This is a genomic window from Candidatus Clostridium helianthi (genome assembly GCF_045310795.1).
Classification (GTDB): Bacteria; Bacillota; Clostridia; order Clostridiales; family Clostridiaceae; genus Clostridium; species Clostridium helianthi.
Map to the genome: position 1 here is coordinate 1 of NZ_JBJIAB010000040.1, position 51,156 is coordinate 51,156.

The window sequence follows — 51,156 nt, forward strand, 5'->3', positions numbered from 1 at the left end:
TCCCGTTAAATACAGAAATCATCTTTTAAATTAGTCTATCTTTTTTTAAATTGTCCTTGACAAAGGGTACATTTTAAAATATGCCTAGCTTTTATTATTACTGTGATGAATATTGATTAAACATTAAAATTAGAATATTGATTTTGGGTTATCTATTAATGGAATTTTATAAAAAATGAATTTATATGTAAAAGGATAAATGATTATAGAAAAAATCGTATTACAATTTAATTTTAATAACGACAAATATATACAAATAATATTATAAAAACAAGGATAGAAAAAGAAAAAACACAGAAAAAAGTGATTAAATGACGAAAAAAAGAAAAAATATTCTGACACAAAAAGAAGGTTTTTGGGTGTATTTTGTAGAAAAATTTAATTACATAAAAGAAATGAAATTCTAGGAAGGTGGTTGACTATGGGATTAATCAGGCTGAGATTTAAATAGGGAGATTATGTGTGGTAAAAGTAATTCGAAATTTTAACGTAGGAAAATATGTATGAGAGGTGAAAAGGGATGGATTTAATATGGGATAAAATGTGGTCGGTTGGTGTTGATAAGATAGATAGACAACACAAAGAATTGTTTAATAGAATTAATTTACTTGTATGTTCTATGAAAAGTGCAAAAGGAAAAGAGGAGATGATTACAACTTTGAATTTTCTTGAAGAGTATGTAATTAGACATTTCAACGATGAGGAGGAAATTCAAAAGAAAAATAATTATCCTAATTATGAGATTCAGCATAAGGAACATGAAATTTTCAAAAATAATTTAAAAGAATTGAGAAAAGTGTTCGAAACTACAGGCGTATCTACGTTATTTGTAATAAGCGAACAACAAAAAATGTCCCATTGGTGGCGAAAACATGTAATAGAATTGGATAAAGATATAGGCAAGTTTCTTATGGATGTTTAAACAGATTGTTTATGTAATCTTAAAGGAATCAGCGAAATAAAATTCATAGTGGTTTACTGTGGTAGATTTAAAATTGGGTATAAGACAATAGAGGTTATGGAGGGTGAAAAGTATATGGTTCATTTAATTAATGATATAGAAATTAGATCTAAGAATACAAGAGAAAAATATGGTATACAAGTTGGAAAAATTAAGTTTGATTTATCAAAAGAAGTAAGTTTTATAAAAAAACAATTGAATTATGGGAGTGAAGAATTTATAAATATTAGATTGGATAATGAGGAAATAACCATTCTTTATAATTCTATAGATAAAATAAGCTACGATAATGTAAAGCCGTATATTATTGATTTTTATACGCTTCTTAACAATAAATTTGTAGGACATTGTGTCTTAGATAATGCATACATAGAGTATGATAATGACATTTCGTATTCAAAGGTAACTGAATTACATTTAAAGACGGGAGTTAATTCGCAATTAATTGTTAAGAAGCTTTTAATATAATGCGAGTGAAACTATAAAGCAAAGATAAAAATATTTAGCACATGAAGTGGTGATGTTTAATCTTTATATTAACAGAGAAAGGTAGAGATTATGAAAGATTTCATGAAAGATTTTAAACTATCTACATTTATATGTTTGTTTGTAATTATGCTTATAATTAATATTTTGGTTATATATATTACGAATTAGTGTTTCATTAAATAACTGATTACCCAAATAAGAGCAAGTTCTCATGATTAATTGTAGATTTTGTAATAAACTTACTGTTTCATAAGTTAAGGAGATTTATTAGGGCTGAGTGTGAAAAAAGTTTAAAAGGAATTAAAGTATCAAGACACTTAATAACGTTGTTTGATAAGTGATTTGGGTGGAGCGATGAAGGATTATTAGATGGAGTGAGAGAAATGAAATATGAGGAATATTTTGAACAAATATGCTCAAGTGATATGAGTGATTGGTGTTATGAGGATGATATAGGAGTATATTTATATAGAAATAATATCGATATAATTATAAAAAATGATATAAAGTGGCTTGAAAATAGTGATGATACATGTTATGAAGATTGGACAAGTATTTTTCCTAATAAACATGCATACAATAAAAGGTTTATTCTTAAATATAGGGAGCAAATAATTAAGGTGGTATATGGAGTTTTTGTAGATGCATGTACATGTTTTATTCCTTTCCCGGATAAAAAAATGAATATTACAAAGCAACAATATGAAATAGGAAAGATTATCAATAGTTTTATAACTTCAGATGAAAAATTTGAGTCTTATTTGCTTAAAGCTAAGATTAATATTATATCAGAATAGTTAAGAAAGTTATTTGAGAAACCCATTAATTTATTGTCATTAGATTAGATAAATTATTACGGATTAATGTACTTCTACTTCGATAAATAAGTTGATATTTGGAACGTAAGGTGATCCTAGTGAATTAATTAATGTTAAAACGTATAAAATTTAATTTCAATATATATTTTGAAAAAATATTTTTTTAAAATACAAAATAAGACAAAAAATATGAATAAGCTGTGATAAGATTTATTTATAGTATTTTTGCTAGTGTTTAAGTTTAATTAAAATAAAAAATAAAAGAAGAATGGAAGAGTGGTGAGTGTTTTACTATGTAATAATAATTAATTATTTGTCAAAAAAGTTGAACAGTTATATAGAAGAAAGTATATGCTTTTTATACGAACTCATATCTCAATATATATGGGAAAAAGAAATGTAAACGATGCTTGATTCTAAACTAATCCACCAGTAGTGAAGTTTTATGACTGATTTTAATGATAAATATAAAAAAGATCTATAAATCAGGATGTGTATTTATTCTAAACAGAGGGCAGGTGGAATTTATGAGTAGTTGGCTTGTGAATTTAAATTCAAAATTTGCAGAAGAATTTGATATAAGATTTGATGGATTTATCGTTAAAGAAGAAGAAAAAGAAGAATTTTTAATTAAGATGAATAAGATTGCACGAGAAGTTGTTGAGCTAACTGATTTAAAGTTGAATGAAATAGATCTATTTGAGTGTAAAGAAATTAAGGAAAAATGTCTTTAATAAGTGTTTATTCTGTAATTTGATCGTGTTTCTAATTTGACTAATAAATGGTTTATAAGGATGATGAATTTATGTCAACATTAAAGAACTATGAAATCTATTGTGAATTCACAGATAGAAAAGTAAAAGTAAAAGAAAATTATATTTTAACTTGTGGAAAGATATTTCCAATAAGATGTTGTTATGTATTAGATGATGAAAGTAATATAAAAGAAATAATACATACTTGTAAGCATCGTGATAATGGGGAGTGTATTTTAACTTAAAAGCATTATAATACTTTTGATATTCAGGGGGATGAGATGAGATGGATTTAGAAGAAAAATACAAAGATATAATTGAGGCATATACAAGAACAATTAAGGAAAATGATGAATTTGATGATGGAAATTATTCTCACAAAAAAAACAAATTTAAGAATAACTTTGATTATGGGGATTTTAACAAGGAGAATAGAAAACTTAATAAGAGGAATAAAAGTAAGAACTGGTCTTAAATGGTCACTTTATCTGTTAATATTATTCATTGTTACATATACAGTATATTCGGGACTAAAAACATATAAAGCTATAAGTAGCTCCAAGTTAGAACTTAATTTGGGGCTGCTTTACTAATATTTGAAGTGAATCAAATATTGATTTTCTCACATTCTAATGATAAAATATATTTAATTGTATTAAAATAATAAATATATATGTTGTAATTCACAATGCACATTTCACAATTTACAATTACGACTAAAATTTTTACAATATTTTTAGAATTATGATGAAGAATTATTTTTGCAACGTATATTATATAAAAAATGTTGATATGGGAACTTTAAGTAGTTCCTTTTTATATAATTATTTTAAATATTTGAAGTTGGTTATGTAACCGATCAACTGGAACTAATTAATCCTTAGTCATGATTGATTTGTTTTGTTTAAAGCTTTGAACATGAGATTAAGTTTTTATTATATTAATATAATTACAAAGAAGTGATCTTAATTATAATGGTTAGATTAATATATTAAAATTCGCTTATTTATAGAAAACATATAATAAGACGGTAGTTATCTGATTTTTTACTATGTCTTTATCATATGTTTTTATTTATGCGCATTATTATATTTATAAATGATTAGGTAAGTATAACGGTTAATATTTAAAGGGGATTATAGAAATTATGTTTCTGAGGAGCAAAAGTTTTATATATTCATATTAAAAAATAGATATTTTAAAATAAAAATTTTAAGGGTATGGATGAGGGGTTAAGTAAAATTGAGAAAGAAATATATATATCTACTATTTGGATTGATAATTTTATTAGTATTTTCTATAGGTTATTCTATGAGCAAAAGTTTCTATAATAAAACGCCTTTAGTTGAAAATGGTTTTATAGATCTTTCTGATTGGGATTTTAATAAGGACGGAAATGTAAAATTAGATGGATATTGGGAGTTCTATCCTAATGAACTTTTATCTCCTTCAGATATTAATAATGAAGTGGCATTACATAAGTTTTACATTAACACTCCTGGCCCGTGGAGAAACCAAATTCCAAATGATGTGATATCTGATAAAGGAATTGGAACTTATAGAGTAAAAATTAAGATAAATAAAAGTGTCTTAATGTATGGTATAAAGACTACTCATATACGGTCAGCAAACAAAATATTTGTGAACGGAAAAGAAATTGGACAAAGAGGTAACCCAGAGCCAAGTTTTGAAGAAGGATATTTTTCAGATATTCAACGGACTGTTACATGCTTTAAGCCAGAAGGAGATACTTTAGATGTTATTATTCAGGTAGCAAATTTAGATTATTTTAGTGGAGGGATAATCCAAAGTGTTTTCTTCGGAGAATACGAAGAAATATTAGATTACTATATCATATTTATCGTATTAGATATAGCAAATATATTAATTTTAGGCATCTTTGGGGTGTACTACATTGGAATTTATTTAAAAAATATTAAACAAAAGAAATTTTTGTATATTGGAAGCATATGTATAATTTATGCTTTTGTTTCATCCACGGTAAATGAAAAGATATTTAATAAAATTTTTTCCTTTATGCCGTATTTTGGAATTTTGAAAATAAAGCTAGCATTAATAAGCTTGAGTATATATCTAGTTCTCTTACTTATACGAAAATGTGGCAATGATTTTATTACTAGAAAAAATATAAAAATAGCAAAGTATATAATTTTTGCTAGTATTTTTGCAGTTTTACTAATACCAATGGAACTTGTGGGATTATTTGAAAATATAATTGATATAATAAATATATTAATTTCTGTTCTTGTGGCTCTATCAATTATGAAAGCAATTTATCATAAAAGATATGGAGAAATAGGGAAAAAAGGAACAATACTTTTGCTTTGTGGAGTTATTGCGGCTTTAACTCAATATTGCATTTTTGTATTATACTATTCTTCAATAATTAAGAGCAACGTAATTCCCTTTATTACATACTTTATTTTCTTACTTGCGGTTTTGGTTGTTATTTTGAAGCAACATATAAATGCATATAATAAAATTCAGACAATAAATAGCGATTTAATATCATTAGACAAGTTAAGAAATGAATTTTTAATCAGCACTTCTCATGAGTTTAAAACTCCTTTGCATGGAATAATAAATATTGCCCAGACTATTTTAAATAAAAATGATAGAAACACAGCAAAGGTAGATGAAAATTTAGCATACATAATATCCACAACGACAAGATTATCAAGCCTTGTAAATGATATAATTGACTTTCAAAGTATGCAGAATGAAGATCTCAAGGTTAATAAGAAAGTATTTGATATTAATGGTATTGTACAGGCAGTATTTGATATTTTGGCTTATATGAGAAAGAATGAAGAAATACAGTTAATTAATAGTGTGCCAATTGGAGAATATTATGTTTATACAGATGAAAATAGGTTTAAGCAAATTTTATTTAATCTTATAGTTAACTCATTGAAATACACTGAAAATGGATTTATTCAAATTAAAGCTGATGTAGTAGAAAAGAATTATATTAATATAACAATTGAAGATACAGGTATAGGCATTGACGAAAAGTATCATGATGAAATATTTGAAAGAAACATTGATATAGATAAAAATGTTTTTAATGGAATATTTCCATCTGGACTTGGACTTTCTATTTCTAAGTTGCTTGCATCTAGAATTGGTGGGGAACTGTATCTGAAGTGGTCAGAACCAGATAAGGGCTCAATATTTGTTGTAAAGATGCCTAAAGCAAATGAAAATAGTGACGTCATTAGACAAGAAGAACAGAATATTAAAAATAATATCATTACCTCAAGGAGCGATGAAAAACTTAGTACTAATATATTGTGTGAAACAACCGAAAATAAAAGCAGTGGAAAAAAGCTAAAGATTTTACTTGTTGATGATGATGTATGCAATATCAAAGTTTTACAAGAAATATTTTATGACAGTAATTATGAAACTTTAGTTGCATATAACGGGGCAGATGCCTTAGAATTAGTTAAAAAACATAAAGATATATCAATTGTATTACTTGACGTAATGATGCCAGGATTATCTGGCTACGATGTGTGTAAAAGGATAAGAGAAGAGTACAAGCTATTTGAACTTCCAATATTACTTTTAACAGTCAGAAGTACACCAGATGATATAGCATTAGGTTTTGAAGCAGGTGCTAACGATTTTTTAATCAAACCTTTTAATTTTATGGAATTAAAAGCTAGAGTAACAACTCTCCAAAAAATGAGAATTGCAGTAAAAGAAGCTTTGAAAATGGAAACTGTATTTTTACAATCTCAAATAAGACCTCATTTTTTGTATAATACTTTAAGTGTTATTGTTTCACTGTGCTATAGAGATGGGAAAAAGGCAGGAGAGCTTCTTGGAGAATTAAGCAAATATTTACGTTTCACCTTTGATATAGACCCTTACAATTCGTTTATAAGCTTAAAGGAAGAAATATCTTTTGTCAGATCTTATGTGAAGTTAGAGAAGGCTAGGTTTGGGGAAAGGCTTGAATTTGAATTTGATATTGATGAAGAGTGTTTGCAAAATACTATTCCAGCATTAGTTATACAACCTCTAGTAGAGAATTCAATACGCCATGGATTAGTGAAACGCATTTCTGGCGGTATAGTAAAGATATCTATTAAGAAAAGTAATAATTATATTAAAATTGTAATACAGGATGATGGAGTAGGGATAGATTCTGAAAAGTTGAAGAGATTATTGGACTATAGTATATCAATAAATAGTGGATTGAAAAATGTTAACAAAAGACTTATAAATGAGTATGGACATGGTATAATTATCGAAAGTAAGGTAGGGCAAGGAACTACTTCTACAATAAATATACCTGTGAAATTAAATATTTAAGAGCAAGGGATTGAAGTTATGATTAAGGCAATGGTGGTAGATGATGAAACTTTAACTAATGATCATATTTGTGAATTAATTAGAGATACAAGTGCTGAAGTTGAAGGATATACAAATCCTCATGAAGCTCTTGATAATATAAAGCGATTTAAACCTGATGTGTTGTTTTTAGATATAGAAATGCCGGAAATTAATGGATTACAGTTTGCAGAAATGGTTAATTCAAGTGGATATGAATGTGAAATTGTATTTATTACAGCTTATAATCAATATGCACTCAATGCATTTCGAGTTAATGCTATAGATTATTTGTTAAAGCCAATCATAGTTGAAGAACTATATAGTTCAATTGAACGTGTGAAAAAGAGAAGATTTTTAAATTCTAATGTCTGTCCAAATAAAAAGATAAAAATTTCTTTATTTGGAGGGGTATCTATATATAGGAGATGAAAAGAAACCTATTAGGTGGATGACAGCTAAAAGTGCTGAAATCTTTGCTTTCATGCTTCTAGGTAAAGATAATAAGGAGATATCTAAATGGAGATTAATGAACGAAGTATGGCCAGATAAGGATAAAGAAAAAGCAGATATTAATCTTAGAAGTACAATTAGCCGATTAAATAAAACTTTTAGAGAAAATTCTATAAAAATTTCAATCATATCTACTGGAAATGGATATAAATTACAAGTGGCAGAACCAGATATAAGAATAGACGCATTTGAATTAGAAAACTTAGTATTTAATATAACTGAAATAAATGCTTCTAACTTAGAAGGCTATGAAGGTATTATTCTTGATTATAAATATATGCTTCTTGAAGATTTCAATAGTGATTGGTGCTACTTTGAAAGAGAAAATTATCATAGATATTTTTTGAATGGAGCACGTAAACTTGTAAAATATTATAAGGATATTAATGCTGAGCCAATTAAGATTTTAAAACTTGTTGAGCTTATTATTAAATATGAACCTTACGATGAGGAAATGAGAGAAAATGCGTTGATGCTTCATTATAAGATCGGTGGAATAAAAAAAGCAGAAAAATATTATAATGAGTACTATGAAATGATGGAAAATGATTTGCAGATGGAGCCATCAGCAGCTGTAAAAGAATTATACAAATACATTTTAGATCACTAGCTAATAATTTTTACGATGGGTACTATAAGCATTTACAAATATTAGGGAATATTAGACTATTATACATAATTCGAATAATAATTTATATTATAAAATAAAAATAAATACTCCAAGAAAGGTTAGAAATATACATAATTTACATTTTTAACCTTTTATTTTATTTGATTTCTAAAAATAATAATATCTTGCCACAAATTTGCAACAATATATTTTGTAGAATAAAGTTGTAATAATTCTTTTTATAAACAATATTTTTTAAATTAAATAACATAGGGGGTAATTATGATGAATTTATTTTCTTCAACTTCTTCTTCATCAAATGGTCTAGAGAGGGAGAGGCTAAAACTTATATTGGTACATGATAAAACTGATATATCTAGTGATGTTTTAGATTCTATAAGGGAGGAAATACTAGAGGTAATTGATAGGCATATAAAGACAGACAATTCATGCAAAAAGATGATATTAACACAAGATACTGTAAATATAGATAATTATTCGATATTAATTGCTAGTATACCTATGAAATAATAAACAAAATATGTAATTCGTGTGATAATGTTACTGATATAAAAATCTGCTTAAAAAGAAAACATATTGGAGTCTTGCACTCATTACGAACAGACAGCAATTTATATGTTGCATCTTTCTTAATTCCTGTCCTCGAACAATAATTAATATTGTATAAGTGTAAGTGATTTCTATAGGCAGGTAGATAAACACTTACGCTTATTTTTTTATAGTATGTTGGAAGCTGCGGCAAAGTGGTATATAATGATGAAAAAGCTTATTTAATGTTTTAGATTGAAAGGGAGGAATAAGAATGTCTTATTTATTCGTAGAGTATCCAAAATGTACAACTTGCAAACGAGCAAAAAAGTGGCTCGATGAACATCAAGTTGAATATGAGGATAGACATATAGTTGATAACAATCCTAAAATAGAAGAACTTCAAGAATGGATAAAGAAAAGTGGCTTGCCAATTAAAAAGTTTTTTAACACAAGTGGAACTTTATATAAAGAGATGAATTTGAGTCAAAAGCTTAAGGAACTTTCAGAGGAAGAACAGGTAAAGCTTTTATCAACAAACGGAATGTTGGTTAAGCGCCCTATTGTAGTTGGAGATGACTTTGTACTTGTCGGTTTTAGAGATGAGAGTTTATGGGAAGAGTCACTTTTGAAAGGCTAGATTAGCATTAATATAATGAGTCTTAACTGAAGCAGATGTTGTATACGTAAATAAATCAAGGTAAGATAAGAACCTGGTGTGAGAAACAGTGGATTAGTATGCAACTAATTAGTAAAAAATATAAGTTAATGATTAAGTGATAATAAGAAAGAGATATTTGAATTTAAATAAATATCTCTTTCTTTCTGTTTGCGGAAATTGTCAAAGATAAATAACTTGTAGAGATTGAAGAGTAATTTATTATATGCCCTATAATTATGCAAGCTAATATGTAGCATATTAAAATACATCAACAAAAATGATTAAATTTATCACTAAAATTACTATTTAAAATGTGCTATTCTATATATCATAAAGCAAAAGGCAAAATTTTCATAAAGCGCATAATAAAATGTATTGATTAATGCCAAAATAGATATAATTAATATTTCAATAGATATATGTAAGCGCATTTATAAAATTGCTATATTGGGGAGTGATAGGGATGGAAAATTTTGAAAAGTATAAAAGAATGTATTTTATGCCACCAAAAGTGACATACGATTGGGTGAAAAAAGATTATATAGATAAAGCGCCTAGATGGTGTAGTGTTGATTTACGTGATGGAAATCAATCATTAATTGAACCTATGAGTTTAGAAGAAAAGTTAGAATTTTTTAATATGTTAGTAAAAATAGGTTTTAAAGAAATTGAAGTAGGGTTTCCGGCTGCTTCTGAAACAGAATATCAATTTATAAGGACATTAATTGAGAAAAATATGATTCCTAATGATGTATCAATTCAGGTTTTAACTCAAGCTAGAGAACATATCATTAGAAAGACTTTTCAGGCGGTTAAAGGGGCTCCGCATGCAGTAATTCATTTATATAACTCAACTTCAGTTGCACAAAGGGAACAGGTTTTTGGTAAATCTAAGGATGAAATTAAGCAGCTTGCTGTAAATGGGGCAAAACTTCTAAAAGAAATAGCAAAAGAAGAAAAAGGAAACTATTCATTTCAATATAGTCCAGAAAGTTTTCCGGGAACAGAAGTAGATTATGCGGTAGAAGTATGTAATGCAGTATTGGATGTTTGGAAGCCGACTAAAGAAGAGAAGGCAATAATTAATATTCCTACAACAGTTGAAAATGCAATGCCTCATGTATTTGCTTGCCAAGTTGAATATATTCACAAAAACTTAAAGTATAGGGATGCTGTAACTTTATGCTTACATCCACATAATGATAGAGGAAGTGGAGTGAGTGACGCAGAGTTTGGTATACTTGCAGGTGCAGATAGAATAGAAGGAACTCTATTTGGTAATGGCGAGAGAACAGGAAATTTAGATATTGTTACAGTTGCTATGAATCTTTACTCTCATGGTGTAGACCCTAATTTGAATTTTAGAAATATGCCTGAAATAGTTGAAAATTATGAAAGATTAACCAATATGCAAGTAGGTATGCGCCAACCATATGCTGGTGAATTAGTGTTTACTGCCTTTTCAGGTTCTCATCAGGATGCTATTTCGAAGGGAATAAAGTGGCGTGAAAATAAAGAGTGTGAGTATTGGGAAGTTCCATATTTACCTATTGATCCAATGGATGTGGGGCGTCAATATGATTCAGATGTTATTCGTATTAATAGCCAATCAGGTAAAGGTGGAGTGGCTTATATATTACAAAAGAATTTCGGAATATCGCTTCCAAAACAGATGCAGGAAGCATTTGGTTATACAGTAAAGGATGTATCAGATAAGGCTCATAGAGAATTAACACCAGAAGGAATTTATAAAATTTTAGAAGAGAAGTTTATTCGTAACTCCCACGTATTTCAAATTCCAGAATGTCATTTTATACAAGGTGAGGAGATGGCAGCCGATACTACGATTTGTCATGGTGGGAAAATACAATGCATAACAGCGCATGGAAACGGAAGATTAGATGCAGTTAGCAATGCAATTAAACAGTATTTTGATATTGATTATGAATTAGATGTATATGAAGAACATTCATTAACAAGAGGGTCATCATCAAAAGCTGTTACTTATGTGGGAATTAAATGCCATAATAAGCTTTATTGGGGCGTAGGAATAGAAAATGATATTATTAATTCATCAATTGCAGCTTTAGCAGTAGCAGTTAATCAATTAGAAGAGATTAAGAATATGAAAAGATCAGATAGTAGAATGACAGAGGTATTGAATTATATTCAATCAAACTATAAGACGGTCACATTAGAAAAGCTTTCAGAAACTTTTTACTTATCTAAGCCTTACTTATCGAAATATATTAAAGAAAGTACAAATAGTACTTTTGTGGATATAGTAAAACAAATTAGAATGGATAAAGCTAAGAGTTTACTTAAAGGAAGTGGAATGACAGTGGAAAATATTGCAGAGCAAGTTGGTTATGAAAATGTAGAGCATTTTATTAGATTGTTTAAGAAAGCATATGGAATAACTCCGGTAGAATTTAGAAATAATATACCTAAGCGAATGGAACAATAAAATAATAAATTTGTCTTTTTGTAAAAAGATTTGATGAAAAAATATAGACTAATATGTCATACTATGGTATATTATATACATAACAAATGATTTGAAAAAACTAAAGATTTAAATAAACTAAAGATATTTCGAAAAGAGATGACTATAGAGATGGTTATCTCTTTTCTTATTTATAAAGTAAGAGGCAAAATAATTATAAAACTTAGATAAATTCTTCTTTTAGCACTATAAATACATTAAAAGCGTTTGTCGAAAAAAACCTGATAATCAATATCAAAAAATATAGATTATTTTTTAATATTGTGTTAATATAAATTTATACAAAAGATATCCAAACCCCACTCTTAATCTCCCCTAAATTTTATATAAGATACAGCCATAACTTGGCTGTATTTTTTTGCGTATTTAGTTAAGAGATATGTTAATGCACTATAGGTCACCTAATCAATTAGAAAGTGACTTTACAACAATTAGATCATATTTACAATATATGCTATAATTTAGCCTAGTAGTAGATATAAATTTAAGGATGTCTTTTTAATGATTATATAAATGCTTACACTCGGAGGAAAGAAAATGGAGATTATAAAATCAATATTATATTTTATATTGGCTGGAATATTTGAAATTGGAGGTGGATATCTTATATGGATATGGTTACGAGATGGAAAAAGCTATTTATATGGAGTTATAGGAGCGGTCATATTAATTTTATATGGAATAATTCCTACGTTACAGCCTTCAAATGCTAATTTTGGTAAGGTATATGCAGCATATGGAGGAATATTTATTGTAATGTCAATTTTATGGGGATGGAAAATTGATAATATAGTACCCGATAAGTTTGATTTAATTGGTGGATGTATAGCTCTAGTAGGTGTTATTGTAATTATGTATGCACCAAGAGGATAGTAGAGTGTGTTATGATAAAAATCCATATATAAAAATGAAGTGTGAAGAGTTTGAAAAAGCTTTAAAAATGGAAATACTTTAAGAAAAATGTAATGGATGATTATTACTAATATTTGAATTAATATAAAATTATAGAAGGGAAATATAAACTTTTATATAATTATCTATATTAAGGGGATGAGTTAATGAATCAAAATGTAGATATAATATTAGAAATAATAAAAAATATGCCATGTGAAAATATTGAAGGAGTTAATGTTCCTAAATCTTTGGGATATGAGCAGATAGGAATGAGTATTGATGAATTTGATGAAGCAATCAAGTACATACAAGATAATGATTTACTGAGGAAAATAGTTCCTATATTTAAAGATAATAAGATAGTACTAATAAATATAATGTAAAATCATACTGAATTTTTAGAAAGGCGGCTAATATGACTAGTAAAGAAATAGAATTTGTTGATTTAACTAACCAACAGTATGAAGCTTTGATTAAAATGCAAATGGAATCATATAAAAAAATATTGAGCTTTTGCAGAGAAAATATAAGTGATTCAGAGAAAATAGAACTTATAGATAAGAACTTATTAAAAATAGATGAAAAAATAATAACAAAATTAGAGGAAATGAGAGTCTATAATAAAATATTTATGGAAACAGTTAAGTGAGATTTAATATTTTTAGAGGAATTTCTCCTTTTTTGTATAATTATTATTATGGAAAGAGGTGAGGATATGGAATTTAATCAGAAGTCATGGATTGAAAACTATGTACATAGCTTATGCCCGAAAAAAATTAGTAAAGAAAATGTAGATAAAGAGATAAATAGCATAATAACTTTAATGAATGAGTTATTTAGTAGTAGAAATGCAGACAAGTATGTTGAATTTGTCCCAGATGAAAATGCTATAATATTTCCAGGTAGAAAAGCAAATATTTTTATAAGATACAGTGTAGATGGAAATGGTAATGAAGTGAAAATATCAAAACATAAAAATCGTGAATTAAGCAGTAGTATAGAAAAAGCAATATTAATAAGTTGCAAAGGTGAAGAATATGTAGTAAAAGATGAACCTTCGATAACAATGGACGAAATGTCATTTGAAGGTTTGAAAGATTCTATTAATTATGCATTAAGCAAAATATTAAACTAAACATCTGTGTAAGAGAACCCTGGATAGGGTTCTCTTGTTATATACTTTTATTTTTTAGTAAAATTTTAAGAAAACATTTTCAATTGACAAAAAACTGACAAAATTTAATGGTAATATATATATTAGAAAGTGTAAATGTTGTCAATAATGTATTATAGGCAATATAAAAAATTTTTTATATTGTGTGATAATGTTTACAAAAAGTCATAAAGTTTTAATTATTTTTGTATAAAAATCACAAGAATTTAATATTATCATATATTTAAAAGAGGTGAGAACAACATGGGGAATATAATTAAAATTAATATGTACGCTGAAATGAACAAAAAAAAGAATGTTAAGCTAGATTTAAAAACAGTAGAAGAAGTCATTTTAGAATATAATAAATGGCTAAAGAAAAACAACAGAGAGGATAAAATAGAGACTTATGAAAAGTTTTTACAAGTATAATTATTTTTAAAGGTAAATTGAGTGATAATGCTTAATTTACCTTTTTTTATTTTTATGTAGAAATATAGATAAGCCTACTATAATCTATACTTATGCGTATACATCACCGAAATCATAAATATTTTGATTCCGAAAAGCTATGAAAATATCGCTGAAGGTTCTAAGCAGCAGGTTGTATCCACTTTAGCATGCTCCAACTTTCAGTTTGACAAGCTAAAATGGAACAACCTACAGCAAAGAACCTTTAACAGCTCATTTTCAAATGTTTTCTTCACAAATATATTTATGATTTCTAGTGAAGATATGAACTTAAAGTTTTAGTAAATTTGTAAATACATTCATCTAATAAGTTGAATTCTTAAATTGGATATCTATATGGATAAACCAATTATAAGTTAGATTTATACTATGAAATATATCCCAACTAGAAATAAGAATTATGCATTTGTGAAATGTTTCATTAGGAATTTGATGGCTCTGATTCCTAGATTATAAGTTGTTTCAAGTATGCTAGTTCAAAAAGTGAGAATCGAAAAGTGATGCTCCAAATTTTACATTTGGTAAGCAGAACTTTCTCTATGAGCATTTTACATTTCGTTCTTCGAACTTTCTCTGTGAGCGCTTGCCTTTGATGATAGCATCTTGTGTGCAACTTGTAATCTTGGGATCATCCATCATAATTCCTTAGAAACTGGAACAACAGCATAATTCTTATTTCGGCGAGCTATATGCATAAATTCAGGTCTTAGTTGGTTTATATATAACAGAGCAGTTAAATCTGATATATTTAAGATTTTTGGAGTTTATTGTGAGTTAATGTAAAGAAAACTCTATTTTATGTTAAAATATAAGTAGATTTTAAAAGTGTATTTTGGTAAAGGGAGAGAAAGGTATTAATATAGAATAAAAAAATAAATTATTAAAATATCAGTAAATAATTATAGAGTTTTAGTAAATAAGTGATGAAAATGAAAAAATGTATCTAAGAAATTGTAGTGAGATATTAAAAGATTGGGTAAATTTATGTGAAGATAAAGAATTTTACTAAAGAATGGAGGTACGTTATGGAGAATAAAGAACTATTAATTGAAAACTCACATAAGAGAAGTGAAAGTTATGGAGTTGAAAAAAATTCAGATCACTCAAATAAGATTCTTACTGGTGAAGAATTAGAAAATATATTAACTATTAATAAAGAATTAATAGAAGTATCTAAAATATACATAGATATGGTATTTTCAGCAGTTATGGATAATGAATTTATTATAGTGTTAACAGATAAAAATGGGTGCATTCTATATATTAAAGGAGCAGAAGAAAATAATAGTAAGCTTGGGGGGAATAATCTTGAAGTTGGGGCTTATATGGACGAGCAAAATATAGGTACTAATGCAATGGGAACAGCAATTAAAGAAGACAGGTGTATTCAGATAACTGCAACTGAGCATTACATAAAAAGGTTCCACAATTTAACATGCTCTGCTGCACCTATTCATAATACAAAGGGAGAAATTATTGGAACATTGAACTTAACAGGTAGAAGAGATATGAAGCATCCACATACTTTAGGATTAGTTGTTTTTGGTGTAAAGGCAATCGAAAATGAATTGGACAAGAAGGGGATACGCGACATATTGAATCAAACCTATAACTATATGGAGAGTGTCATAGATAATGTTGATAAAGGCATCATGATAGTAAATAAAGAGTATAAAGTAATAAATATAAATAAACTTGGAGTAGAGATATTTAATATAGATAAGGATTTGATAATAAGTCAAGATATACATTATATTTTGCCTGATTTGGGAAATGTAATAGAGGAACTTGAAAACCATAATGGTGATATTATAAAGGAATTAAAATTAAAACATACAAGCAGACATAAAATAAGGTTGCTTTTTAAAGGTCTTAAACATAAAGATAATATTATAGGTATGGTTGTAACAATAAGTTATGAAAAAGAAGGAAAAGACAACAAAAATGCAACAGGGGCATTTTTTACTTTTAATGATATAATTGGAGATAGTGCAGCCATTGTTAATGTGATAACTAACTGTAAGGTTATTGCAAATAGTCCTTCAACTGTTCTAATTCAAGGGGAAAGTGGAACCGGTAAAGAAATATTAGCACAGGCTATGCATAATTATAGTTTGCGAAGAAGAAATAAATTTGTTGCAATAAATTGTGGAGCTATACCAGCTAATATAATAGAAAGTGAATTGTTTGGGTATGAGGATGGGACTTTTACAGGAGGAAAAAGAGGCGGAAATCCAGGTAAGTTTGAGATTGCAAGCGGAGGTACTCTGTTTTTGGACGAAATTGGGGAAATGCCGCTTGATGCACAGGTTAAGCTGTTAAGAGTGCTTCAAAATGGAAGAGTTACAAGACTTGGTGGAAGCAAAGAGATTCCTATAGATGTAAGAGTTATAGCAGCAACTAATAAAAATTTAAAAAGAGAAGTTCAAAAAGGGAATTTTAGAGAAGATTTATACTATAGATTATGTGTAATTCCAATCACTTTACCGCCTTTAAGAGAGAGAAAAGGCGATGTGAAAATGCTTATTGACTTCTTCTTAAGGATTAAATCTTTTCAGTTGAATAAATCAATACCAGAGCTTGATAAAAGTTTATATAATAAGTTATTAGACTATGATTGGCCTGGAAATATAAGAGAGCTTGAAAATTATATTGAGAATATAGTAAATTTAGATGGACGATCATCTTTTAATTTATGGGAATTTGAAGACAATCAAAGTGTTGAGATAGACAAAACATATGATAGGAAAATATTAAAAGATGATTTTTTAAGTAAAGAGATATGGGAAGATGATCAGACAAATGGCTTTTTAAAGAATGTTAATACTGAAAAGACTGAGTATATGGTGAATACTTTAAACTTAGAAGAACTTGAAATGAAAGCAATCCATGAAGCTGTAAGAATAAATAATCATAATATGACAAAAGCGGCTAAAACTTTAGGTATAAGTAGAAACACTCTATATCTAAAATTAAAAAAACGTAAATAAATTATAAAGCATGTCCTAAAATATTACGCTGTATTAAATTTATACTGTATTATTTTAGGACATATCTTTGTTAAAAATTATTTATATAAATGAGTATATGCTTAACAATTAATCTATGTATAATTTATTTTTTATATATTTAATAACTTAATTTAAACCCTTTAAATATAATATTTCTCAGGAATTACGAGTTTTTTGTTAGAAAAGTACTCTTATATTTTGACATTTTATTATCATAAATATAAAATATATTGATAAAATAATCACAAGTTGGCATGAATATTGCTTTAATAATTTATGTGGTCAAAAATAGACATATTAACTTATTATTTTACAACTATGCAAAATAATAAATGAGCAAATTTTAGGAGGAAATATTTATGGCACGTTTTACTTTACCAAGAGACATTTATCATGGAGAAGGAGCACTTGAGGCACTTAAAACTTTAAAGGGTAAGAAAGCTTTCGTAGTAGTTGGTGGCGGATCAATGAAAAGATTTGGTTTTCTTAAACAAGTTGAAGATTATTTAAAAGAAGCAGGAATGGAAGTAGAATTATTTGAAGGTGTTGAACCAGATCCATCAGTGGAAACAGTAATGAAAGGCGCAGAAGCTATGAGAAACTTTGAGCCTGATTGGATAGTTGCAATCGGTGGAGGATCACCAATTGATGCTGCAAAGGCTATGTGGATATTCTACGAATACCCAGATTTTACTTTTGAACAAGCAGTTGTTCCATTTGGACTACCAGACCTTAGACAAAAGGCTAAGTTTGTAGCTATTCCATCAACAAGCGGTACAGCTACAGAAGTTACAGCATTCTCAGTTATCACAAATTATTCAGAAAAGATTAAATATCCTTTAGCTGATTTTAACATAACTCCAGATATAGCAATAGTTGATCCAGCACTTGCTCAAACTATGCCAAAAACTTTAACAGCTCATACTGGAATGGATGCATTAACTCACGCTATAGAAGCATACACTGCATCACTTCAATCAAATTTCTCAGATCCATTAGCAATTAAAGCTATAGAAATGGTCCAAGAAAATTTAATCAAATCATTTGAAGGAGATAAAGAAGCAAGAAATCTAATGCATGAGGCTCAATGTTTAGCTGGAATGGCATTTTCTAATGCATTACTTGGAATAGTTCACTCAATGGCTCATAAGGTTGGTGCTGTATTCCATATTCCTCATGGATGTGCAAATGCTATATTTTTACCATATGTAATTGAGTATAATAGAACAAAATGCGAAAATAGATATGGAGATATTGCGAGAGCATTAAAATTAAAAGGAAATAATGATGCAGAGTTAACTGATTCGTTAATCGAATTAATTAATGGATTAAATGATAAATTAGAAATTCCTCACTCAATGAAAGAGTATGGAGTTACTGAAGAAGATTTTAAAGCTAATCTTTCATTTATAGCTCATAACGCAGTATTAGATGCATGTACAGGATCAAATCCTAGAGAAATAGATGATGCTACAATGGAAAAATTATTTGAATGCACATACTATGGAACTAAAGTTAATTTATAAAATAAATTAAGGCAATTTTTTTATTTCATAATCTTATAGAGATAAAGTAAGTTGTTTCACATTAAAAATCATGTAACTTTTAAAAAGTTATTAAAGTAAATAATTGAATAATTACTAAAAGAATCGTTACAACATTGATAAAACAACAATGACTCTCCACCTCAGGGAGTCTTTGTTGTTGATATGGAAACAAGGATGAAAATGCCAATCATCGGATATATCTTATGTTTAGAAGCTGTAATCCTATCGCTTCTTTAAGTGATATGTAACAGTTGTATGATCATAAATAAATTTCAGCTAAGATTCAGATAGGGATCAAACTCTATCTAAGCAAGTTTAATTTGAAATTATCAATAGAATTTATAAGCGTAGGGGGTACTAAGAGTGTACAAAATTGTTAACAAAAGAGAACTTACCAATAACATATTCTTAATGGATATAGAAGCGCCTAGAGTTGCTAAATCAGCAAAACCAGGTCAATTTATAATTATAAAAAATGATGAAAAAGGAGAAAGAATACCTTTAACAATTGCAGATTATAATGCGGAAAAAGGTACAGTGGCTATAGTTTTTGCAGCTATAGGAAAAGGAACTAAGCAGTTAGCAGCATTTAATGTTGGAGACTATGTTTCTGATTTTGTGGGTCCATTAGGTGTGCCAAGTGAATTTATTCATGAAGATCTAGAAGAATTGAAAAAGAAAAATATTATCTTTATTGCAGGAGGCGTAGGAGCAGCTCCAGTTTATCCTCAAGTTAAGTGGATGCACGAACAAGGGATAGCTGTAGATGTTATTTTAGGAAGCAGAAATAAAGATTTATTAATATATGAAGAAGAATTAAAGGCGGTTGCTGGAAATCTTTACGTAACAACAGATGATGGTTCGTACGGTTTTAAAGGAACTGGTTCAGATATGCTTAAGGAATTAGTTAATAATCAGGGTAAGAAATATGATCAAGCTGTTATCATTGGACCAATGATAATGATGAAATTTACTTCAATGTTAACTAAAGAATTAAATATTCCAACTGTAGTAAGTTTAAATCCTATAATGGTTGATGGTACTGGAATGTGTGGTGCTTGTAGAGTTACTGTCGGTGGAAAGGTTAAATTTGCATGTGTTGATGGACCTGAATTTGATGGACATTTAGTAGATTACGATGAATCAATGAGAAGACAAGCTATGTATAAAACAGAAGAAGGAAGAGAATTATTAAAACATGAAGAAGGAAACACTCATAACCATGGCGGTTGTGGATGCAAGGAGGATAAGTAATAGAGATGAACGATAGAATGAAAAGAACACCTGTTACTGAACAGGCTCCAGAAGTAAGAGCAAAAAACTTTAAGGAAGTTTGTTTAGGATATAATGAAGATGATGCAATAAAAGAAGCAAATAGATGTTTAAATTGTAAAAATCCTAAATGTGTTGAGGGATGTCCAGTATCAATCAACATTCCAGGATTTATATCAAAAGCTAAAACTGGAGATTTTGAAGGCGCTGCTAAAGAAATAGCAAAATACAGTGCACTTCCAGCGGTTTGTGGAAGAGTATGTCCACAAGAAAACCAATGTGAAGGTAACTGTGTACTTGGAATTAAAGGTGAAGCTGTAGCTATAGGTAAATTAGAAATGTTTACCGCAGACTGGTCAAGAAAAAATAAAGTGGATTTATCACAAACAGAACCTTCTAAAGGGAAGAAAGTTGCGGTAATTGGAAGTGGTCCTGCTGGTCTTACTTGTGCAGGAGACCTAGCTAAAAAAGGTTATGATGTAACTATATTTGAAGCACTACATGAAGCAGGTGGAGTTCTAGTTTATGGAATACCTGAATTTAGATTGCCAAAGGATGATGTTGTTAAGGCAGAAATTGAAAACATAAAGAAGCTTGGAGTAACAATTGAAACTAATGTAATTGTAGGAAGAACAATAACTATAGATCAATTAATTGAAGATGAAAAATTTGAAGCTGTATTCATTGGATCAGGAGCAGGTCTTCCAAAGTTTATGGGAATACCAGGAGAAAATGCAAATGGTGTATTTTCAGCTAATGAGTTTTTAACAAGAGTAAACTTAATGAAAGCCTTTAAAGAAGAATATGATACTCCAGTTAAAGCAGGTAAAAAAGTTGCTATAGTTGGCGGAGGAAATGTTGCTATGGATGCAGCAAGAACTGCTTTAAGACTTGGTGCAGAAGCTCATATAGTATATAGAAGAGGTGAATCAGAGCTTCCAGCAAGAGCAGAAGAAGTGCATCATGCTAAAGAAGAAGGAGTAATATTTGATGTTTTAACTAATCCAACAGAAATCTTAACAGATGAAAATGGATGGGTTAAAGGAATGAAGTGCGTTAAAATGGAACTTGGAGAACCAGATGCTTCAGGAAGAAGAAAGCCTGTAGTTAAGGAAAATTCAGAGTTTGTATTAGACGTTGATACAGTAATAATGTCACTTGGAACTTCACCAAATCCATTAATTTCATCAACTACTAAAGGTTTAGAAATCAATGGTAGAGCTTGTTTAGTTGCCAATGAAGATGGATTAACAACTAAAGAAGGTGTTTATGCTGGTGGAGATGCAGTTACTGGTGCTGCAACTGTTATTTTAGCAATGGGAGCAGGAAAGAAAGCTGCTGCTGCAATAGATGAATATTTAAGTAGATAGCATTTAACATATTATATATTAAGAAGATTAGTTACAGGGAAATATAGATGTAACTAATCTTTTTTTTGTTTATAATTTTAGACGATATTTAACAAAAATTATTTTTTTAAATAAAAATAATGTCTCAATAAAAAGAGAAAATAATCTTAAAATTTCCTTAAAAATCTCTAATTTAGTATTCCTAATGATATTATTTGTTGATTTTATTATAAATTAATGATAATATTTCATATATATGAAATAAGTACATATTGATGTATTATATTACAATTGGAAGCTATGAAGAATTCTTTCTAAGTGGGCACTTTAAGAGTTTGGAGCTAGTTGTGCAACCGACCAATTAAGATTAATTAATTATTTTATTAGTTAGTTTTAATTGGTTTTTTATATGAAAAAATTTACTTGATTTATATATAAATAAGAACTTATATATCTTAAGTTTAAGTATTACGTAAGTAAGCTCATTGAGAGAAGATTTTAATTTTTATGAACCCAAATTATACTACAGTAAGGGTTAAATTAAGAGGTATATAAGTATTAATGAAGGGAATGAGACTGTTATGGATATTTTTGTAGCTAGACAGCCTATATTTAACAGGAAAAATGAAGTTGTTGCATATGAACTTCTATTTAGAAATGGACAAAACAATTTCTATAACAATGCTAATGGCGATGAAGCAACTTTAAAGGTTATAGCTAATACATTTTATACATTTGACTTCAAAGATATTACTGATAACAAGAAGGCATTTATAAACTTTACTGAAGAATTGATAAAGAAAGAAATAGCAACTATACTTCCTAAAGAATATGTTGTTATAGAAATTTTAGAAAATATAGAACCAAATGATGAAATTGTGGATGCGTGTAAAAGACTTAAGAAAAGAGGATTTATCTTAGCATTAGACGATTTTGTATTCCATATTAAATATATTAAATTAATAGAAATAGCTGATATTATAAAGATAGATTTTAAAATCACGACAGGGGATGGAAGAAAGAAAGTATTTGAACTAAAAAAAATAAATAATAAAATAAAGTTTTTGGCCGAAAAAGTAGAGAACAAAGAAGAATATGATGAGGCTTTGAAACTAGGGTACTCATACTTTCAAGGATATTATTTTAGTAAACCAATAGTGCTTTCCAGAAAAAACATTCCGACTAACAAAGATACAGCAATAAAAATTCTAAAGTTGATTAATAAAGAAGATTTTGATTTTAATAAATTAGAAGAACTAATAATAAAGGACTTAGGATTGTCATATAAAATAATCAAATTAATAAATTCGTCTGCATACTGCCTAAAGAATGAAGTAAGATCTATAAAATATGCTATTGCACTTTTGGGAAGAAAAGAGATTATAAAATGGTTATATGTAGTTCTGCTAAATGATCTAAAGGAAAATAACACAGATGAACTTATAAAAGTCTCATTGCAGAGAGCGAAGTTATGTGAATTAATATGTAATATGAGTGAATATAAAAATAATGTTTATTCAGCTTATATGGTGGGATTATTTTCAGTTATGGATGCAATTTTAAATTGTTCAATTGAAGTGATCTTAAAAGAATTATATATAGATGATGAAATAAAGGAAGGACTAATTGAAAAAGATAATTTTTTGAATAAAATATTGAAATTGGCTATTAACTATGAAAAAGGTCAGTGGGAAAATGTTGAGTTTTATACTAAGGAAATAGGTGTTAATGATAATAAGCTTGCAGAAGCCTATATAGATGCTATAAAATGGGCAGATGATGTTGTGAGTTAAAAAAATAAGAAACTAGAATATGTCTAGTTTCTTACTCTAATTGGTAAAAAAAGAAAATACTATATCAAAACTCTAGGAAAAATTTCAATATAAGTAAATTGTATATTTACATTAACATTATACGACATAAACTGTTTTAATTCAACAATAAAAATATAAAAAAGGTGCAAATGGCAAAAAAAAATAATATTATATTATTTTTCATTGGAATAGTATTAAATATTAGGATAAATATTCTAAAATTGCTAATAGGTATAAGTAATTAAATCAAAAAAATGATAGGAGTTTTAGAAACTGATTTTTAATATAAAAAGAGATAGCAGTTAGATTAATAAATGCTATCTCTTTTGGTGTAGTTGAAAAGTAATATTTTCATTAATAATTATTTACGAAATTTAAAGATATTATACATAAAAATAAAAAAAGTAATGACAAAATAATAATATCTTGAGATTTACTAAGTACTCCTTTCGGTTATAAAGGGATAATAAAATTTATGATTGATAACAAGAATAATATTTACTCTATGAGTCAGGATTAGCTAATAAAATGGAAAATTGAATTATATAATGTATATTACAAAACATGAACCTATAAAATTTAAATATACAGGTTATAGGTAATATATTTTGCTTTTTTAAATAATTTGCCTTATATACTTTATCTATGGTTTAAAATAATTTTCGAAAATATACTTTTTATTAGAAAAATTTATATTTTTATGTCAGAAAAGTATATTTATTAACGAATAATATATTGAGTGTGTAAAAATTGATTCCCAAATACCCCTTAATATGCAATTACATAACACTCCTATATTTTACTATACCTACTAACAGTAAATCCCCTGTAAATTGATGATAAATTTACAGGGGATTTTTAACTTTATTTAAAGTATAATATGCTAAAGAGTAGTAATTTACAATACAAAGATGTTTCATTCACAATATTAATTTCATCTGATTATTATATAACAAGTATTATTAAGTAGTTAATATTTATTGGATTTTACACCCCATTATTAATACGAGGTGAAATTAATGAAAATAAAAGTGATAAATAGTTATCCAGCTTGTATATGGGAAGAAGATATCATTAAAGCAATTCAGGATCTATGTCTTGAAGAACTTCAAGAAAAGCTGGAGAAATATAAATCTGATAACTCGAGCAAAGAGATTGCTAATTGTCATATTTCAAAAAAAGAGTTTTGTTGCAAAAAACAAGTATTTATAGAAATGACAGCAATGTTTGATATTGTTGATATAATAAATTAGAAGAAAATATTGATTTAGAGAATTATACTAAATTAAAAACAATCTCCTATTAAAAAATGAGGAGATTGTTTTTTATTTTTGGAAAATTGTAATGAGATTAAGAGTGTGGAAAAGTTACACAGGAATCTATTCAACAAGATTGAAAACAAACATTGAATGGAGAATAAACCCATTTGTTCTTGCGGAACTGTTATAATACCTATTTTAAAAGTAAATAAAATTAAACAATATGAGAATAATTATCGGATTCATGTGAATTAAGTGGATTTTGTGGTATAATTTAGAGTAGAAGTAAATTACTTATTAGTTTTGATACTTATGTAAAAATAAGTGATTAAGCTTAGTAGTTTATAGAATGGTTATGGAATTAGGTATTGGGATTAAACATGATAACTTTTATATCTTAAAGGACGAAGGGAAGGATAAATACAATGTTTAAGAAAATGAAAATATCCCAAAAATTAATAGGACGTAGTGTGATATGTACTGTATTCTTAGTTTTAGTCGGCATAGCTGGTCTATTTAGCATGAACAAACTAAATATAAATACAGATAAAATTTATAATAATAATTTAATGAGACTTCAGAAGTTATATGTAGTAAAAAGTAATACTAACTTAGGACTATCTGATATGGAACATATTATTAATAGTAATTTTAAAAATGATATAGATGAGGCACAAAAAGATTTAGCAGATTTATCTGATTTAAATAATAAAACTTTTGAAGAAATTGAAAAAATACCTTATTCTAGTGAAAAAGAAGAAGCTGATTATAAAAAAGTTAAAGATGCATTAACTAGGTATAGGGATATAAGAACAAAGATAATAAAGGATGTTACTGACAATAATTATGAGGAAGCTATTGAATTATATAATTCGGAGTATTTTACTTTAAGAGAAGAGATAGCAAATGATATAAATGTTGTAATAAATGAAAATATTGATGCGGCCAAAGCAACATCGGAATCAAGTAACGCAGTTTTTAAAAATTCGTTTAAATTTCTTGCAATATTTATTGTTATTTCAGCATTGATATTAGCCATATTAAGTGGTGGGTTAGCAATTTGGTTAAGAAAGAGAATAAACAGTATAGTTAATTTTGCTAATGGTTTAGCGGAAGGAGATCTTACTGAGAAAATAAATATAAATGCATATGATGAAATAGGTAATATGTCAAAAGCATTGAATATTGCTGTATTAGACGTGAAAAATCTTATTATGGAACTTACTAATCGTATGAAAAATGTTAGAATTTCAAATGAAGATCTAACTTCAACAATGGAAGAAATGTCTGCAACTATGAATAATATTAAAACTGTGACCCATGAAATTGCTGATGCAAGCATGAATTTAAGTGCGGCAACTCAAGATGTTAGTTCATATACAATGGAAATAGAAAAGCTGACAGATGAACTCAGCAGAAATGCTGAAAAAAGAGAATTAGATTCAGATGAAATTATGAAAAGAGCGGTAAATGTAAAAGAAAAAGCGGAAGCATCATCTAATAATGCAATAAGCCTATATAATGAAAAAGAAATTAAGATTAAAAAAGCAATTGAGGATATAAAGATAGTTAAAGAAATAGAAAAAATGGCAGAAGCTATTGGACAAATAGCTGAACAAACTAATCTTCTAGCACTTAATGCATCTATAGAGGCTGCTAATGCTGGGGATGCAGGTCGCGGATTTGCTGTAGTTGCAGAGGAAGTTAGAAAATTAGCTGAGAAGTCATCAGAAACAGTTATCGATATAAAGAAAAATATAGGTACAGTTGGAAATGTTATTGAAAACTTTACTAATAACACTAAAGATATATTGGGATTTATTGATAGTCAGGTTAGACCAGATTATGAAATGTTGAAGTCTATAGGAAATCAATATGAAAAAGATGCAGAAGTTGTGAATGAAATGTCAAAAGAGATTGCTGAGTCAGCAATTAAAATTGCAGATAATGTATCTAAAGTCAATAATGCTATAGTAAATATTTCATCAAAATCACAGCAATCAGCTTCTAGTGTAGAAGAGATATTTGCAAGTATTAGCGAAACCAGCGCATCAGTAGATAATGTTACCAATCAGGCAAAAGACACATCAGAGATGGCTGATAGCATGATTGAAATGGCAAATAAATTTAAAGTCTAGAAATATATAAGTTCTGAATAATATATAGAATTGTTTTATCCAGGCGCTTTGAAAAAATATAAGGAATTAAAATTTTTAGAATATATGCAGGGCCAAATATTCATTCTAGTAGAATAGTTATTTGGCTTTGTTTTATTTTTTGGAAATTTATATTCCAGTAAAATCTATGGCTTAACAGTCGCCTGCGGTTTTTTTGTATAAATATTAATATAGAATATTTTTAGTGATTATATAATTTCTTGCGATATATAACAAGTAAAGCTTGTTACATAATGTAACAATTGATACAGCAAATGTATTTTTTTAGAGTTATACTTATAAAAAGGTAAGGGGGAGTATAATTTGGAAAAAATAATAGAAATAGAGAAAATGATTTGTAAAATGAGACAATCGTTATATGAAATTATAAACAACGAAAAAAGTTTATTAGGAATAGAAGTTATTACTGCTAGTCAGAGGTTAGACGACATAATAAATCAATACAACGAGCTGCTTGATAAAGGAATTTAAAGAAGTTCACATCATTAATATAAGAGTCTTAAATAATATAATTCATTTTATATATATGAACAAAATATGCATTAGACTTATATGGTAATAAGAAGAAAGTTGAAACATTTTTATTTCGCTAGACTATGAAAATTATGATTCATCTTTATATAATTAAAATTTATGGAAGGGATTTACATATTTCTGTATAATTAGATATGTATAAGGAGGGAATTTTATGAATACTATAGAAAAAGTCATAATGAATCTTAAGATAAGACCAGATGGCATGAATTTATATGAATTAGATAGAATATGTTTCAAAACTTATCAAAAGACTCTGGTCGGCTCAAAACTTGGAAGAGTAAAAGAGCGTATAGAGCCTACTTTAAGATATTTAGAGGAAACTAATCAAATAACGATTAAAGAGGGAATTGTCAAATTAAAAAAAACTGATAAAGTTTAGTATATTCAAATAAATATATTTATTGAATAAGCTGGATCTCTAAATTCGGTATCCATAAATCTTTAGTGTTTAAGATTAATAATAGACAGTGGAGGATTAGAAATGATAAGAATACTTTTATGCTGTGGAGGGGGCTTTTCATAAAGTACCCTAGCTAGTAAGGTTGAAAAGGAGATATTAGAGAATAATATGCAAAATGATTATTCAATTGAATTTTCGCCATTTTTATTAGTAAATAAGAGAATGAGTGAATTTGATATCATTGTATGTTGTCCTCACCTAATAATGCAGGTTAAGAAATTGGTGAAAACTTCAAAGATTGATAAACCTATCTATATTCTTCCACCGAGAATGTATGGTCTCATTAGTTTTAAGGAATTAGCAATAGATGTAGTAGATGCAATCAATTTGTATAATGAAACTAAAATTAATCCAGTATATTTTCCAGGGGAAGAAAACACCATGATGGTTACTAGGCATGTGGCTTACAGAAATAGCAAAGTTTAATAAATCTTTGTATGTAAGATTTAAATAACATAGTTCATCTTTTATAAAATTATAGTACCTCAATTATTTTATAATTTAGGGTGTAGTCTTCAGTCATATAAATTTTTAAAATCCTATATATAGATTCTTTAAATTATAGAAAATAGGGTCTTAAAATTCTCATATTATCACATAGTAAAGAAGAGATACTTTCAAATTTATGAAAGTATCTCTTCTTTAATGAAATTATTGTACGGAAGTATCAGTTGTTGTAGTTGTTGATGTATTTTTCTTTTGATTAGCTTCTTTTTTAGCTTCAGATGCTGCTTTAATTTTAGCTTGAGCATCTTTAAATGATAATCCTGTTATATCGATTCCTAATTTCTCAGCTCTTGCACTTTGAATTTTAGCTATTACATCTTCATTTGATAGACCTGTAACATCTATTCCAAGTTTAGAAGCTTCTGCTTGATTTAATTTTATCCTAGCATCTTTATTGGATAAACCTGTTATATCAACTCCAAGTTTTGTTGCTTTCTTAGTTAAATTGGCAAGGCTTTTAGCTTCAAGAGCTGCTTTAATTTTAGCTGAAGCATCTTTATTTGATAGTCCTGTTATATCAATTCCAAGTTTCCCTGCCTCTGCAGATAGAATCTTAGCTCTAGCGTTATCAGGTGAAAGATTTGTTATATCTATACCTAATTCAGTTGCTTTTTTATTAAGTCTTTCAAGAGTCTTTTCCTCAAAAGCTGCTTTAATTTTAGCTGAAGCATCTTTATCTGATAGACCTGTTATATCAATCCCAAGTTTTTGAGCTACAGCAGCTCTTATTTTTGATCTTGCTTGATCATTAGTTAATCCAGTAATATCTATTCCAAGTTTAGAAGCTTTTTGAGTAAGTTTTGCAAGTTTATCTGCCTTATTATTTTGCGATACTTGTCCTGTAGTAACACTATTTGTTAAATTTTGTGTAGAAGCATCATCAGCGAATGCTGGAACAAGGCTTGATATTGAGATCATAGCTGCTATTGCAATTCCTAGTATTTTTTTCTTTTTCATAATTATCTCTCCTTACGTCATATAAAAATTTATTTTTATGTTAAAAACATAGATTAATATAGAAATAACCGGCTATAAGGGAATTATAATTCTGTTATGTGAAATTTATGTGAAAAGGAATATTAAGCATATAAATTTATTGGCGCCGCATTTATATATTTATTGCAAAAATGATAATACTATATACTAGAATGAAAGTTCTAGACAAATTTATAATTAATCTAATCAATATAATAATATAAATAAAGTTATATTGGGGCTTAAATGGAAGGAGAAAAATAATGAACGAAGTAATACAAAATATCATAACAAGAAGAAGTATAAGAGTGTATAAAGAAGAGCAAATTTCGGATGAAGACTTAAATAAAATATTAGAGGCTGCTAAGTTTGCTCCAAGCGGAATGAATAGTCAGGATTGGCATTTTACAGCTGTACAAAATAGAGAGAAGATAAATAAGCTGATTTCAGCAGCGAAAGAAGCATTACAAAATTCTCCTATAGAACAGCTAAATAAGATGGCAAATAATCCAAACTTTAACCCATTTTATAATGCACCTACTATAGTGATAACATCTTGTGATAAAAACTTACCAGTAGGGCAGTCTGATTGTGCTGCAGCAATACAAAACATAATGTTAGCAGCTCATTCACTTAACATTGGATCATGTTGGGTACATACTTTAGCTATGGTTGGAGATGACCCTAATGTCAGAAATGTGCTTACTGAGCTAGGAATTCCAGAAAACTATGCGCCATTTGGTACAGCAACGCTAGGCTTTAATGGAGGGAAAGAACCAAAAGCTCCAACAAGAAAAGAAGGAACAGTAAATATAGTAAAATAAAAAGAGTAATAAGTTAAAAAGGTGACTTCCAAATATGTGAAAGTAAAAAATTATTAATGAGACTCTATGGTTAGAAAGTATTCTAGCTATAGAGTCTTTTGCTATATAAATTGATAAAATTGACATTTCTATGGCTTAAGCTTAGCTATTATTAAAACACGATAATATTGAAGTTTATACTATAAAGTAAGCATTTCACTAAAGAATTACAGATTTATAAAAAGCATATGTCTGTATTAATTGATAAATATGGAGTATCATTTGGATTTGTAACTATTGAAGATATTTTAGAAAAAATAGTTGGCAGAATTCAAGATAAGTTGATATTAAAAATTCTAAAATTCTAAAGAATTTAAGAATATATATTTTTAAGAATTTAAGAATCTTACAATATTTTAATAAAAAGCAGATTGCTTTTGACATTATAGATTATACTTTTAATGATGAACTTAGATGTTCTTTAATAAGATGATGAGATACTTAATAAATGCGAGGGATGTAGTCTTAGATACATTTGTGATTAGATATTTGTTCCAAAATTATCTTTCGGAATAGCAAATTAATGAACAATTTGGAAAGGGAGCTATAGTCAAAAAAATTATTATGAAAACTTATTGAACATCAGCCTGAGTAAGTATAATATATTTATAGATGGAAATATATGTTAAAATTTGCATTATATATAAATCAAATTTTGCTAATTCATGATTTTATCAATCTTATATTAATACAGGAGGGAGGTTACAGTGGTTAGACATCAGATAAGACTGTGACAGTGACAGTCAAAAATAAGGAGTGACGAAAAAATGAAAATTTCAAAGAAAAGTTGGACCACCGTAAGTGCTTTTGCTACTAGCTGTGTGTTCATATTTAATGGAAGTATTGCAGTAGCCTCAACTAATCCAAAAGATTCTATAGTTATTGCTACATCATCATCCACTAATCCAAAAGATTTTAAAGTTTATGATGCATTAAGCAATTTTACGATACCAGCAGAAATTCCTTCATCGAAAATAGGCCTGCCTACATCAGGTGCTACGATTAGTTCAGCAACTATAGTGAAGTCTGATGAAAAGGGTAATCTGAATGGAGAATACTGCAAGGTATTAGGTGCAATTCATCCAGTAGATAAAACTGCGCCGGACATTAACTTTCAGGTTAACCTTCCTGTAAAATGGAACAGTAAAATACTACAATATGGTGGTGGCGGATTTGACGGTGCTCTGGTTACTGCTGATAATGGATATTACGGGCAAATGGTTTCAGATCCAACACCTTTGGCTCAAGGATATGTTACATTTGGCAGTGATAGTGGTCATGTAAATTCTTCATATTGGGATAGTAAATGGGCACTTAATGATGAAGCCTTGAATAATTTTGCCTCTGATCAGTTAAAGAAAACAAAAGATACCGTACTAGAAATAGTACAGGCTTTTTATAAATCCAAGCCGTCTCAGGTATATTTTGTTGGCGGGTCTAATGGCGGACGAGAAGCGTTGAAGGTTGTGCAACGTTTCCCAACAGAATATAACGGAGTTATTTGCTATTTTCCTGTATTAAACTGGGTACCTAAGGCAATTACGGATAGCAGAAATGCAGATTTCGTACAAGCTAATAATGGAGCAGGTTGGATCAGCCCTGAACAGTATAAGCTTGTTAATCAAACCATCCTTGGAATAGATGATGGACTAGACGGCGTTAAAGATGGCATAATAAGCAACATTTATGGAGCTGAAAAAAAGAAGGATGAAGTTTTAAAGGCTTTGAAAAATATATTATCAGATGCGCAGATAAAAACCTTAGAAACATTTGCTTCACCTATGAACTTTAATTATCCTCTTGCCAATGGATTAACCACTATGCCAGGATATCCTGTTTTTAAGGGAGCACCTTTAGCCGATATGTATCTAAACCAATTTGGTACAGCACCAACTGCCAGAGATGGCTTAATGGCAGAAAGTGGGGATGCTGTTATTAAAAATATGATAGTTCGAGATGATAATTTTAATCCTGAAAATTTTGATGCAGATAAATGGCGTGATAAAGTCGTACAAGCTTCAGAATTACTTGATGCTACAAATCCAGATATCTCAGATTTTAAGAATAATGGAGGAAAATTGATTCTTATTCATGGAGCAGGAGATCAAATTGTTACCTTCCAAGGCACAATTGACTACTATAATCAGCTAATTAACAAATTCGGTAAGGACTCTCTTGGCGAGTTTGTAAAATTCTATATGGTTCCAGGAAATGGCCATTATAATTCAGAAACCTGGAATATGGGATCCGATACATTGGGCGCATTGGATCAATGGGTAGTAAATAATAAGTCTCCTGAGAATTTGATTGTAACAGATCAGTCTGAAAAGACTAAAGGTCGTACACGTCCGCTTTTAGAATATCCTGCGTATCCAGAGTACAAAGGAAGCGGAGACGTAAATTCCGCTGGAAGTTTTATCAGCGCTACCCCTCAATGAAATTGAAAGAGTTTATTCTATCAGATAATAAAATAATGCTGCTTAATCAAAAGTCGGGATAATTAATCCCGACTTCAACTTTCAATAAAATAATCCGCTTTAAAGGATAAAATTAATCACGGTTCAATAAAATCTTGTTGTCATAGGTTTTAATGCTTTACGTCCCATATAGTGCGTCTAACTTTAGATAAAGCTTCTTTTGATTTCTCTTTATTCATAAACATCAAAATTACATAGAGTGAATCTAAGATGCTTAATTGAGATATACGAGAAGATAAGGCTTCTGAATGAAATTCGATTTCTTCAGATATAGAAATAAAAACGACATCACCTATCTTAGCTAGAGGAGAAGATGCATGGCTAGTTATAACAATTACTTTTGCACCAGCTTCTTTTACTAATTCAGCAATCCTGATAGTTTCTTTTGATTTTCCTGTATGTGAGATACAAATTGCACAATCCTGTGGTGTTAATAAAGATGCTTCCATAAGTTGTATATGATAATCAGTACTATGACGGACATGAGCTGGGGAACGTAAAAATTTATGATATGCATCTTCTGCAAGTATTCCTGATCCACCGACACCAAAAAAATATAGTAGATTTGAATTTGATATAATCTCAGCCGCTTTTTTCAAATCGTCTAACCCTAATATCTTCTTAGTATTAGTTAGTGTTTTAATGTTTGAATCAAAGACTTTTTGTGCCATAGTTAATTCATTATCATCAATTTCAATTTTTTCATGAATTGATGTAGTTGAAAAATTATTTTCTTCAATTAAGATAGCCATCTTAAACTCTTTAAAGCCAGAATAGCCTAGTTTTTTTGCGAATTGAAATAAGGTAGAGTCTGCAACATTGAGTTCATCAGATAAATAGCTGATAGAATTGTGAGCCACAGAAATGGGATTTTCAAGTATATAGTCTGCAATATTTTGTTCTTTAGTACTTAATCCATTGTATAACGATTTAATTTTAAGCCTAACAGATACCTCCATGTTGGTCCTCCTTTTTATAAATGATATATTGTAACTTTAAAAACAATAAAAAATTTTGAGCGTAATGTATATTTCAAATAGTATTATATATAAAAATCAAATTTATAAAAGAGAATGATATAGATTTTTTGTTCATATGGTCGAATGAACAATTGAGTTTAATATGTATGAAAAGTGGTTGAATTATTAAAAAATAGCATTGTTATATATCTATTTTGGTTAATGGAAGTAATAGTAAAATATCCAGTCTGAACTAAACGTTATTTTACTTAGCGCGATTTAGTATATCTGCTACTTTATATAAATATCATAGTATTTCTGAAATTGCAAGAGGCGGATATAGATAGAAGTATGAGAAAAGCACAATTATATCAAAAAAAATTTTTTTTATAAAAATATTTACAAAAAAAATTTTTTTTGATACAATAAAGACATGAAATGGAGGGATTGTATGAAAATAGCAATTATAGGTCTTGGTAAGATGGGTTTAAACATAGCATGTAATTTAAAGAATCATAATTATGATGTTATGGGATTTGATTTATCTGATAAAGCAAAAGAAAATGCTGAAAAGGCAGGTATAAAAACATTTGATAATTTAGAGAAAATCGTTACTTCATTTACTGAAAAAAGAGTTATCTGGTCTATGTTACCTGCTGGAGAAATTACGGAATCTGTATTGAATCAATTGCTGAATTTACTTTCTCCAAATGACATTGTCATTGAAGGTGGAAATTCAAATTTTAAGGATTCAATACGACGTGCAAAGACTTTTAAGGAGAAAGAAATATCTTATTTTGATTGTGGAACATCAGGCGGAACTTCTGGAGCACTTGGCGGTGCATGTACTATGATTGGTGGAGATCCTGAAGTATTTAAGGATATAGAGCCAATTTTCAAAGATATATCAGTTGAAAAGGGTTACTTATATACTGGCCAATCAGGAAGTGGTCACTTTTTGAAAATGATCCATAATGGAATCGAATACGGAATGATGCAAGCAATCGGTGAAGGTTTCCAAATTGTTAAAGAAAGTGAATTTGATTATGATTTAGCTGCTGTTGCAAGGGTTTGGAATAACGGATCTGTTATTCGAGGTTGGCTTATGGAAATTGCTGAATCACAATTCAAAGCTAGTCTAAATTTAGAAGACTACAGAGGAGTTGTTGCTGCATCTGGAGAAGCAAAATGGACTATTGAGACTGCTTTGGATATGGGGATTGCAGTACCAACAATTGCTTTGAGTTTATTTATGCGTAATTTGTCTCAAGAAGATGATAGTTTTTCTGCAAAGGTAGTTTCGGCTTTACGAAACGGATTTGGTGGACATTCTATTGTAAAGAAGGATAAGTAGATATGAGAGAATATAAGATAGCTATTGTTAATTCAAGTAGTTTTGGAAAGATATTCCCTGAGCACATTGATCGTTTGAAGGAAATAGGAGCTGTTGATTATTTTCAAGTTGATAATGAAATGAATGGGAAAGAACTTGCAAACTTATTAAGTGGATACAATATTATCATTGCAAGTGTAACCCCATTTTTCACTAAAGAGTTTTTTGATTATAAAGATGAGCTTTTGCTGATTACACGTCATGGAATTGGATACAACAATATTGATATCGATGCGGCAAAAGAACATGATACTATTGTTACAATAGTTCCAGCCTTAGTAGAACGGGACGCAGTCGCAGAAAACAACATTACAAATTTGTTGGCTGTATTAAGAAAAACAATGGAGTCCAGTAATCGAGTTAAAGCGGATCGTTGGGAAGATCGAGCTGAATTTGTTGGACATGCACTTTTTAATAAAACAGTAGGTGTTATTGGAGTTGGAAACACAGGAAGTTGTGTAGTAGAGATTGTTAGAAATGGTTTTAGATGTAATGTTTTAGCTTATGACCCATACAAGTCAGATTTGTATTTACAGACTTATGGGGCAAGAAAAGTTGAATTAGATGAATTGTTGACTTCTTCTGATATTATTTGTCTTTGTGCAAATTTAACCAAAGAAAGTTATCATATGATATCTAAAAACGAAATAGAAAAAATGAAAGACGGTGTTTACATATCCAATAGTGCGCGAGGAGCATTAGTGGATGAAAATGCGGTTATTGAGGGATTGAAATCTGGAAAAATTGCTGGTTTTGCGACAGATGTTTTAGAAGAAGAGCCAGGAAGAAAGAGCCATCCTTATCTAGCTTTTGATAACGTTTTAATAACTCCTCATACATCAGCTTATACTATAGAATGTCTAGAGCAAATGGGTAATAAATGCGTAACAGATGTGGAACAAATAGTTCAAGGTGTTTTACCAGAAAGGGCAATTCAGCCAACAAGTAAATTTATTAAAAAATAGGGGGGATAAAAATGTTGACTGATTTAAAGGTTAAAGTTGGTCCTGAGTTCTATAGGTATCATGAAGGTGCAATTGATTTTATTCCGCAATTATTAAAAGAACATAAATCAAAGAATATCTTGATCGTACATGGAACAATTTCTTGGGAAAAAGCAAAGCCAAAGATGAAGTTTTTAGAAACGATAGATCAAAATGTTTTTTATCATCAATATACAGGTGAATGTAGTTATTATGGTGCAGATTTAATAGCACAAATCGTTGAAGAAAATGATATCGATTTTATTATTGGAGTTGGTGGCGGAAAACTTGTAGATCTCGTTGGATATGCTGGTCATATTTGTAATGTTAAATATGGTGTCGTTCCAACTTTGGTTAGTAATTGTGCACCATGGACACCTTTATCTGTTATGTATAAAGAAAGTGGAGAATCAGAAGGAAAATCTGAGCATTATATGAGGCAGGCTAGTTTCTTGATAACAGATCCATATTTAGTGATTGATTCTCCAGTACGTTACTTCATTGCAGGGTTGGCAGATACAATTGCAAAATGGTATGAATCAGATTCTATTTTGGCTCAAAAACATTTACAGAACGAGCCCTTTTTGAGGCTAGCAAGTTATACTGCAAAGTTATGTAATGAATCAATTGTAAAAGAATCGGCTAAAGCAATGAAAGATATGGAGAATAAAGTAGTTTCGGAAGAATTTGTACATTTGTCTGAAATTGTGATAGCAGTTGCAGGTTTATGTGGAGGATTGGGAGATAAATATGCCCGTAATGCCGCAGCACATGCAATGCATGATGCAATAGCTAAATATATTCCGGAAAGCCATTCATATCTTCATGGCGAAAAAGTAGCTTATGGGGTTTTATACCAGTTGGCTCTAGAAGGCAAGTGGTCGACGATTGATTCTTTAATGCCTTTCTATTCAGATTTGAAACTGCCTGTATCTCTACATTATATGGAGTTGTATCCAGAGGATGAAAAAGTTCTTGATGATATAGTTGGTTTTATTGAATCAAAAGAAAAAGTTCATTTGATTCCTGTTGTAATTACGCCAGATATTTTGAAAAAAACAATCTTTGATTTAGAAAAATATGTAGAAAAGAGGTAGAAGAAGAGTAATGGAAACTTTAAGTGTATTACAGAGTTTTTTAATCGCTTTGTGGGTTGGCGCGGTTATGTCAAGATGGTTTGGTGGAGGAGCTTCACTAACGCTTCGATTTTCACCTTTAATGACCGGTTTGATTGTTGGTATTGTTATGGGAAATGTTGGCCAAGCAATGATTGTTACAGCAGCACTGCAGTTGATTTATATGGGTGTTTTTTCTCCAGGAGGATCCATGCCACAAGAACCATCTATTGCAGCAGCTATCGCAGTACCGGTTGCTTTATTAGGAAATTTACAGCCTGAAGCCGCTATTGCTGTCGCAGTTCCAGTTGGTTTGTTAGGAAGTTATTTATATCAATTCCGTTTTTTTATCAATACATTCTTAGGTAAATATACAGATAAAGCTGTAGAAGATTTAAATGATGGCGCTATTAAGCGTTCGATAATTCTTTTACCTACAATTGCATCATTTGCTCTATTTGTACCATTGGTATTTGTAGCTTTATATTTTGGGGCACCAATTATTGCAGATGTAATCAATGCTTTGAAAGGAAGTTATATCATTCATATACTTGAAGTTGTTGGTGGTGGATTGGCTGCTATTGGTATTGCCACAACAGTTTATGTAATTGGACGTAAGGATTACTTAGCATTCTTTTTCTTGGCGTATTTCATGAGTGTTTCATTAAAATCATTGAATATTACAATGGTAACTTATGCTGTGTTTGGTCTATTGATTGCTTTAATTTTCAGTATGTCTCAAAAAGGAAAGAATGTTCCTAGTACAAATGTTGCTAAGGGTACAGAGACATTAGATGAAGATGATTATGATGATGGGTTTTAAGGAGTAGATAAAATGAGTGAAAATGTAAAAAGAGCTGCTAAAGCTCCAGAAGAGATCACAAAAAAGGATGTTACTAAAGCATATTTAAGATGGCATTTTGCGAATGAAATTCCACATTCATTTGAAAGATATCTTGCATCTTCTTTGTTATATGGAATGATGCCAATTTTAAGAAAATTATACAAAGATGATGAATCGTTAAAAGCTGCTTATAAAAGACAACTATTATTTTTCAATACTCAGTTAAGCTGGGGGGGTGGAGTTATTACTGGCTTAATGGCTTCCATGGAATCACAACGTGCAAAAGAAGAATATGAACAATCAGAAATAACAATGCAAGACGATTTGATGTATAACACAAAAGCTGGTTTAATGGGTGCACTTGCTGGAATTGGTGATGCAATTGACTCAGGGACTGTGCAATATATCTTTATTGCCATCGCAGTTCCTTGGGCACAGCAAGGTAGTCCATTAGGAGCGTTGTTCCCATTCGTTTGCTTTGCTCTTTACCAAGTTTTATTGGGTCTATTCTTTGCTCGTCAAGCATTTGATATGGGACGTAACGCAACAGGATTGATGGGAAGTACAGGTGTTAAAACTGCAATCGATACTTTATCTGTTTTAGGTCTATTTATGATGGGAATCTTAGCGGGTAACTATGTAAAAGTTAGTGCAAATTTACAATTTACGATTTCTGGAAAAGCATTCATTATCCAAAATATTTTAGATTCTGTTGCTCCTGGTATTTTACCATTAGCAGTAGTTATGGGAGTTTATTTGTTCTACAATAAAAAAGGTTTAAAAGTTACACCAGCATTATTATGGTTAACATTAATTTTAATTGTTTTAGCTAGCGTTAGAATTCTATAGAGTAAAAAGGAGAGTTGAAAAATGGGTGTTATAAATTTAGCAAGAGTAGATGAACGTTTAATTCATGGACAAGTTATGGTGACTCTTTCACAAAAGAGCGGGGTAAATTCAATTTTTGTAGTAGATGAAGTTGTAGCAAAAGACCCATTCATGAGAGATTTATATAAAAATGCAGGTAGCCGTACTGGACAAAAAACAATAGTAATTACGCCAGAGAAAGCTAAATTCTATTGGGATGAATATCAGTTCAAAGATTATAATTGTATCTTGATAGCAAAAACTGTAAAAGTTATGTATGACTTGGTTAAACATGGAGTGCCAATGAAAGAATTGAATATTGGAGGTATTGCACAAAAAGATGCAAGTAAAGATGTACTAGTTACAAAATCTGTTTATATAAACAAAGAAGATGTAGATAGATTAGTAGAAATGAAAGATAAATATGGAGTAGAGAATATCTATTTCCAAGCTACTCCTTCTGCTCCTAAAACAGAATTGAAAGATGTTGTTAGTAAATTTAAATAATTGTTTTTAAATGAAAGATTATTATTTTCCTTGTAATAAAAATTGGAGGTTTATCATGGAGGATATTTTTAACGATAGATTAGCTAGGTATTCGTTTATGTATAGCTCACGGAATAGCAAGAAAGAGAAAACTAGATTTTTGAAGGCGCTTGTAACAGATATATCACAAGTGCGAAAAGATATTTCCGTAATCGAATATAGTAATCAAAAAAAAGACGGTGCACGAAATGTGTATGTTGGAGATATTGAAAAGGCAGATCAAATCGTTTGTACTTATTATGATACACCTCCAGCCTATTTTGGAGATTATATATTGTTTAATCGAAAAAAACAAGGAAAACAAACTACAAAAGCCGTTATTTGTATGTCTCTAATTTGGATTTTTCTAGGTATTCTAGGAACACTTTTATACATGAAATTGGTTTCTGCACCATTTGTTTTGTTTTCTGTGCAAACAGCATGTCTTGTACTAATATACGGTGGATATTTTGTTATTTTATCAAAGTTATCAAAAGGGGAGTGGAATCGAAAGAATTTAATTAGAAATACATCTTCAGTACTTTGCTTGCTACAGATGTTAACAGAGAATCAAAATCAGAAAAAAGTGGCTTATGCATTTATCGATGAAGGTTGTTATGGAAGACGAGGATTAGATGTCTTAATGAGTTCTGTAAAAAAGAATGCAAAGGTTTATTGTTTAGATTCTATTGGAGCAGATGCCACTTTAAATGTAATGGGTAAACAATTTAAAGAAGAGCTTGCTGAATCTAAAGAAATTCGATATGTATCACCTAGAGGTCAAATCAATTATTTATTTTGTGCAGATATGAATCAAGATAAAGAGTTTTACTTAGATAAGTCAAAGTTAAATAAGAAAAATTTAAATTATAGTCATTTTACTCAAGTAATAGAATTGTTAGGCATATGAAAGAAAATAACGAGTTCAAAAAGTCATGATTATTTTTGATTATGCCTTAAATCAAAATATAAAAGGAGATTAAATCATGTTAGGAATTGTAATAGCCACACATGGTACTTTAAGCAACGGTATCAAAGACGCAGCTGAAGTTATTATGGGGAATACAGAAAATATCATAACTGTAAATTTAAATGCAGGAGATGATGTTGAGAAACTTGGTAATAAGATAAATAACTCTATTTTAGAAGTAAATCAAGGTGATGGTGTTGTGGTATTGGTTGATTTAGTGAGCGCAAGTCCATATAACCAATCAGTTCTTGTTACAAATCAGTTAGAGAGAGAACTAAAAGATAAGGTTTATATTATTGGTGGAGTTAACTTACCTATGTTATTGGAAATAATCAATCATCAAATTTTAGGGACACAAATTGAAATAGTTGCAAAATCAGCTGCAGAGAAAGCAAAAGAATGTATTAGTTCATGGCATTGTCCTATTGATGTAGATGCTAATGAGGCTGATGAAGATGATGATTTTTGATGGAGGGATAAAATGAAGTGGGGATTTAGATGGTATGGAGCGAAAGACTCTATTCCTTTAAAACATTTTAGGCAAGTTCCAGGAACAGATGGTGTTGTAGGGACATTATTAAATAAGTTACCTGGAGATGTTTGGGAAATTGATGAAATTAAAGAATTTAAGGCTTCAATTGAAAAAGAGGGATTGGAGTTACTTGGCATTGAAAGTGTTGCAGTTCATGATGCAATTAAAGCAAGAACAAAAGATTGTGATCATTATATTGATAATTATATTCAAACAATTAGAAATTTAGCAGCATGTGATATTCATTTAGTATGTTATAGTTTTAAACCAATTTTCGGATGGGCCAAGACAAATTTGAAATATGAAAACCCAGATGGTAGTTATTCATTGTTGTTTGATCAGTCTGTTGTAGAACATATGGATGCGAGTGAGATGTTTAAGCTTATAAATAGTCAATCTAATGGGTTTAAATTACCTGGATGGGAAGAAGAACGTCTGAAAAAGTTTAATGATTTGATGGAAATGTATGAAAATATTAAAGAAGAAGATTTATTTGACAATCTTGCATACTTTCTAAAAAAAGTTATTCCTGTTTGTGAGGAAGTTGATGTGAAAATGGGGATTCATCCAGATGATCCACCATGGGAAATTTTTAATCTTCCAAGGGTAACAAAAAATTTAGAGGATTATAAAAGAATAATAAATATTATTGATTCTCCTTATAATGGTGTAACACTTTGCACAGGATCTTTAGGAGCAAATCCAGAAACAGATTTAGTCAAAGTCATACATGAATTAGGAAATAGAATTCAATTTGTACATTTAAGAAATGTTGAATTTTTGGGAAAACAAAAATTTAGAGAATCTGCTCATTTGAGTATTGATGGATCATTGGATATGTATGCACTTATGAAGGCACTTATAGATGTTAATTTTGATGGTGTCATCCGTCCAGATCATGGTCGTTCAATTTGGGATGAAATAGCAATGCCAGGATATGGTTTATATGATCGTGCTTTAGGTTTTACTTATTTAAAAGGATTATATGAAGCTATCACAAAATCTCAAAAAGAAAATGGATTGGAGCAATAATAATGAGTGTAAATGTAGATGTATATAAAAAATTAGGAGAAGTAAAGTTATTACCACTTTATACTGCAACCGATTTAAAGTATTTAGATGATTTGGAAGAGATTCTTTTAAGAAATGATGTACCTTTTATAGAAGTAACATTTAGAAGCAATCTGGCTTTAGAAGCAATTAATAAACTTTCACAATCGGGTAAGTTAATTGTTGGAGCAGGAACTGTGCGTACATTAGAAGAAGCTAAGAAGGCAATTGAAAATGGAGCAAGTTTTATAGTTTCTCCAGCAGTGATTCCAGAGATAATTGAATATTGTATTGAAAACAAAGTTCCAGTTTTTCCTGGAACAGCAACTCCAACTGATATTCAAAAAGTTGTTAGTTATGGACTTCATGTTGTAAAGTATTTCCCAGCAGATATTTATGGTGGTTTAAAAGCAATTAAAGCATTAAGTGGACCATTCTATGATGTGAAATTCTTGCCGACAGGAGGAATTAATGCAGATAACTTTATAGATTATGTTAGTAATGATAATATTTTAGCGGTTGGTGGATCATTTATTATTTCTGAAAAAATGATTAAAGAGGAAGGTAAAGAAAAGACAAGCAACTTGTTAAAATCATTAGTTGATCAAATTAAAGCTTAGTGCAATATTGCACGGCTTTTTTTTATGAGGATTATGTAATTGAGGCCCCTAGGCCGTTATATCCCGTGGACAATTTCAGGAATATATTTAAATAATCCTCAGCTTATTAATTGGATCAGTAAATTAACGATTTTGGCTATTTTATTTATTGGTGTTTATGGTACTATATTATGGTGGAATTATGTAGACCCAAAATAGGAGGTTATATCATGAATGAAAAAGTTAGTCGACGCCGAGGCGTTATACTTGAAAATGCGATCTTAGATCAGGCTTGGTTATTGCTTAATCAAATAGGATATAGCAAATTGACTATGGACGATGTAGCTCAAGCTGCAAAGACCAATAAAAATGCTATTTATCGTCGATGGCCACAAAAATGTTATCTTATTTTTGCCGCTTTAAGCCGACATGCACCATCAATAGAATTAGAAGTCAGTGATCATGGTTCGCTAAGAGAAGATCTAATAGCCTTATTTAATGTTTTAAATCTATTTGAAATTATCAGACCCGATGATCTACGAGATGTGATTTTAGATATGCTTTCTAATATGACGCCTTACGATTTATTTAATGTTATAAACAACGGAAATGGTCTTCGTGAATCAACTGAAACTATTATAACGCGAGCTAATCAGCGCAAAGAGATTTCACTTTCAATAGATACTATTTCTGAAAAGGCTTTAAATTTACCAGCTATACTAATTATAAATGAGCTTGTTTTACATGGAAGGATCACAGAAACGAATACTGAGGATATTATTGATAATATTTTACTTCCGATATATAAAGCGAGTAAATAATCTAATTGGTAAGAATAACATTGGACTTATAATTAAGATTTCCTTATTATTTCTTAATAAAGAAAAGAGCTGGCTTCATAGCATAAAGACAATTAGATTAGATTTAAAAGGTTCAAATGTTGATTAAAAAATAGAACTTGGACCTTTTATTAATTAGCTCAATATCTTATTTAAGAAATAATTTATGTAGGCTAAAAAATGAGTTATCGCTAATGGATTTTAATCCGCTAATGCGACAACCCTTATTGCCTATTTTAATTTCCTAATAGGATTTACTTACTAAACCATGCTTTACTAAGTAAATTAACACCCTCAACAATATCACTGTCAGTCATTCCGCCAAAACCAAGAAAAACCATATTATTAGGATATTTATCCTTGCGTAACCAATATGTAGATACAGGAGAAACTATAACGCCATATTCTTTAGCTTTTTCTATTATCTCTTCTTCAGATAATCCATTATTTAATTCTAGCAAGATATGCAAACCTGCATTTTTACCATGAATAATAACATTGTCTCCCATAAATTTATGAATAGAGTGGATTAACATATCATGTCTTCTTTTATTTAGAAGAGATATTTTACGCAGATGACTATCCCAATGTCCTAAATGCATAAACTGTTGAATTATTTTTTGCTCAACTATTGGAACTGAGGTTTGGTAGCTGCTAAAAAAATTATCATATATTTCTAGTAATGATTGGGGTAATACCATATAATTCAATCGCAAGCTTGGGGAGAAAGACTTTGAAAAAGTACCAATATATATAACACAGCCTTTTGAATCAATACCTTGTATTGAAGGTATTGGCCTTGAATTGTAACGAAGTTCACTATCATAATCATCTTCAATTATAATTCCATTTTCTCTTCTTGCCCAATCTAATAATTGTAACCTTTTTTGAATTGGCATCACTGATCCAGTCGGAAATTGATGTGAGGGGGTTACATATACTATCTTTGTGGAGCTATTTTCTAATTCAGTAATATTTATTCCATCCTTGTCTAAGCTAATTGGAACAGCATCATATCCGTTATTGTTAAAAATCTTTCTTGCACCAATGTAGCCAGGATCTTCTAAAGCTACTTTAGAAAAATTGTTTCTGAACATTTGGCATAGTAAACTTAAACACTGCTCAAAGCCTGAAGTAATAATAATCTGTTCTGAGGTACATGAGACACCCCTTGATTTATTTAAATAATTCATTATTTCTATTCGTAATTCTTTTTCGCCTTTACTGCTAGTATAAGATGTCATAACTTCAGCATCTATAGAGGCCAAGCATTTATTTGATATCCTTCTCCATAAGCGCAAAGGAAAATCAGAAGCATTTAACTTTCCATATTTGAAATTATACTTATAATTATTATCAGAATTCATCTCAGATAACGTCGTTTTATGATTCTCAATATTGACAGAGCTATCTCTCTTTAGCTTAGTGATTAGCATACTATCTAGTTTTTCAACTATGAATCCACTGCCTGCTTTACTTGTGACATATCCTTCAGAAGAAAGTTGCAGATAAGCGCTTTCTACTGTATTTCTACTGACATTTAATGTTGTTGCAAGCGTTCGTGTTGAATATAGCTTACTGCCTTCCAAAAGCTGTCCTGAAATTATCTCTTCTTTTAACTGATCATAAATTTGTAAATATAGTGGAACTCTTGAATCGTTATCTAGAACAATCATTTTTTAAAACACTCCTCTTATGAACTGTATCCTATAAAATAAAAAGAATTGGCACTTTTGATGAGTACACGTTGATTGTATAATTGTTTTATAGAAAAGTCAATGTGCACAAATTAAGACTTTTTAAAATATTAAAATAATTAAATTTGTAGAATTACAGAGGAGGAATTTAAATGTTAAATCAAAAATTGCTTGAAGTTATATCACATGAAGGTGTAGTAGCTATAGTATCTTGTAGTAACAATGAGGCGCATGTAGTTAATACTTGGCATTCATTTCTTAGTGTTACTGAAGATGGTAGGATATTAATACCTGCAGGAGGCATGAGAAGAACTCAAAAAAACATAGAAGCAAATAGTAAAGTTAAAGTTACTTTAGGTAGCAAAGAGGTTATGGGACATCAACATCCAGGAACAGGATTTTTAATAGAAGGAACTGCAAAATTCCTTGTAGAGGGTCCAGACTTTGATATGGTGAAGAAAAAATTTCCTTTTTTAAGTAGAGTGCTAGAGATAACAGTTATATCTGCTAAGCAAACTATATAGTAATAATATAACATAGCTTTTGAAAAAGAGTACTTTATATTAGTGAAATATCTAAAAAGTACTCTTTTTAGATGTTATTAATATGGATTATATAAGTTTAATTCAGCAATATATATAGGGTATGGGACTATATAATATTAGAAGTTGGATAGCAATTGATTATGTTCGTATATAAATAATCTTATCTATCAATTAGAGGGCAGTTTATTAAAGATAGGATAAATGTAATTATTGTAGGAAAACAGTTAGGATATTAATATTGACTCATACCTAAGGGTAGGAATTAAAATAGGTGTATAAAGAAAAAATAGCTATTCATATGATTTGCGCAATATATAGATTTGTAGTAGCAATTCATGAAAAATATGGAAAAAACAAAAGGAGGAACATAAATTGAAAGTTGATTTTTATACATCTAAAAGAGAATATGAAGAACATAAACAAGAGTTTGATAATGCTGTTATTAGCGTTATGCAAGAAGGAATTTCAACCCTTGGAAAAGAGGTGACTGATTTTGAAAAATCTATTGAGGAGTTTACTGGAGCTAAACATGCGATTGCTGTTGCATCTGGAACTGATGCGCTAATTTTAACTTCGGATATTTTAGGGTTTGAAAGCGGAAAAGAAGTCATCACATCTCCATTTACATTTCTTGCATCTACTTCATGTATAACAAGAAGAGGGGGAAAACCAGTTTTTGTAGATGTTGATGAGGAGACTTTTAATATTGATGCAAATAAAATAGAAGAAAAAGTTACTAAAAATACTGTTGGTATAGTTCCAATTCATCTTTTTTCACAAATGGCTGATATGGATAAAATAATGGACATAGCAGGTAAACATAATTTGAGAGTACTTGAAGATGCTGCTGAGGGATTTGGAATGAGATGGAAAGGAAATGGGTCTGAATATAAACATTCAGGCACTATTGGAGATTTTGGGATTTTCTCATTCTTTCCAACCAAGACTCTTGGTGGTTTTGGGGATGGAGGAATGATAGTAACAAATAATGATGAATTAGCTAGATTAGCTAGAATGTATAGAGTTCACGGAGCATCAAAAAAATATCACTATGAGCATATTGGATACAATTCAAGATTAGATACTATACAGGCAGCTATTCTTCAAGTGAAAATGAAATACATAAAAGAAAGTATTAAAAAGAGAGAAATTGTTGCTAATTGGTATTTAGATAGGTTAAAAGATTGTCAGGAATTAAAATTTGCCACTTTGAAAGGCGAGCAAAATCCTGTGTATTATGTATTTAATATATTAACAGAAAAGAGAGATGAACTTGGAGAATACTTAAAGAAAAATCAGATTCAATTTAGTATTTATTATCCTATACCATTACATCTTCAAAGGTGTTTCAGTTATTTAGGTTATAAAAAAGGAGATTTTCCGGTTGCTGAAAGTATATGTGAGAGAATACTTGCACTTCCAATATATCCTCAAATAACAGAAGCAGAAGTTGATTTTGTATGTGAAACTATCAAAAGTTTTTTTAAATAATATTAGAAGACTGTAAAGGTGAATTAAAGAATTGAAAATACCACGATAATTCTTGCAGAAAAGTAAGATAGTTCGGTAGTTCATTGGTTAAATGAAAATTGAACAATGGGATGTTTACAAAATATGTTATAATTGATTCGTAATAGTAAATTATTGTCAATGATTAATTAATACTAGGGAGGAATTTCGTGGATAAAAAGATAAACGCAAAATTGACGAATATAAAAAATTCAATGGCTAACTTCGCAGGTTTGGTAAATAGTCCATTAATAGGTGATTTAAGTCAATTAATGAAAGGGTATCTACTCACTAGGATTATTACTAGCGTTATAGTTTGTGGAATAATTTCATTGATATTCTATGCTTTAAATACTTAATAATAATCATTAAAGATATTATAACTAGCCATAAATAGTTTCATGTTAGTTTTCAATATTCTTACATTATGTATTAAAGTAAATGAGAAGCATTTAAAAGATATGAAATATAAATTTATAATAATAAAGATAATATATAGATTTATTTTTACGTAAATTTATATATCATACATTATTTTATATTATTCATAATTTGATTTTGACGTATCAAGTTTAAGTTGCTCTTCACCCCATATGTATAATTCCTTAAATGTTGGAAGTAAGGCTTTACCTCTTTCTGTCAAAGAATATTCAACCTTCGGAGGAATGGTTTCATATTGGGTTCTAACAATTAGCTTATGTTCTTCTAATTCTTTTAAAGACTTTGTAAGCATCATATTAGTAATACCTTTAACTTTTCGTTTTAATTCACTATATCTAGTAAAATCTTTGTTGGATAGACACCATAAGATAGGTAATTTCCATTTCTGGCCTAAAATATCGAGTGCATATATAACAGGACATTTTCTTTCATATACATTATCAGCAGGGAATTCTTTATTATAATTCATATAATCACTCATAATCACAACTCCTTCAAATTCAATAGTATACTTTTTATACTGGCACAGAAAAAACTGCATTCTTGTATATCTTTTCTCCTATGCTATATTAATTATAACAAAAACATTATAGGAGAATATACAGAAAGAGGAGTGTTACTATGAAAATTTATGGTATTAACGGAAGTCCAAGAAAAAATAAAAATACAGCTACATTGCTTCAAAAAGCTTTAGAGGGAGTAAAAGAATCTGCAAAAGATAAAGAAATTGAAACTGAAATAATTAATTTATATGATTTAAATTATACTGGATGTATAAGTTGCTTTGCTTGTAAAAGACTTGGAAGTAACAGTTATGGAAAATGTGCAGTAAAAGACGATCTTCAAGAAGTTTTAGAAAAAGTATCTCAAGCTGATGGACTTATTTTTAGTTCTCCAGTATATTTTAGTAATGTAACAGGTAAATTCCTATCATTTTTAGAAAGACTATTATTTCCTTATCTTGTGTATGACAATAATGGTACTTCACTAGCGCCAAAGAGGATGCCAACAGCATTTATTTATACAATGAATGTTAAAGAAGAGGTGATGAAGCAAATTGGTTATTTAAAAACTTTTGAGCGCATGGAATCTAATATTGGACATATATTCACAAAACCATTAGTTATGTATTCAAATAATACTTATCAATTTGATGATTACTCAAAATATAAAGTTGAATCCTTCTCCGAAGAAGAAAAAGCAGCACATAGAAAAATTCAATTTCCTTTAGATTGTCAAAAAGCATTTGAATTAGGTGCAAATTTAATAAAGCACTAGAAATAAAGTAGTATATCAAATTACGAGAAAAGTTAACATATAATGAATCTTTTGATTAGTTAAATATATATAAGTTTATTAATTTTATTTTGGAAAACTATGAAATATGGCATACACTATCTAGCAATGATGAAGTAGAATATATGATTATGACTGCAAGGAATAATTTTTGGGAGTTAACCTGATATCATATCATGGATAAAATATAATTATTAGGGAGATTGATTTAAGCAAATGCAGGATTTATAAAGATTTTGACCAAGGGATTTTATTGCACAGAAATTAAAGAACAAGCGGAGCTAATGGCCAAAAGAGTTGCAAGAGTTTATAGTGGTACTTCTTATGTTAATATATTTGAACTATTAGAAAATGTAAATAAATTAAAGCAAGAAATGAAAGTGCTGTATTATTCTAGAGTGAATTATACAGCATTATTAATTATATGTAAATTTAATAGTGCCATATTTATTTTACTATTGGAATTTTGAACTATATTCATTAGTAGAGAACCACCTAATAAAAAAACAAGTCCATATGCTAAGCCTATTTCCAATTATGCTACGTCATTCGTTTGTCCTAATAGAGCCGCTATGAAGGCAATCTACTTCTTTGCCTAATGAAAAATAATCATGGCATTTGGGTCTTGTTATTTTTTTCATGTGTCTTATTTTTTGTTTTATATGATATTATTTAATAATTCATTTTTTACCTTTTCTGCTGATTATTATAGAGGCAATTACACTTATTACAAGAATTAGTATAATAACAGAAATAGAAATCCCTATAGATATATGATACTTAAATGATATTCCGAGTTTTATACCAGTAAATATAAGTATTAAGGCTACTCCATATTTAACATATTCGAAGGTACTATGTAGTTTTTCTAAAAGAAAATATAAATTTCTAAGACCTAATATTGCAAAAATATTTGATGTGTATACAATGAAAACATTAGTTGTTATTGCAAATATTGCAGGAATTGAATCAATAGCAAATAGTAAATCTGATCCTTCAATTAAAAACAATATTGCAAATAATGGTGTTGCATGAAGAACATTGTTTATTTTCACAAAAAACTTTTCGTCATGAAGCTCTTTAGTTACAGGTATCATTTTTTTTAGAAGTTTAATTAATTTACTATTCTCAAATGATACATCATCTTCTTTATTAATCATCATTTTTATACCACTTATAATAAGAAGTATACCAAATATATATATAATCCATTTAAATGCATTAATAATTGCAATTCCTAATAAAACAAATATAAATCTTAGAATAATCGCACCAAAAATTCCATAAGTTAAAATTCTTTTTTGATGTTTAGCAGTAATTCCAAAGCTTGAGAAAATTAATAAAAAGAGAAAAAGATTATCTACACTAAGACTTAATTCAATAATATATCCTCCGAGAAATTCTAAAGCCCTTTCAGAACCCATGTAATACCATATAGCTAAATTAAATATAGCGGCTATAAATGTAATTAATAAAAACTTAAATAAATGTTTTCTAGTAGACATTTTTGTAGCTCCTTTCAGATAAATTTGTATTTAAATCGAATATATTTTTTTAATATATTCGAAATTTTATGTAAAAACAATATCAATATAAGTTTTGTTTTTTTTTGTGTAAATTATAATAACTTTAAAAAGCAATTAAAAAACTTGCTTAAAATAATATAACAATTATGTAAGAATAAATCAATAAAAGTTTATCATGTTAAGATTTTTATAATATTGACAAGTTTTTTATTTAATAGTATTATTGTTAATAAGAATAATAAAAAGACAGTGATAATCTCATTTATAGGGGGAGTAACTGCCTGTTAATTATAACAGGATTCAAAGTCGTCATTACGGAGAGATCCCGGCTTTGAAAGCAAAACAATGCTTAGTGAGACTCTATAGTTAGAAAGTGTTCTAACTATAGAGTCTTTTTTGTTGTATAGGAAATTATAGAATTTCGAAGAGTCTAAAGCTAGATGGGATCTAGCTTTAGACTCTTCGGTATGTTAAGA

General features: G+C 29.1%; 50 protein-coding genes and 1 riboswitch. Of the genes, 45 read left to right on the forward strand and 5 right to left on the reverse strand.

Features of this window, described 5'->3' with window-relative positions; genetic code table 11:
• Window positions 1-520: 520 nt before the first annotated feature.
• From ACJDTP_RS22270 to ACJDTP_RS22400, 27 genes are all read left to right on the forward strand, one after another.
• Window positions 521-922, forward strand: coding sequence for a bacteriohemerythrin (locus ACJDTP_RS22270; protein ID WP_077839685.1), 402 nt, complete (start codon window positions 521-523; stop codon window positions 920-922).
• Window positions 923-1,036: 114 nt separating this feature from the next.
• Window positions 1,037-1,429 (forward strand): hypothetical protein, encoded by a 393-nt coding sequence (locus tag ACJDTP_RS22275; RefSeq protein WP_077845123.1) that lies wholly within the window; start codon window positions 1,037-1,039, stop codon window positions 1,427-1,429.
• Between the two features lie 404 nt (window positions 1,430-1,833).
• Entirely contained in the window at window positions 1,834-2,247 is a 414-nt protein-coding gene (locus tag ACJDTP_RS22280; RefSeq protein WP_077839683.1) for a hypothetical protein, read from the forward strand.
• Between the two features lie 548 nt (window positions 2,248-2,795).
• Entirely contained in the window at window positions 2,796-3,002 is a 207-nt protein-coding gene (locus ACJDTP_RS22285; protein ID WP_077839682.1) for a hypothetical protein, read from the forward strand.
• 71 nt (window positions 3,003-3,073) lie between these two features.
• Complete coding sequence (locus tag ACJDTP_RS22290) at window positions 3,074-3,268, forward strand: hypothetical protein (protein WP_077842251.1); 195 nt, start codon at window positions 3,074-3,076, stop codon at window positions 3,266-3,268.
• A 41-nt stretch (window positions 3,269-3,309) separates the two neighbouring features.
• On the forward strand, window positions 3,310-3,498 hold the full coding sequence (locus ACJDTP_RS22295) for a hypothetical protein (protein ID WP_077842250.1): 189 nt from the start codon (window positions 3,310-3,312) through the stop codon (window positions 3,496-3,498).
• 767 nt (window positions 3,499-4,265) lie between these two features.
• On the forward strand, window positions 4,266-7,367 hold the full coding sequence (locus tag ACJDTP_RS22300; RefSeq protein WP_406762498.1) for an ATP-binding protein: 3,102 nt from the start codon (window positions 4,266-4,268) through the stop codon (window positions 7,365-7,367).
• Window positions 7,368-7,385: 18 nt separating this feature from the next.
• The gene (locus ACJDTP_RS22305; protein ID WP_406762499.1) at window positions 7,386-7,817 is read left to right on the forward strand and encodes a LytR/AlgR family response regulator transcription factor; all 432 of its coding nucleotides are present in this window, start codon (window positions 7,386-7,388) and stop codon (window positions 7,815-7,817) included.
• A gap of 19 nt (window positions 7,818-7,836) precedes the next feature.
• Complete coding sequence (locus tag ACJDTP_RS22310) at window positions 7,837-8,508, forward strand: BTAD domain-containing putative transcriptional regulator (RefSeq protein ID WP_406762500.1); 672 nt, start codon at window positions 7,837-7,839, stop codon at window positions 8,506-8,508.
• A gap of 282 nt (window positions 8,509-8,790) precedes the next feature.
• The gene (gene minE / locus ACJDTP_RS22315) at window positions 8,791-9,039 is read left to right on the forward strand and encodes a cell division topological specificity factor MinE (protein WP_406762501.1); all 249 of its coding nucleotides are present in this window, start codon (window positions 8,791-8,793) and stop codon (window positions 9,037-9,039) included.
• Between the two features lie 292 nt (window positions 9,040-9,331).
• Window positions 9,332-9,697: an arsenate reductase family protein gene (locus tag ACJDTP_RS22320; RefSeq protein WP_077839676.1), complete on the forward strand. Its 366-nt coding sequence runs from the start codon at window positions 9,332-9,334 to the stop codon at window positions 9,695-9,697.
• A gap of 484 nt (window positions 9,698-10,181) precedes the next feature.
• On the forward strand, window positions 10,182-12,185 hold the full coding sequence (locus ACJDTP_RS22325; RefSeq protein ID WP_406762502.1) for a 2-isopropylmalate synthase: 2,004 nt from the start codon (window positions 10,182-10,184) through the stop codon (window positions 12,183-12,185).
• 576 nt (window positions 12,186-12,761) lie between these two features.
• A complete protein-coding gene (locus ACJDTP_RS22330) occupies window positions 12,762-13,097 on the forward strand; it encodes a YnfA family protein (RefSeq protein WP_065417411.1) in 336 nt (111 codons plus the stop codon).
• 185 nt (window positions 13,098-13,282) lie between these two features.
• Window positions 13,283-13,501 (forward strand): hypothetical protein, encoded by a 219-nt coding sequence (locus ACJDTP_RS22335; protein ID WP_406762503.1) that lies wholly within the window; start codon window positions 13,283-13,285, stop codon window positions 13,499-13,501.
• A gap of 32 nt (window positions 13,502-13,533) precedes the next feature.
• Window positions 13,534-13,767, forward strand: coding sequence for a hypothetical protein (locus tag ACJDTP_RS22340; protein ID WP_406762504.1), 234 nt, complete (start codon window positions 13,534-13,536; stop codon window positions 13,765-13,767).
• Between the two features lie 66 nt (window positions 13,768-13,833).
• A complete protein-coding gene (locus tag ACJDTP_RS22345; protein WP_012058405.1) occupies window positions 13,834-14,253 on the forward strand; it encodes a hypothetical protein in 420 nt (139 codons plus the stop codon).
• Between the two features lie 282 nt (window positions 14,254-14,535).
• Window positions 14,536-14,703 (forward strand): hypothetical protein, encoded by a 168-nt coding sequence (locus ACJDTP_RS22350; protein ID WP_017212661.1) that lies wholly within the window; start codon window positions 14,536-14,538, stop codon window positions 14,701-14,703.
• A gap of 1,064 nt (window positions 14,704-15,767) precedes the next feature.
• Window positions 15,768-17,732, forward strand: a complete 1,965-nt coding sequence (locus tag ACJDTP_RS22355; RefSeq protein WP_078115726.1) for a sigma-54-dependent Fis family transcriptional regulator — start codon at window positions 15,768-15,770, stop codon at window positions 17,730-17,732.
• Between the two features lie 380 nt (window positions 17,733-18,112).
• Window positions 18,113-19,279, forward strand: a complete 1,167-nt coding sequence (locus ACJDTP_RS22360; protein ID WP_077841016.1) for an iron-containing alcohol dehydrogenase — start codon at window positions 18,113-18,115, stop codon at window positions 19,277-19,279.
• A 384-nt stretch (window positions 19,280-19,663) separates the two neighbouring features.
• The gene (locus ACJDTP_RS22365) at window positions 19,664-20,554 is read left to right on the forward strand and encodes a sulfide/dihydroorotate dehydrogenase-like FAD/NAD-binding protein (protein WP_406762505.1); all 891 of its coding nucleotides are present in this window, start codon (window positions 19,664-19,666) and stop codon (window positions 20,552-20,554) included.
• On the forward strand, window positions 20,554-21,942 hold the full coding sequence (gene gltA, locus ACJDTP_RS22370) for an NADPH-dependent glutamate synthase (RefSeq protein ID WP_077840861.1): 1,389 nt from the start codon (window positions 20,554-20,556) through the stop codon (window positions 21,940-21,942). The genes ACJDTP_RS22365 and gltA overlap by 1 nt, the downstream gene beginning before the upstream one ends.
• 263 nt (window positions 21,943-22,205) lie before the next feature.
• Window positions 22,206-22,289: riboswitch (cyclic di-GMP riboswitch) on the forward strand.
• Between the two features lie 213 nt (window positions 22,290-22,502).
• Window positions 22,503-23,714, forward strand: a complete 1,212-nt coding sequence (locus tag ACJDTP_RS22375) for an EAL and HDOD domain-containing protein (RefSeq protein WP_406762506.1) — start codon at window positions 22,503-22,505, stop codon at window positions 23,712-23,714.
• A 1,040-nt stretch (window positions 23,715-24,754) separates the two neighbouring features.
• Window positions 24,755-24,988, forward strand: a complete 234-nt coding sequence (locus ACJDTP_RS22380) for a hypothetical protein (protein WP_406762507.1) — start codon at window positions 24,755-24,757, stop codon at window positions 24,986-24,988.
• Window positions 24,989-25,419: 431 nt separating this feature from the next.
• The gene (locus ACJDTP_RS22385) at window positions 25,420-27,132 is read left to right on the forward strand and encodes a methyl-accepting chemotaxis protein (RefSeq protein WP_406762508.1); all 1,713 of its coding nucleotides are present in this window, start codon (window positions 25,420-25,422) and stop codon (window positions 27,130-27,132) included.
• Between the two features lie 342 nt (window positions 27,133-27,474).
• Window positions 27,475-27,642 (forward strand): aspartyl-phosphate phosphatase Spo0E family protein, encoded by a 168-nt coding sequence (locus ACJDTP_RS22390; protein WP_017212669.1) that lies wholly within the window; start codon window positions 27,475-27,477, stop codon window positions 27,640-27,642.
• A gap of 217 nt (window positions 27,643-27,859) precedes the next feature.
• Window positions 27,860-28,087 (forward strand): hypothetical protein, encoded by a 228-nt coding sequence (locus tag ACJDTP_RS22395; protein WP_406762509.1) that lies wholly within the window; start codon window positions 27,860-27,862, stop codon window positions 28,085-28,087.
• Window positions 28,088-28,276: 189 nt separating this feature from the next.
• On the forward strand, window positions 28,277-28,594 hold the full coding sequence (locus ACJDTP_RS22400) for a PTS sugar transporter subunit IIB (protein WP_406762510.1): 318 nt from the start codon (window positions 28,277-28,279) through the stop codon (window positions 28,592-28,594).
• A gap of 225 nt (window positions 28,595-28,819) precedes the next feature.
• Here ACJDTP_RS22400 and ACJDTP_RS22405 read toward each other — a convergent pair whose 3' ends face one another.
• Complete coding sequence (locus tag ACJDTP_RS22405; RefSeq protein ID WP_406762511.1) at window positions 28,820-29,632, reverse strand: hypothetical protein; 813 nt, start codon at window positions 29,630-29,632, stop codon at window positions 28,820-28,822.
• Window positions 29,633-29,913: 281 nt separating this feature from the next.
• Here ACJDTP_RS22405 and ACJDTP_RS22410 point away from each other — a divergent pair, with 281 nt between their 5' ends.
• Complete coding sequence (locus ACJDTP_RS22410) at window positions 29,914-30,474, forward strand: nitroreductase family protein (RefSeq protein WP_039770845.1); 561 nt, start codon at window positions 29,914-29,916, stop codon at window positions 30,472-30,474.
• An 806-nt stretch (window positions 30,475-31,280) separates the two neighbouring features.
• Complete coding sequence (locus tag ACJDTP_RS22415; RefSeq protein WP_406762512.1) at window positions 31,281-32,951, forward strand: tannase/feruloyl esterase family alpha/beta hydrolase; 1,671 nt, start codon at window positions 31,281-31,283, stop codon at window positions 32,949-32,951.
• A 149-nt stretch (window positions 32,952-33,100) separates the two neighbouring features.
• Here ACJDTP_RS22415 and ACJDTP_RS22420 read toward each other — a convergent pair whose 3' ends face one another.
• Window positions 33,101-33,949, reverse strand: coding sequence for a MurR/RpiR family transcriptional regulator (locus ACJDTP_RS22420; protein ID WP_078115716.1), 849 nt, complete (start codon window positions 33,947-33,949; stop codon window positions 33,101-33,103).
• A 451-nt stretch (window positions 33,950-34,400) separates the two neighbouring features.
• On the opposite strand from ACJDTP_RS22420, the gene gnd reads away from it, so the two are divergent.
• From gnd to ACJDTP_RS22475, 11 genes are all read left to right on the forward strand, one after another.
• The gene (gnd, locus tag ACJDTP_RS22425) at window positions 34,401-35,303 is read left to right on the forward strand and encodes a phosphogluconate dehydrogenase (NAD(+)-dependent, decarboxylating) (protein WP_023975169.1); all 903 of its coding nucleotides are present in this window, start codon (window positions 34,401-34,403) and stop codon (window positions 35,301-35,303) included.
• Window positions 35,304-35,305: 2 nt separating this feature from the next.
• Complete coding sequence (locus ACJDTP_RS22430; protein WP_406762513.1) at window positions 35,306-36,307, forward strand: D-isomer specific 2-hydroxyacid dehydrogenase family protein; 1,002 nt, start codon at window positions 35,306-35,308, stop codon at window positions 36,305-36,307.
• 11 nt (window positions 36,308-36,318) lie between these two features.
• A complete protein-coding gene (locus tag ACJDTP_RS22435; RefSeq protein ID WP_406762514.1) occupies window positions 36,319-37,422 on the forward strand; it encodes an iron-containing alcohol dehydrogenase family protein in 1,104 nt (367 codons plus the stop codon).
• Between the two features lie 10 nt (window positions 37,423-37,432).
• A complete protein-coding gene (locus ACJDTP_RS22440) occupies window positions 37,433-38,263 on the forward strand; it encodes a PTS mannose/fructose/sorbose/N-acetylgalactosamine transporter subunit IIC (protein WP_077844163.1) in 831 nt (276 codons plus the stop codon).
• 12 nt (window positions 38,264-38,275) lie between these two features.
• Complete coding sequence (locus ACJDTP_RS22445) at window positions 38,276-39,133, forward strand: PTS system mannose/fructose/sorbose family transporter subunit IID (protein ID WP_012058422.1); 858 nt, start codon at window positions 38,276-38,278, stop codon at window positions 39,131-39,133.
• A 21-nt stretch (window positions 39,134-39,154) separates the two neighbouring features.
• Window positions 39,155-39,658 (forward strand): PTS sugar transporter subunit IIB, encoded by a 504-nt coding sequence (locus tag ACJDTP_RS22450; protein WP_406762515.1) that lies wholly within the window; start codon window positions 39,155-39,157, stop codon window positions 39,656-39,658.
• Window positions 39,659-39,713: 55 nt separating this feature from the next.
• Complete coding sequence (locus ACJDTP_RS22455) at window positions 39,714-40,586, forward strand: hypothetical protein (protein WP_406762516.1); 873 nt, start codon at window positions 39,714-39,716, stop codon at window positions 40,584-40,586.
• A gap of 76 nt (window positions 40,587-40,662) precedes the next feature.
• On the forward strand, window positions 40,663-41,115 hold the full coding sequence (locus ACJDTP_RS22460) for a PTS sugar transporter subunit IIA (protein ID WP_406762517.1): 453 nt from the start codon (window positions 40,663-40,665) through the stop codon (window positions 41,113-41,115).
• A 12-nt stretch (window positions 41,116-41,127) separates the two neighbouring features.
• Window positions 41,128-42,210 carry a mannonate dehydratase gene (uxuA, locus tag ACJDTP_RS22465; RefSeq protein WP_039770826.1) on the forward strand — a complete coding sequence of 361 codons (1,083 nt, stop codon included), beginning with the start codon at window positions 41,128-41,130 and terminating at the stop codon, window positions 42,208-42,210.
• A 2-nt stretch (window positions 42,211-42,212) separates the two neighbouring features.
• Complete coding sequence (locus ACJDTP_RS22470) at window positions 42,213-42,848, forward strand: bifunctional 4-hydroxy-2-oxoglutarate aldolase/2-dehydro-3-deoxy-phosphogluconate aldolase (RefSeq protein ID WP_406762518.1); 636 nt, start codon at window positions 42,213-42,215, stop codon at window positions 42,846-42,848.
• Between the two features lie 209 nt (window positions 42,849-43,057).
• Entirely contained in the window at window positions 43,058-43,648 is a 591-nt protein-coding gene (locus ACJDTP_RS22475; RefSeq protein WP_012058430.1) for a TetR/AcrR family transcriptional regulator, read from the forward strand.
• Between the two features lie 272 nt (window positions 43,649-43,920).
• Here ACJDTP_RS22475 and pdxR read toward each other — a convergent pair whose 3' ends face one another.
• Entirely contained in the window at window positions 43,921-45,342 is a 1,422-nt protein-coding gene (gene pdxR / locus ACJDTP_RS22480; RefSeq protein ID WP_406762519.1) for a MocR-like pyridoxine biosynthesis transcription factor PdxR, read from the reverse strand.
• A 173-nt stretch (window positions 45,343-45,515) separates the two neighbouring features.
• Here pdxR and ACJDTP_RS22485 point away from each other — a divergent pair, with 173 nt between their 5' ends.
• The 3 genes from ACJDTP_RS22485 (at window position 45,516) to ACJDTP_RS22495 (ending at window position 47,776) form a co-directional block, all read left to right on the forward strand.
• Entirely contained in the window at window positions 45,516-45,887 is a 372-nt protein-coding gene (locus tag ACJDTP_RS22485; RefSeq protein ID WP_406762520.1) for a pyridoxamine 5'-phosphate oxidase family protein, read from the forward strand.
• Between the two features lie 393 nt (window positions 45,888-46,280).
• On the forward strand, window positions 46,281-47,399 hold the full coding sequence (locus ACJDTP_RS22490) for a DegT/DnrJ/EryC1/StrS family aminotransferase (protein WP_406762521.1): 1,119 nt from the start codon (window positions 46,281-46,283) through the stop codon (window positions 47,397-47,399).
• Window positions 47,400-47,587: 188 nt separating this feature from the next.
• Window positions 47,588-47,776, forward strand: a complete 189-nt coding sequence (locus ACJDTP_RS22495; RefSeq protein WP_077840124.1) for a hypothetical protein — start codon at window positions 47,588-47,590, stop codon at window positions 47,774-47,776.
• 182 nt (window positions 47,777-47,958) lie between these two features.
• Here the strand turns inward: ACJDTP_RS22495 and ACJDTP_RS22500 are convergent, their stop codons facing one another.
• On the reverse strand, window positions 47,959-48,339 hold the full coding sequence (locus ACJDTP_RS22500) for a winged helix-turn-helix transcriptional regulator (RefSeq protein WP_077840130.1): 381 nt from the start codon (window positions 48,337-48,339) through the stop codon (window positions 47,959-47,961).
• Window positions 48,340-48,479: 140 nt separating this feature from the next.
• Here ACJDTP_RS22500 and ACJDTP_RS22505 point away from each other — a divergent pair, with 140 nt between their 5' ends.
• Window positions 48,480-49,136 (forward strand): flavodoxin family protein, encoded by a 657-nt coding sequence (locus tag ACJDTP_RS22505; RefSeq protein WP_406762522.1) that lies wholly within the window; start codon window positions 48,480-48,482, stop codon window positions 49,134-49,136.
• A gap of 254 nt (window positions 49,137-49,390) precedes the next feature.
• Entirely contained in the window at window positions 49,391-49,624 is a 234-nt protein-coding gene (locus ACJDTP_RS22515; RefSeq protein ID WP_406762523.1) for a DUF3990 domain-containing protein, read from the forward strand.
• A gap of 210 nt (window positions 49,625-49,834) precedes the next feature.
• On the opposite strand, the gene ACJDTP_RS22520 is transcribed toward ACJDTP_RS22515, so the two are convergent.
• Window positions 49,835-50,677, reverse strand: a complete 843-nt coding sequence (locus tag ACJDTP_RS22520) for a TerC/Alx family metal homeostasis membrane protein (protein WP_274596961.1) — start codon at window positions 50,675-50,677, stop codon at window positions 49,835-49,837.
• Between the last annotated feature and the right edge of the window lie 479 nt (window positions 50,678-51,156).

Bases quoted from the DNA above. Each gene is read 5' to 3' on its own strand.
- ACJDTP_RS22270 (WP_077839685.1), top strand. From the start codon at position 521: ATGGATTTAATATGGGATAAAATGTGGTCGGTTGGTGTTGATAAGATA.
- ACJDTP_RS22275 (WP_077845123.1), top strand. From the start codon at position 1,037: ATGGTTCATTTAATTAATGATATAGAAATTAGATCTAAGAATACAAGA.
- ACJDTP_RS22280 (WP_077839683.1), top strand. From the start codon at position 1,834: ATGAAATATGAGGAATATTTTGAACAAATATGCTCAAGTGATATGAGT.
- ACJDTP_RS22285 (WP_077839682.1), top strand. From the start codon at position 2,796: ATGAGTAGTTGGCTTGTGAATTTAAATTCAAAATTTGCAGAAGAATTT.
- ACJDTP_RS22290 (WP_077842251.1), top strand. From the start codon at position 3,074: ATGTCAACATTAAAGAACTATGAAATCTATTGTGAATTCACAGATAGA.
- ACJDTP_RS22295 (WP_077842250.1), top strand. From the start codon at position 3,310: ATGGATTTAGAAGAAAAATACAAAGATATAATTGAGGCATATACAAGA.
- ACJDTP_RS22305 (WP_406762499.1), top strand. From the start codon at position 7,386: ATGATTAAGGCAATGGTGGTAGATGATGAAACTTTAACTAATGATCAT.
- ACJDTP_RS22310 (WP_406762500.1), top strand. From the start codon at position 7,837: ATGACAGCTAAAAGTGCTGAAATCTTTGCTTTCATGCTTCTAGGTAAA.
- minE (WP_406762501.1), top strand. From the start codon at position 8,791: ATGATGAATTTATTTTCTTCAACTTCTTCTTCATCAAATGGTCTAGAG.
- ACJDTP_RS22320 (WP_077839676.1), top strand. From the start codon at position 9,332: ATGTCTTATTTATTCGTAGAGTATCCAAAATGTACAACTTGCAAACGA.
- ACJDTP_RS22325 (WP_406762502.1), top strand. From the start codon at position 10,182: ATGGAAAATTTTGAAAAGTATAAAAGAATGTATTTTATGCCACCAAAA.
- ACJDTP_RS22330 (WP_065417411.1), top strand. From the start codon at position 12,762: ATGGAGATTATAAAATCAATATTATATTTTATATTGGCTGGAATATTT.
- ACJDTP_RS22335 (WP_406762503.1), top strand. From the start codon at position 13,283: ATGAATCAAAATGTAGATATAATATTAGAAATAATAAAAAATATGCCA.
- ACJDTP_RS22340 (WP_406762504.1), top strand. From the start codon at position 13,534: ATGACTAGTAAAGAAATAGAATTTGTTGATTTAACTAACCAACAGTAT.
- ACJDTP_RS22345 (WP_012058405.1), top strand. From the start codon at position 13,834: ATGGAATTTAATCAGAAGTCATGGATTGAAAACTATGTACATAGCTTA.
- ACJDTP_RS22350 (WP_017212661.1), top strand. From the start codon at position 14,536: ATGGGGAATATAATTAAAATTAATATGTACGCTGAAATGAACAAAAAA.
- ACJDTP_RS22355 (WP_078115726.1), top strand. From the start codon at position 15,768: ATGGAGAATAAAGAACTATTAATTGAAAACTCACATAAGAGAAGTGAA.
- ACJDTP_RS22360 (WP_077841016.1), top strand. From the start codon at position 18,113: ATGGCACGTTTTACTTTACCAAGAGACATTTATCATGGAGAAGGAGCA.
- ACJDTP_RS22375 (WP_406762506.1), top strand. From the start codon at position 22,503: ATGGATATTTTTGTAGCTAGACAGCCTATATTTAACAGGAAAAATGAA.
- ACJDTP_RS22380 (WP_406762507.1), top strand. From the start codon at position 24,755: ATGAAAATAAAAGTGATAAATAGTTATCCAGCTTGTATATGGGAAGAA.
- ACJDTP_RS22385 (WP_406762508.1), top strand. From the start codon at position 25,420: ATGTTTAAGAAAATGAAAATATCCCAAAAATTAATAGGACGTAGTGTG.
- ACJDTP_RS22395 (WP_406762509.1), top strand. From the start codon at position 27,860: ATGAATACTATAGAAAAAGTCATAATGAATCTTAAGATAAGACCAGAT.
- ACJDTP_RS22400 (WP_406762510.1), top strand. From the start codon at position 28,277: ATGCAAAATGATTATTCAATTGAATTTTCGCCATTTTTATTAGTAAAT.
- ACJDTP_RS22405 (WP_406762511.1), bottom strand. From the start codon at position 29,632: ATGAAAAAGAAAAAAATACTAGGAATTGCAATAGCAGCTATGATCTCA.
- ACJDTP_RS22410 (WP_039770845.1), top strand. From the start codon at position 29,914: ATGAACGAAGTAATACAAAATATCATAACAAGAAGAAGTATAAGAGTG.
- ACJDTP_RS22415 (WP_406762512.1), top strand. From the start codon at position 31,281: ATGAAAATTTCAAAGAAAAGTTGGACCACCGTAAGTGCTTTTGCTACT.
- ACJDTP_RS22420 (WP_078115716.1), bottom strand. From the start codon at position 33,949: ATGGAGGTATCTGTTAGGCTTAAAATTAAATCGTTATACAATGGATTA.
- gnd (WP_023975169.1), top strand. From the start codon at position 34,401: ATGAAAATAGCAATTATAGGTCTTGGTAAGATGGGTTTAAACATAGCA.
- ACJDTP_RS22430 (WP_406762513.1), top strand. From the start codon at position 35,306: ATGAGAGAATATAAGATAGCTATTGTTAATTCAAGTAGTTTTGGAAAG.
- ACJDTP_RS22435 (WP_406762514.1), top strand. From the start codon at position 36,319: ATGTTGACTGATTTAAAGGTTAAAGTTGGTCCTGAGTTCTATAGGTAT.
- ACJDTP_RS22440 (WP_077844163.1), top strand. From the start codon at position 37,433: ATGGAAACTTTAAGTGTATTACAGAGTTTTTTAATCGCTTTGTGGGTT.
- ACJDTP_RS22445 (WP_012058422.1), top strand. From the start codon at position 38,276: ATGAGTGAAAATGTAAAAAGAGCTGCTAAAGCTCCAGAAGAGATCACA.
- ACJDTP_RS22450 (WP_406762515.1), top strand. From the start codon at position 39,155: ATGGGTGTTATAAATTTAGCAAGAGTAGATGAACGTTTAATTCATGGA.
- ACJDTP_RS22455 (WP_406762516.1), top strand. From the start codon at position 39,714: ATGGAGGATATTTTTAACGATAGATTAGCTAGGTATTCGTTTATGTAT.
- ACJDTP_RS22460 (WP_406762517.1), top strand. From the start codon at position 40,663: ATGTTAGGAATTGTAATAGCCACACATGGTACTTTAAGCAACGGTATC.
- uxuA (WP_039770826.1), top strand. From the start codon at position 41,128: ATGAAGTGGGGATTTAGATGGTATGGAGCGAAAGACTCTATTCCTTTA.
- ACJDTP_RS22470 (WP_406762518.1), top strand. From the start codon at position 42,213: ATGAGTGTAAATGTAGATGTATATAAAAAATTAGGAGAAGTAAAGTTA.
- ACJDTP_RS22475 (WP_012058430.1), top strand. From the start codon at position 43,058: ATGAATGAAAAAGTTAGTCGACGCCGAGGCGTTATACTTGAAAATGCG.
- pdxR (WP_406762519.1), bottom strand. From the start codon at position 45,342: ATGATTGTTCTAGATAACGATTCAAGAGTTCCACTATATTTACAAATT.
- ACJDTP_RS22485 (WP_406762520.1), top strand. From the start codon at position 45,516: ATGTTAAATCAAAAATTGCTTGAAGTTATATCACATGAAGGTGTAGTA.
- ACJDTP_RS22500 (WP_077840130.1), bottom strand. From the start codon at position 48,339: ATGAGTGATTATATGAATTATAATAAAGAATTCCCTGCTGATAATGTA.
- ACJDTP_RS22505 (WP_406762522.1), top strand. From the start codon at position 48,480: ATGAAAATTTATGGTATTAACGGAAGTCCAAGAAAAAATAAAAATACA.